The sequence below is a fragment of the Kribbella sp. DT2 genome (genome assembly GCF_049844575.1).
In the GTDB taxonomy this organism is placed as follows: domain Bacteria; phylum Actinomycetota; class Actinomycetes; order Propionibacteriales; family Kribbellaceae; genus Kribbella.
The window spans coordinates 505,271-561,029 of record NZ_JBNCLH010000002.1; the positions used below are offsets into that span (position 1 = coordinate 505,271).

Consider the following 55,759-nt stretch of genomic DNA (forward strand, 5'->3'; position numbering starts at 1 on the left):
GAAGCCTTTGCTGTCAGGTTGCCGGTCACCATCAGGCCGAGCGTCACCAGCAGGACGCCCATGGTACGCACGGGTCAGGCCCGCTCTGTGGGGAGACCGCGACGTACCACCGGCGGATCTCGCGTTTCAGCAGCTTGCCGGTCGGTGTCCTGGGCAGTGAAGTCACGAAGTCGACCGATCGCGGCGCCTTGAAATGGGCGATCCTGCCGCGGACGTGCTCGATCAGTTCCTGCGCCAGCGCCGGCCCGGGCTCGATGCCCGGAGCCGGCTGTACGACGGCCTTGACCTGCTCGCCCATCTCGTCGTCGGGCAGTCCGATCACCGCGACGTCGAACACCTTGGGATGCAGCGTGAGCGCGTACGCGGGATCCCGATCGCAAGCGGAAGATCCTCGGCGAGAACGACCTGAGGCAGGCGCTCGACCTGCTGATCGACGGCCAGGTCGAGTTCGTCGTCGGCGATCGCGCGATCGCGCCGGTCTATCACCATGAGATCCACAACCTCCCGGCCGACGACCGCAGCCGGCTGCGCATACAGCGGCTGTACCTGGAGGAGTGGGTGCATCTGGTTCGTGAGTTGCGTCCCGGGCTGGACGACGCTTACGCGCGGACCCTGGTGCACGCCGCCATCAGCGCGATTCAGTCCGCGCTGTTCCACAACGTCGGCCTGCCGGAGGACCGTCTGCGGCAGGCGCTGGCGACCTCGGCCCGCGCCTGCCTGTTCGCCGACTGATCGTGCGCCCGCCGGTGGTTCAGCTCGGTTGGTGGGCAACGACCGTTGCGATCGTGCAGGCGTTGCCGGCCTCGTTGGTGCTGATGACCTGTACGACGCCGAGCGTGCGGCCGCTGTGCTGCACGGTCGGGGTGAACATCAGACGCGTGCCCACCGGGACCGGTCGGACGTAGGTGATGTGGATCGACGCGGTGACCAGCGTCGCGTTCGCGGACCTGAGCGCCGAGATGCCGGTGAGCTCCGAGACCGACAACATGACACCGCCGTGCAGGTTCGCCAGCGGGTTGCCGAGGTCGGCCGTCACTGCGAGGGGCTGACCGGCCGAAAGGCCGATCACTGTCGCGAGATCGCCGGTCCGCGGCGCGTTCTCGGCAGCCGCCGGGACAGGGCCGGGCGTCCCAGGGAGGAAGCGTCCGCGTTGGCGGCACTGGGCGACGATCTGCCCGGACCGGTCGATGACCTGGCCCGATGCCATTCCGCCGAGCCGGTCGGACTGGTGCACCCGGCCCTCGGCGAACAGGGGGGATCCGTCGATGGGCAGCTGGGTCAGGAAGTCGATCGAGATCTCCGTACTGACCGACCAGTGCCCGGCCGGCCGCTGGTTCTGGATCGCGTAACCGAGCACGTTGTCGACCAGGACCCCGAGCGCCCCGGCGGCGGGCGTTCCATCCGGGCCGGCGGACCAGGGCCCGGTGGCCATGGAGCCGGTGACGGAGGTCCGGCCGGCCGTGATGGACCCGATCCGGAACAGGCGTTCGGGGCCGCCGGTGACGATCGGCCCGGCCGCGGTTGGACGTCCACTCACCTGATCGAGTCTCCCTACTGCTCGAGGCATTCGGTCTCTTGTTTAAACGGTCATACCATTCTAATGTGCGACAAGCGACCTTGCGCCAGAGGAGACAACGCGATGGGCACAGCGACGAAGACCGTTCACGACCGCTACAGCGACGAGCAGATCGCCGCCTACTACGCATCCGGGTTCTGGCAACCGACCAGTTTCAGCGCGGTCGCGCGGGAGCAGGCGGCGGCGCGGCCTGACCAGATCTTCGTGTTCGACAGCACGACGTCGCTGACGTACGCGCAGTTCCACGACACGGCGCTGCGGCTGGCCGTCGGACTTCGCCGGGCGGGACTGCGGGCGGGGGACCGGCTCGCGGTCCAGCTGCCGAACTGGACCGAGTTCCCGGTCGTCGCCGCGGCCGCGTCGAGGATCGGCGTGATCGTCGTACCGATCATGACGATCTACCGCGGTGACGAAGTCGCCTACGTGCTGCAGCACTCTGGGGCGGCCGCAGCGATCACCTGCGGAGAGTTCCGCGGCTTCGATCACCTGGCGATGTTCACCGGACTGCGCGGCAGTTGTCCCGAACTGCGTTCGGTGTTCGTCGCCAGAGCGGCGGAGGGTCAGGCCGGGTCTTTGCAGGAACTGGTGGTGGCGGGGGATCCGGCCGAGCTGGAGGCCGAGGCAGGCCCGGACAGTTCACCCGACGACGGTTTTCTCGTCGTCTACACCTCCGGCACGACGTCACGTCCGAAAGGCTGCTTCCACACCTTCAACACGGTCAGGGCCAGTGCCGCCGCGATCGCGAAGAGCCTGCACTACAACGAGAACGACGTGCAGTTCGGCCCGTCGCCGGTCACCCACAGCACGGGGCTGGTGACCAGCGTCCTGCTGCCGATGATCACCGGGGCGAAGTCCTACCTGATGGAGACCTTCGATCCCGCCGACGGTCTGCGCCGGATCGAGGAGTACGGCTGTACGGCGGCGGTGACCGCGACGCCGTTCCTGCAGATGCTGATGAGCGCCTACGACCCGGACAAGCACGACGCGAGCAGCCTGCGGCTGTGGGTCTGCGCGGGTTCGCCCATCCCGGGATCGATCGTGGAGAGCTCGCGTCAACTCTTCGCCGGCTGCCGGACGCTGAGCCTGTACGGGCGGTCGGAGAACTTCCTCACCACGATGTGCACGGTCGACGATCCGCCGGAGCGCGCGGTCACGTCGGACGGGTCGGCGCTGGAAGGCGCCCGGGTGCAGGTGGTCGGTGCCGACGGCATCGAGGTGCCGCGGGGGGTGGAGGGGGACATCGCCTACCAGGGGCCCAGCCACATGATCGAGTACTGGTACGACGAGGAGCAGACGGCCGCCCTGTTCACGCGGGACGGCTTCTCGGTGTCCGGCGACCTCGGCCGGATGGACGCCGGCGGCTACGTCCGGGTGACCGGCCGGCTCAAGGACATCGTGATCCGTGGCGGGATGAACATCAGTGCCCGTGAGCTCGAGGACCACCTGCTCCGTCATCCGGACATCGCGAACGTCGCGATCGTGGGGATGCCCGACGAGCGTCTGGGGGAGCGGGTCTGCGCGTACGTCGTACCGGCAGCAGCTCAGGGGGATTCGCTCACGCTGGAAGGTGTCACCGGCTACCTCAAGGGGCTGGAGGTTGCCGTGCAGAAGCTCCCGGAGCGACTGGAGATCGTCGCGGCGTTGCCGACGACGGCCACCGGCAAGGTTCAGAAGCATGTCCTGCGGGCCGACATCGCGCAGAAGCTGACCTGACCTACGAGGCGGCGACGAAGCCGGCTTGACCGGTGACCACTGTCCGCCCGTCCGCCGTGGCGACGAGGTCCATCGTCGCGAGAGCGCAGTCGTCGTCGAGCGGCTCGATCGCGACGACGGTGCCGGACAGTTCGACAGCTTCGCCGACCATCAGCGGCGCGGTGAATCGCACCTGGTAGCTGCGCAGGTTCTCGACTCCGCACCAGTCGGTCAGCCAGGCCGCCAGCAGGCCCGCGGTGAGTTGGCCCATCGCGATCGGCCGGTCGAACCCGGCGGCCGCGGCGACTGCCGGATCCAGGTGCAGCGGGTTGAAGTCGCCGCCGGCTCCGGCGAACCTCGCGATGTCGGCCTGCGTCAGCTCACCGAGCGAGCGGGACGCCGGTCGCAGCCCGACGCTGACCTCGCGGTAGCCCGTCATCCTTGCCCTCGCTCGATCAGTACCTCGCGCTGCCGTACGGCGACGGCGCCGGTGGCGTCGACGTACACCGTCTCCAGCGTGACCACCCGCATCGTTCCCTGCCGACCGGTACGACGCTCGTCCGCGATCACCGTCCGCGTCCCGGTGACCGAGTCACCCGCGCGGAGCGGCCGAACGTACTCCCAGCTCACCGAGCCGACCACGACCCGGCCGAGTTCGAGCCCCAGCTTCTCGACGAAGGCTGTCTGGTCGCGGTGATGGCCGGCGGTGACGACATGGGTCGCGGTGGCGAGAGCGTCGGGCCCGTGGTGGCGCGGGTCCGACGCGCGGGTGGCCCGGGCGAACTCGGCGATCTTCCCGCGTTCGACGGCGAAGGGGACGACGTCCACGACGGTTCCGACCAGGTCGCTCACCGGACTCCTTTCAGCGCCAAGGGTCATTTGGTCTGACCTATAGTACAGTTCGACAGGAGAGCGACAAGGTGGTGACGATGGATCTTGAGGACACCCCGGAGCAGGCCCGGTTCCGTGCCGAGGTACGACGCTGGCTCGAGGCGAGACTCCCGGAGCTACCTTGGCCGGAGCCGGTCGACCTGGTCGACAAGGCACCGTTCTGGCGGCAATGGCAGCGGATGGTCTTCGAGGCCGGCTACGCCGGACTGACCTGGCCGACCCAGTACGGCGGCCAGGGACTCGACGAGGGGCTGCGCGCGATCTTCGCGGCGGAGTGCGATCGGGCCGGGGCGCCGGAGCGGCTGAACATCATCGGCGAGGACTTCTGCGGCCCGACCATCGCCCACTTCGGCACCGAGGAACAGAAGCAGCACTATCTGCGCCCGATCCTCGCTGGTGAAGAGATCTGGTGCCAATTGTTCTCCGAGCCGGACTCGGGGTCGGACCTGGCGTCGTTGCGGACCAAGGCCGTTCGGGCCGACGGCGGCTGGCGGATCCAGGGGCAGAAGATCTGGACGAGCCGTGCGCAGCTCGCCGCGCACGCGATCCTGCTGGCGCGCACCGGTGGACCACGGCATCGCGGCATCACCTTATTTCTGCTCCCGATGGACAGCGACGGTGTGACCGTTCGTCCGCTCCGTCACCTGCTCGGCGAGGCGGAGTTCAACGAGGTCTTCCTCGACGACGTGTTCCTTCCGGACAGTGCGGTGGTCGGCGAGGTGGACGGCGGCTGGTCGGTCGCGATGGGAACGCTGGCCTTCGAACGGGTCGCGATCGCTACCGGGCGGGTCAACACCGGCCAGGCGATCGACGACATCATCGACGACGTCCGGCAGCGCAAGGACTCCGGCGGGCAGCCGCTCGGAGCCGACCCCAGGATCCGGCAGCGAGTCGCCGACCTCTGGGCCCGGGCGCTCGTGCACCGAGCCATCAGTCAGCGGGTGATCACCAGCGCTGCGTCCGGCAATCCGCCGGGACCGGTGACGTCGATCGGCAAGCTCTACTTCTGCCCGCTGGTGGAGGACCTCGCGGACTTCCGGCTCTCGCTGGAACCGCTGGGCGGCCAGTTCGGGCTCGACGACGAGACCGGCCCGGCCCAGCGCTGGGTTCGCCTGGCCAACCAGGCTCGCGGTACGGCGATCGCCGGCGGCTCGACCTTCATCCAGCGCAACATCGTCGCCGAGCGGATCCTCGGTCTGCCCCGGTCCTCGGAGGTGACGTCGTGAGCTACACCTGGCACCCGACCCCTGACCACCTCGAGAACTCCAACGTGGCCAGGCTGATGCGGACGCTCGGCGTCAGCACCGCGGACGAGCTCCGGGCCCGCTCGATCGAGGATGTCGGCGCCTTCTGGGACGCGGTGGTGCACGACCTTGGGGTCGCGTTCCGTAAGCCCTACACCGAGGTGGTCGACAGCAGCCGGGGGATGGCCGACACCGAGTGGTTCGTCGACGGCGGTCTCAACGTCGTCGATGTCTGTTCGACCCGCTGGGCCGAACAGACCCCGGACGCCGCTGCGATCGTGCACGAGTCCGAGGGCGGCGAGGTCCGGGTTCTCACCTTCGCCGAGCTCGACGACCAGGTGGCCAGGGTCCGGGCCGGCCTGCGGGCCCGCGGGATCGTCAAGGGTGACGCGGTGGCGATCTACCTGCCGATGACTCCGGAGGCGATCGTCGCGACCTACGCCGTGGCGAGCATCGGCGCGATGGTGGTGCCGCTGTTCTCGGGGTTCGCGCCGACCGCGCTCGCCTCCCGGCTGCGGGACGCCGGTGCCAAGGCGGTGATCACCGCGGACGGCACGATCCGCCGTGGCCGGGTCGCGACCCTGCAGCCACAGCTCGCCGAGGCGATCGGCTCGACGCCGTCGGTCGAGTTCGTCGTGGTCGTGGACAACCTCGGTACGGCGGTGGTCAGTGAGCGCGAGGTCGCGTGGTCGGAGCTGCTGACCGCCGGGCCCGATCCCGAGGCCGAGCCGACCTCGGCGTCCGACGTGCTGCTGCTCGCTTACACCTCCGGTACGACGGGTCGTCCCAAGGGCGCCGTGCACACGCACGCGGGCTTCCTGACGAAGGTGGCGAGCGAGGTCGCGTACGGGTTCGACATCCGCCCGGGACGGACGTTCTGCTGGGTCACCGACATGGGCTGGATCATGGGTCCGCTGTCGATCATCGGTACGCACGCCTGCGGCGGCACCTTGCTGCTCTACGAGGGCTCGCCGGACTTTCCCGACGTGGGCCGGCTCTGGCGGCTCGTCGAGCGGCACTCCGTGTCCATGCTCGGAGTCTCGCCGACCCTGATCCGCGCCCTGCGAGCCACCGGCGACGGCCGGCCCGCCGTGGACCTGTCGTCGATCCGGATCCTGGGATCGACCGGCGAGCCGTGGGACCCGGAGTCCTACGAGTGGCTGGCCGTCGAGGTGTTCGACGCCCGGGTGCCGATCATCAACTTCTCGGGCGGGACCGAGGTGGGCGGGTCCTTCCTCTCCGCCTACCCGGTCGAGGACATCCACAGCTGCTCGCTCGGTGGCCCCGCGCTCGGGATGGATGTGGACGTCGTCGACGACAACGCCCAGCCGCTGCGCGGGGCGGTCGGCGAGCTGGTCTGCCGGCAACCCTGGCCGTCGATGACCCGCGGGGTCTGGAACGACGACGCCCGCTACCGCGAGGCGTACTGGTCGACGTTCCCGGGGCTGTGGCGGCACGGCGACTACGCCCTGGTGGACGAGCAGGGGAGCTGGTTCGTCCTCGGCCGTTCCGACGACGTGATGAACGTGGCCGGCAAGCGGGTCGCGCCGGCCGAGATCGAGTCCGTCCTGGCGGTGGATCCGGCGGTTGCCGAGTCGGCCGTGATCGGCGTACCGGATCCCGCCAAAGGCGAGGCGTTGTGGGCGTTCTGGGTGGGCCGGCCGGGGCGCGACGACGACGAGACGGTCGGGCAGCGGCTCCGGGCGCTGGTCGCCGCGGAGATCGGCAAGCCGTTCGCGCCGAAGCACGTCGTACGGGTCGAGCAGCTGCCCAGGACCCGGTCGGCGAAGATCCTGCGCCGGGCGGTCCGGGCGGCGGTGCTCGGCACGGACCCGGGTGACCTGTCCGGTGCGGAGAACCCGGGGGCGATCGACGAGATCCGCGCGCTGGTGCGGGAGCTGCGGTGAGGGTCTCAGCTGTCCGGAACGTCGATCGAGGTCCGGTCCTCGACCTCCAGCACCGCTTCGGCGTAGGCGTGCACGTGGCGCTTCATCCGTCGTACGGCGGCGTTGGCGTCCTGCGCGCGGATCGCCTTGGTGATGTTGCGGTGCGCCAGCACCGTCGTCCGGCGGACCTCGGCGTCGACGAAGCCCTTGTTGTCCGTGGAGGCGTAGATGCTGCGCGACAGCGCGAGCATGAAGCCGGTCAGCAGCTCGTTGTGGCTGGCGATCGCGACCGCGATGTGCCAGTCCACGTTGGCCTGCAGGAAGTCCGCCAGCGAGCCGGTCTCGGCGGAGATGGCCGCGTTCGCCTCGTCCATCCGGGTCAGGTCGGCGTCCGTCCGGTACTGCGCCGCCAGCTGGGCACAGGCCGGTTCGACCGCCTCGCGGGTCTCCAGCAAAGCGGCGAGCCGGATCTGCCGGCCGCGGATCAGCAGGTCGACCGAGCTCGCGATCGACTCCTCGCCGGGGCTCTGCACGAACGCGCCGCCGGCCCGGCCGGTCTTGATCCGGATCAGTCCCTGCACCTCGAGGATGCGCAGCGCCTCGCGCACAGTGGTGCGGCTCATCGCGGTCTGGGTGACCAGCTCGCGCTCCGGCGGCAGCGCGGTGCCCTCGGGGAAGTCGCCGTGCAGGATCCGCTCGCGCAGCTCGTTGGCCAGCACGTCCGAGGCCTTCGGTACGTGCATCGGGTTGAGCTGGACGGCGTGCCGCGTGGTGCCGGAGGTCGCTGGATCAGCCATGGTGTCTCGTTTTCCCGCCTCTTTGGTCTTACCTAAACTATCATTCGCCAACCTGTCGTGTTCGGGTGACAGGCCTCGGCGGGAGAGGATGCCTTCGTGGAGTGGAAGCTCTCCGACGAGCAGGACGCGTACCGGAGAACGCTGCGCGAGTGGCTGGCCGATGTCGCGCCGGCCGCGACCGTACGGCAGTGGCTCGACGACGCCGATGCCACGACGTTCGAGCAGCGCATCGCGCGCGACGGCTGGACCGGCGTCGGGATCGGTGAGGCGCTGGGCGGCCAGGGCGGCGGGCTGCTCGAGCTGGCGCTGACCTCCGAAGAGCTGGCCCGTACGGCGGTCCCGTCGGCGTCCTGGCTCGCCAACGTGCTCGCGATCCCCGCCCTGCAAGGGCATGCACCGCTGGCCGAGCGTGCCCTCGCGGGCGAGCCTGTTGTCCTGTTGGCGTCCGCCGACCAGCTGCCCGATGCGACGCCGGCGTTACCGATGGACGCCAAAGGTAGGGTGAGTGGGACGGTGGACCTCGTACTGGCCGGCGATCGCGCGCACTCGTTCATCGTTGTGGTCAGCAACGAAGTGGGTCGGCAGCTCAGGCTGGTGGACCGGCAGGCGGACGGAGTGACGATCACGCCGCGCCGGTTGCTCGATCGGTCCCGATCGGTGGCAGACGTGCGCCTGGACCAGGTCGCCGCTGAGCCACTCGAACTCGATGCCGACAGCTACCTGATCGCCTGTACGGCGCGGGCGGCGGTGCTCACTGCCGCCGACGCACTCGGTGCGAGCGAGCGGATGCTGGACCTCTCGGTGGAGTACAGCCTGCAGCGTCGGCAGTTCGGCGTACCGATCGGTTCGTTCCAGGCGGTGAAGCACGCCGCGGCGACGATGCTGGTCGGGATCGAGGCGGCTCGTTCGGTCGTGTACTTCGCCGCCGCGTCGGTCGACGGCGACGACCCCGAGTCCTTCCTGCACGCCGCGGCGGTCAAGGCCCAGGTCACGGCCGAGGCCGCGCGGGCCGCTGACAGCGCGCTCACCGTCCACGGCGCGATCGGCTACACCTGGGAGCACGATCTGCAGCTGTTCTCCAAGCGGGCGAAGCTCGACGAGCACCTGTACGGCGACCCCGTGGTGTGGAACGAGCGGATCGCGGCCGGCCTCGCGCTGGTGTGAGGGCGCACGATCTGGGATTTGGTCAGGCCATTTGTTAGAGTCATGCCAATAGGCCAATGCGACGTAGCGAAGGGGGCACTCGGGTGGACTTCGAACTGTCCGAGGACCAGGTCACCATCCGCAAGGCGGTCGGTGAGCTGGCGGCGGCCTTCGACGACCAGTACTGGATGGAAAAGGACGCGGCCCACGAGTTCCCGGACGAGTTCTACCGGGCTCTCGCGGACGGCGGCTGGCTCGGGATGACCATTCCGGAGGAGTACGGCGGTCACGGGTTCGGCATCACCGAGGCTGCGCTGCTGCTCGAGGCGGTGTCCGCATCGGGCGGCGGGATGAACGCGGCAAGCTCGATCCATTTGTCGATCTTCGGCATGCACCCGGTTGTCGTGCACGGCTCGGAAGAACTGAAGCGCGAGAACCTGCCACGGATCGTCAACGGCGACCTGCATGTCTGTTTCGGGGTCACCGAGCCAGGCGCCGGCCTGGACACCACGAAGATTACTACCTTCGCCCGGCGTGACGGGTCGGACTACGTGGTGAACGGCCGCAAGGTCTGGATCTCGAAGGCGATGGAGTCGGAGAAGATCCTGCTGCTCACCCGGACCACGAAGTTCGAGGACGTGACGCGCAAGACCGACGGCCTGACGCTGTTCCTGACCGATCTCGACCGCGACCACGTCGACATCCGGCCGATCAGGAAGATGGGACGCAACGCGGTCTCGTCGAACGAGTTGTTCATCGACGACCTGCGCATCCCGGCCGAGCACCGGATCGGTGAGGAGGGACAGGGATTCCGCTACATCCTGGACGGCCTCAACCCGGAGCGCATGCTGGTGGCCGCCGAGGCGCTGGGACTCGGCCGGGTCTGTCTCGAACGCGCGGTTCGGTACGGCAACGAACGTGAGGTCTTCGGCCGCCCGATCGGGATGAACCAGGGTCTGCAGTTCCCCCTGGCCGACTCGTTGGCCCGGCTGGACGCGGCGGAGCTGGTGCTGCGGAAGGCCACCTGGCTCTACGACCACGGCAAACCCTGCGCTCGCGAGGCGAACACGGCGAAGTACCTCTGCGCGGAGGCCGGTTTCGAAGCGGCGGACCGGGCGCTGCAGACCCATGGCGGCATGGGGTACTCCGAGGAGTACCACGTCGCCCGCTACTTCCGGGAAGCGCGCTTGCTGAAGATCGCCCCGCTGAGCCAGGAGATGGTCTTGAACTACCTGGGTTCACACGTGCTCGGACTGCCGAGGAGCTACTGATGTTCGGTCTGGCCGGACGCTCGGCGCTCGTGACCGGAGCAGGCAACGGGATCGGTGCCGCCGTCGCGAAGGCGCTGGCCGGCGCCGGAGCCGCCGTGGTTGTGAGCGATGTGGACAAGGACGCCGCGGCCGCCGCGGCCGAGGCGATCGTGACCGCCGGAGGTCGCGCGGAGTCCGTCGTACTGGATGTGCGTGATGCCGGACAAGCCGCGAAGGCGGTGCGGCAGGCGGCGGCGCTGACCGGTGGGACGCTGCACGTGGTGGTCAACAACGCCGGGGTGATCGCTCCGGCGATGTTCGCGAAGATGACCCAGGCGGACTTCGACCTGGTGCTCGGAATCCATGTGGGCGGCACCTTCACGGTCAGCCAGGCCGCGCTGCCGTTCCTGCCCGACGACGGGACCGGCCGGATCATCAACGTGACCTCGGCCGCGGGGCTGGCCGGGACCATCGGCCAGGTCAACTACAGCGCGGCCAAGGCGGCCGTCGTCGGGATGACCAAGTCGCTCGCCAAGGAGCTGGCGCGCCGGCAGATCACGGTGAACGCGGTGGCGCCGCTGGCCGCGACGACGATGACGGAGAACATCCGCGGCAATCCGAAGCTGGCCGAACTCACGCTGGCCCGGATCCCGCTGGGCCGGTGGGCCGAGGCCGACGAGATCGCCGCGACCTTCGTCTTCTTCGCCTCCGACGCGGCGTCGTACATCACCGGCCAGGTGCTGCCGGTCGACGGTGGGACGGTGATCTGATGGCGTACTCCAACCCGATGGCCCGATCGGGCCGCGAGGCGCTGATCGTCGAGGCTCTACGGACACCGATGGGCAAGGCTCATCCCGAGCGCGGCTGGTACCGCGACGTCCATCCGAACAAGATGCTCGGCGCGGTGTACTCCGCGCTGCTCGCGAGCACCGGCCTGGCCCCGGCGCAGGTCGAGGACCTCGTGATCGGGTGCACCGCGCCGTTCGGCGAGCAGTCCCGCAACATCGCCCGCAACGCGTGGCTCCAGGCCGGCTACCCTCCGGAGGTTCCGGCGATGGTGCTCGACCGCCGGTGCGGCTCCGCCCAGACCGCGGTCGAGCTGGCCGCGGCGTTGATTGCCTCGGGCACCCATGACGTGGTGCTGGCCGGCGGCGTCGAGCACATGGGCCACGTGCCGATGAACTCGCCCGCGGCCATCTCCGAGCTGTACGGCGACCCTTGGCCGGACGGGCTGCGGGCTCGGTACGACTTCGTGCCGCAAGGCGAGAGCGCCGAGCTGATCGCCGACCGGTGGAACATCGGCCGCGCGGAGATGGACGAATTCGCTGAGCGCTCCCACCGGTTGGCGACCGCCGCCGTCGAGAGCGGACGCTTCGCGCGAGAGATGATCCCGCTCGACCTCGCCGGTGACCTCCGTACCAGTGACCAGAGCATCCGTCCGGACACCTCGACCGCCACCCTGGCCGGCCTGAAACCGGCGTTCCGGCCTGACAGCGGCAGGATCACCGCGGGGAGCTCCTCGCCGATGAGCGACGGTGCGGCCGGCGTCCTGCTGGCGTCGCGTGACGCGGTCGGGGAGCTCGGACTGCGACCACGAGCGCGAATCCTGGATCAGACCACGGTCGGGGTCGACCCGGTCATCATGCTGACCGGCCCGATCCCGGCCACCCGCAAACTCCTGGAGCGGAACCGGATGACGATGGCTGACGTCGGCCTGGTCGAGATCAACGAGGCCTTCAGCTCGGTCGTCCTGGCCTGGGAACGCGAGCTCAAGCCGGACCTGGACCGCGTCAACGTCAACGGGGGAGCGATCGCGCTCGGCCACCCGGTCGGTGCCACCGGCTCACGGCTGTTCGCCACCCTGCTCGCCGAGATGGAGCGGCGCGACGTCGAGATCGGCCTGGTCACCATGTGCTGCGGTGGCGGGCTCGGCACCGCGACCCTGGTTCAGCGGGTCTCGTGATCGACCTCGGCGCGCACGTCCGGGCCGGCGACGGTGTCTGGTGGGGCCAGGGCGGCGCCGAACCCGAGCCCCTGGTCAATGCGCTGCTGGACCAGGTCGACGAGATCGGCCCGGTTCGCGCCTTCTGCGGCCTGACTTGGAACGAGCGGCTCTCGGACAACCTGCCGGATTCGCTCACCGTTGTCTCCTACGGTGGCCTCGGCGAGCTGCGCAGACTCAGCCGGCACGGCCTGCTCGACGTCGTACCCTGCCACTACTCCGCCATCCCCCGGATGTTCGAGCAGGGACGGCTGCCGGGTGACGTCGGACTGGTGCAGGTCTCACCGCCGGACAGCGAAGGCCTGGTCTCACTCGGGATCGGCGTCGAGTACGCCGCCGACGCGCTGCCGCACACTCGTACGGTCATCGCCGAGATCAACCACCGGATGCCCCGCACGAACGGCAGCAGCAGGCTCCCACTGAGCGCTTTCGCGGCCACGATCGAGTCGGACCGACCGCTGCGCGAGGCGCCGGTGCGGGGCTCCGACGAGGTTGAGCGCGCGATCGCGGAGAACGTCGCCGGGCTGGTGGAAGACGGCGACACCGTGCAGCTGGGCGTCGGGTCGTTGCCCAGCGCGGTGCTGGAGCGACTGGTCGACCGGGTCGACCTGGGCTTCCACAGCGGCATGATCACCGACGGCGTGATGACCCTGATCGAGAAAGGCGTCATCACCGGGACCCGGAAGGAGATCGACCGTGGCCTGGTCGTCACCGGTGCCGCCCTGGGCAGTACGGCGCTGTACGAACGCCTGCACGAACTGCCGGTCGAGTTCCGGCCGGCCAGCTACACCCATGCGCCGGCGGTGCTGTCGCAGTTGCGATCGCTCGTCTCGATCAACTCAGCCCTCGAGGTCGACTTGCTCGGACAGGTCGGTGCCGAGGTCCGCCGCGGCGTCCACATCGGGGCGGTGGGAGGACAGGTCGACTTCAGCCGGGCGGCCTCGCTCACCGGGGCCCGCTCGATCATCGCGCTGCGCTCGGAGTCGGCCGGCCGGTCGGCGGTCGTCACTGCCCTGCACGGCGGCGTGGTGACGACGGCGCGGGTCGACGTCGACGCGGTCGTGACCGAGCACGGCGTGGCGGTGCTGACCGGATGCACGGTGACCGAACGGGCGCTGCGGCTGATCCAGGTCGCGGCGCCGCGGCATCGAGAAGGGCTCGAACGGGCACTCGCGGACCAGGAGATGTGATGAGCCTCAACGACAACACGACCGACGGCGAGGTCCGCCGGGTCCGGATCCGGGAGGTCGGTCCGCGCGACGGCTTCCAGAACGAGCCGGAGACTATCGCGACGCCGGACAAGATCAGGCTGATCAACGCGCTCGGGCGGGCCGGGTTCGACCGGATCGAGGTCGCGAGCTTCGTCCGGCCCGATGTGATCCCGCAACTGTCGGACGGCGTCGAAGTGCTGCGGGGCATCGACGTACCGGAGGACACCGCGCGAATGGTGCTGGTCCCGAACAGCCGTGGGCTCGACAACGCGCTCGCCGTACGGGAACTGTTCGAGGAGGTCGCGCTGTTCGTCAGCGCCTCCCAGACGCACAACCAGCGCAACATCAACCGGAGCGTCGAGGAGACGATGGCCGACGTCAAGGAGATGGGCGGCCGGATCGTGGCCGAGGAGTTGACGTTCTGCGCGGTGATCGCCACCTCGTTCGGTTGCCCGTACGAGGGCAAGGTTTCGATGGATCGGGTGCTCGGTCTGGCCGAGGACTTCGCCGCCGTTGGGGCCACCGAGATCGGGTTCGGCGACACGACCGGAATGGCCAACCCGGCGTACGCCGCACGGTTCTTCAGGACGGCGCTGGAGCGTCTGCCCGGAGTCGAGGTCACCGCGCACTTCCACAACACCCGCGGGCAGGGCCTGGCCAACGCGTACGCCGCGCTCGAGGCCGGCTGCACCAGCTTCGAGTCCAGCTTCGGCGAGCTCGGTGGCTGCCCGGTGCCTGCCGGTTCGACCGGGAACATCGCCACCGAGGATCTCGTCAGTATGTTCCACGAGATGGGCGTCAGGACCGGGCTCGATCTCGACCAGGTGATCGTGGCGGCGAGACAGGCCCAGGCGGTGCTGGGCCGCAAGTTGACCAGTCATTCGATCGTGGCCGGACCTGTGCTCTGGCCGCCGGACAGGAGATGAACTAGATGAGCAACCGTGTAGCCCTCGTCACCGGAGCTGCCCAGGGGATCGGCAAGGGGATCGCGGTCTCCCTGGCGGAGCGGGGATTCCGGGTCGCGGTCGCGGACCTCAACCAGGCGACAGCCGAAGAGGCCGCGAAGGAGATTACGGCCGCGGGCGGTGAAGCGATCGCTGTACCGATCGACGTTACCGACACTGCTTCGGTCGAGGCAGCGGTCGCCGCGGTCGAGCGCGAGCTCGGGCCGATCGAGGTGGTGGTGAACAACGCGGGGTGGGACGACTTCATGCCCTTCGTCGCCACCAGCGAGAATTTCTGGGACAAGGTGCTCGACCTCAACTTCAAGGGCGCGCTGCGGGTCGTGAAGACGGTTCTGCCGGGAATGCAAGAGCGAGGCTTCGGCCGGATCGTCAACATCGGTTCGGACGCCGGACGGGTCGGCTCGTCGCTGGAGGCGGTGTACTCCGGTGCCAAAGGAGGAATCATCGCTTTCACCAAGACGCTCGCCCGCGAGGTCGCGACGAAGGGCATCACCGCCAACACGGTCTGCCCGGGGCCGACCGACACCCCGGCGCTGCGGAAGTTCGCGGCCGGGTCCGGTGGCGACGCAGAGAAGGTGATCGCCGGGATGACCCGGGCGGTGCCGATGAAACGTCTCGGTACGCCGGCCGACATCGGCCCCGCCGTCGCGTTCTTCGCCTCCGACGGTGCCGGGTTCGTCACCGGGCAGACGCTGTCGGTCAGCGGCGGATTGACGATGGCCTGATGAGCGATCAGGTGGTCAGTTGGCGCCTGGAGTCGCCGGGGGTTGTGGTCGTGACTCTTGACCATCCACCGGCCAATGCATTGGGGGTACCGATTCTCGACGGGCTCCATGCCGCGCTGGACGCCGCGGAACGGGCGGGAGACGTCAAGGTGCTGATCCTGGCGTCAGCGCTCGACAGGTTCTTCGCGGCCGGCGCGGACATCAAGCACCTGTCGGCCATCGATGCCGAGACCTTTCTCGCGTACGGCGGCCGGATGCGGGCGGTCAACGACCGGCTGACGGCGGCGCAGTGGATCTCGATCGCCGCGGTGAACGGGTTGGCCCTGGGCGGCGGCCTCGAACTGGCGATGGCGTGCACGCTGCGGGTCGGCGGCGAGGCGGCCAGGTACGGGCTGCCCGAGGTGAAGCTCGGTCTGATCCCCGGCGCCGGTGGCACGCAGCGGCTGCCGCGCCTGGTCGGTCGCGGCCGGGCGCTCGACATCATGCTGACGGGCCGGACGGTCGGCGCCGACGAGGCGCTGCGGATCGGCTTGGTCGATCGCTCGGCCGACGGCGATGTCGTCAGGGAGGCTCTGACGCTGGCGTCCGAGCTGGTGACGTCGTCGCTGCCGGCCCAGCTGGCTGTGGTTCGCAGTGTGGACGCGGCGTTCGAGCTGTCGAACGGCGAAGGGATGGCGTTCGAGGCGCAGCAGGAACAACAGCTGTTCGAACAGGGCGAGGCAGCGGAAGGAATCCGCGCCTTCGTCGACAAGCGACCGCCGAACTTCGCCTGACGACAGGAGTTGCCCGATGGAGAGCCTGAAAGCGCGGTACGAGACGCTGGTGCTGGCGGAGCAGGCGCCGGGAGTCGTCGTCGTCACGCTCAACCGGCCGGAGCGCTACAACGCGATGACCGAAACGATGTTCGCCGAGCTCGAGCAGGTGGCGCTCGGCCTCGACGGCGAGGACGCCTGCCGGGTCATGGTCCTCACCGGTCAGGGCAAGGCCTTCTGCGCGGGCTACGACCTCGCCGAGGCCGGCAAGCTCGCCGACCTCGGTCCGCTGGGTATGCTGTCCCTGCAGGAACGTGGCGCTCGCTCGTTGCTCGCTGTGCGGTCGATGCGTGTACCGGTTGTTGCCGCAATCAACGGTCCGGCAGCGGGTGGCGGAATGTCGCTGGCCCTCGCGGCCGACATCCGGCTGGCGTCGAGTGCCGCGAAGTTCAACGCGGCCTTCATCCGGGTCGGTCTGTCGGCGGGCGACCTCGGTGCGTCCTGGCTGCTGACCCGCCTGATCGGGCCGGCCGCGACGAGCGAGATCTGCTTCACCGGCCGGAACGTCGACGCCGACGAGGCGCACCGGCTGGGCCTGGTGAACGCGGTGAGCGATCCGGACCAGCTGCTCGGCGACGCCCTCGATCTGGCGGCGGCGATCGTGACGAACTCGCCGGGCGGAGTGCAGCTGTCGAAACGGGCGCTGCAGGCAAACCTGGAGATCTCGTCGTACGCGGCAGCGCTGGAGCTGGAGAACCGTGGCCAGGCGCTGCTGACCCGTGGCTCGGACATGCCGGAGGCGCTGGCCGCCTTCAAGGAGTCGCGGCCGCCCGTCTTCACCGGGCGCTGAACTGTGGACTTCCCGCAACTGGAAACACTGACCTTCGAGGTGCTGCCCGGCGAGATCGGCGTACTGCGGATCAACCGGCCGGAACGGATGAACTCCCAGACAGTCCGGATGTTCACCGAGCACGGTCTGGTCGCCCTCGCGCTACGGGACACGTCGATGCGTGCCCTGATTCTGACCGGAGCTGGGGAGCGCGCCTTCTGCGCCGGGTTCGATCTCGACGAGGTGGACGTGATCACCCGGATGGGAACGCTGGAGTTCCTCAGATTCCAGGAGATCGCGACCGGCGGGATCCAGGCGCTGCGGCATCTCCCGTTCCCGGTGATCGCGGCGATTCACGGACCGGCGACCGGCGGCGGGCTGGCGCTCGCGCTGGCGGCCGACATCCGGCTGGCGGCTCCCACGGCGAAGTTCAGCACGGCGTTCGTGCGGGTCGGTCTGTCGATGGGGGAGCTCGGTACGTCGTACAACCTGACCCGGCTGGTCGGCTCGGGGCGAGCGGCCGAGATCGGTTACACCGGCCGGGTCGTCGGAGCCGAGGAAGCGGTGGCGATCGGGCTCGCGAACCGGCTGATCCCGACGGCCTCACTGTTCGACGAGGCGGTGGCGACGGCTCAGCAGATCGCGGCGAACCCAGCGGCCGGCGTACGGCTCGCGAAGCGGGCGATCCAGCGCAACCAGGAGATCACGTCGTACGCCGCGGCACTGGAGCTGGAGAACCGCGGTCAGGCGTTGCTGAACCTTCAGACCGAGCGCTGAGCCTTGCTCGCCGCGGTCGCTGACCGGGCACGGTCTTTGATCTCCGCCCAGTCCGTGTCCGTGAGCGAGGTCAGCCCGGCGAACGTCGCCGGGCCCGCGAGCATCTGGCCGCCGTCCATCGCGATGGTCTGGCCGGTCAGGTAGTCGCAGGCGTCCGACAGCAGGAACATCGTGAGGTTCGCCAGCTCCTCCACCGTGCCGGCCCGCCCGGCCGGGATCTGCTCGACCTGGGTGGCACCGACCGCGTTCGCGCCGGCCGGGTTCAGGACCTCCCAGGCGAAGTCCGTCGGGATCGGTCCGGGTGCGACGGCGTTCAGCCGGATGCCGTGATGCGCCCACTCGACCGCGAGCGACATCGTCATCGCGTGCACCGCCGCCTTCGCCATCGCGGACGGGACGACGTACGCCGAACCCGTCCAGACCCAGGTGGCCAGGGTGGAGACGACGCTTCCCGGCAGACCGGCCGCGATCCATCGCTTGCCTGCGGCAAGGGTCGTGTGGAACGAGCCGGCCATCACCGTGCCGGAGATCGCCGCGAAGCCACCCGGGCTGAGCTCCTCGGTGCGAGCGACGAAGTTGGCGGCGGCGTTGTTGACGACGCCTGTGAGCGGCCCGTGGCCGGTCCAGATCGCGTCCATCGCGGCGTCAACCTGGTCGTAGTCGCGCACGTCGACGGTCTGGAAGTGGACCCGGCCGCCGGACGCCTCCTCGGCAGCCTCGCGGAGGACTCCTCCCCGGCGGCCCCACAGATGCACCTCGGCGCCGTGCTCGGCCAGGTGACTGGCGACGCCGCGACCGAGGCCGGTGCCGCCGCCGGTGATGAGGATCCGCTTGTCCTGCAGGAGATTCGCGGCGTACGGCGACGGCATCGGTCAGTTTCCGCGGTAGGGCGAGAAGTCGGGAGCACGTTTCTCGTTGAAGGCGGTGATGCCCTCGTTCGCTTCCTCGGTCTCGCCGAACATCTTCAGGCTGGAGTAGGCGAGTTGGCCGATCCCGGCGAAGTGCTCGGTGTCGGTGTTGAAGGACTGCTTGATCACCTTCAGCGCGGTGGGGGAGAGCTTCAGAATCTCGTCCGCCCACGCCCTGACCTCAGCGTGCAGTTGACCGGCCGGGACGACCTTGTTGGCCAGGCCCCACTCGACGGCCTGCTCCGCGGAGTACTGGCGGCACAGGAACCAGATCTCGCGGGCTCGCTTCTCGCCGATCGCCCGCGCCATCAGGCCAGTGCCGAACCCGGCGTCGAACGATCCGACCCGTGGGCCGTTCTGGCCGAACCTGGCCGACTCGACGGCGATGGTCAGGTCGCAGAGCAGGTGGAGCACGTGGCCGCCGCCGATCGCGAACCCGTTGACCGCGGCAATGGTCGGCTTCGGGACGTCGCGGATCACGCGGTGCAGGGAGTCGATCTCGAACAACCCGCTGGCGGACGGACCGTAGTCGCCGGTCTCCTTGCGCTGTTTCTGGTCGCCGCCGGTGCAGAACGCCTTGTCCCCGGCCCCGGTGAGCGCGATGGCACCGACCTCGTCGCTGCCCCAGGCACGCTTGAAGCTGAAGACCAGTTCGTCGACAGTCCGGGCCCGAAAAGAGTTGTAGCGCTCGGGCCGGTTGATGGTGATCCACGCCAGACCGTTGTCGACCTCATAGGTGACATCGGTGAAGTCCTCCATCGAACGGGTGTCCTTCCTCGACTGCGTACCGGAAATGGCCTGACCATTCGCACAGTAGCAATGCTGCCGGGGCTCGGCAATCGTCACGGCCGCCTGAGTACTTTTGGTCGAACCATTGTTATTATCGACTTTGCGAACCATGATCTTGCCATGATCCGACCAGTCCTGGAGGTGCCGAGATGACGGAAACGAGCCTCGAACTCGAAGGTGAGACCGGAGCGATCCACGTCCGGGTCTGGGGTGCGGCTGAGCCGGCGTACTCGGTCGTGCTGGCTCACGGCATCGGCGAGCACAGTGGCCGCTACGTCCACCTGGCGCAACGGCTGGTCGGCGACGACGCGGTGGTCTACGCGGGCGACCACCACGGGCACGGCAAGTCCGATGGTGACCGGATGGAGATCGAGGACGTCGACGTGATGGTCCGGGATCTGCACCTGGTGGTGGACCGGATGCGGGCCGACCACCCGGGCCTGCCGCTCGTGCTGATCGGGCACTCGCTGGGCGGTCTCATCTCGACCCGGTTCGTCCAGTTGTACCCGGGCGAGCTGACCGTTCTGGTCCTCACGGATCCTTTCGTCGGTGGCAACCCGGCGTTCGAGGGTCTTCTGGCGATGGATCCGATGCCCAGCATCCCGATCGACCCCGGGATGCTCTCGCGTGATCCCGCGACGGGCGAGGACTACCTGGCCGACCCGCTCGTTCACCACGGCCCGCTGACCCGGAAGACGCTGAACTCGGTCTTCGCGTCGGTGAGCCAGGTCGCCGAGGGGCCGTCGTTCGGCGATCTGCCGACGCTGTGGCTGCACGGTGAGCTCGACCCGCTCGCGCCGTACGACGTGACGGTGAAGGCGTTCGAGCACCTGGCCGGGAGCTCGCTGGAGCAGAAGATGTACGAAGGCGCAAAGCACGAGATCCTGAACGAGACCAACAAGGACGAGGTCATCGGAGACGTGCTGACCTTTGTCAGGAAGCAGCTGGGACGCTGAGAGATGCTGTCGTTCGCCTTCAGCGCCGAGCAGGAGGACTTCCGTCGGCAGCTGCGAAAGTTCGCGGAGACCGAGCTTGCGCCGCGGTACCGGGAGCGGGCCGCGCGGGCCGAGTTCTCGTTCGAGGCCCATCGGCAGCTCGCCGACCTCGGTGTGCTCGGCATCGGCCTGCCCGAGGAGTACGGCGGCTCCGGTGAACCCGACCCGATCACTCTTGGACTCGCGACCGAAGCCCTGGCGTACGGCGATGTGAACGTCGCCGCGGCGCCCGTTCAGGTCGGACTGGTCGCCGGGCAGCTCGCGTGGGGCGGCCGGCAGGCCGTCGTCCAAGCCTGGCTGCCGAGACTGATCGCCGGCGAGGTCGTGGCAGCCATCGCCGTGACCGAACCTGCGGGTGGATCCGACGTCGCCGCGCTGCGGACCGAGGCGAAGAAGGTGGCCGGGGGCTGGGTGCTGAACGGCGAGAAGATCGCGATCACCCACGCGACCTCGGCCGCGGTCGGCCTGGTCTACGCACGTGAGCCCGGGTCCAGGGGTCACGACGGGATCAGCTGCTTCGCGATGGATCTCGGTAGTCCCGGCGTCGGCCGGACGCCTACGCCGGGGATGGGCGCGCTGCCGTTGTGTTGGGGCGGTCTGTCGTTCGAAGACGTCTTCGTGCCGGACGACGGCCTGGTCGGCGCGGCCGGCCGCGGCTTCGCGGGAGCGATGAGGCATTTCGACTTCAGCCGGCCGGCGCTGGGACTGCTCTGCCTCGGTGCAGCGCAGGCCAGCATCGACGAAGCGGCGGCGTGGGCGGTCGAGCGCGAGGCCTTCGGACGACCGCTGGCCGCCTTCCAGGGAGTGTCCTTTCCGCTGGCCGAGCACGCGACGTACCTGGAGGCGGCTCGCTGGTTGTGCTATCGATCGCTGTGGACGCGGGAATCCGGCGCCCAGCACACGCAGTACGCCGCGATGTCGAAGTGGTGGCCGCCGATCGTCGCCAAGGACGCGATCGAGGCCGCCCTCGTGACGTTCGGGAACCTCGGCTACTCGATCGAACTGCCGCTGCAGCAGCGCTATCGCGATGTCGCGAGCTACCTGATCGCCGACGGTACCGCAGGCATCCAGAAGCGGATCATCGCGACGGCGATGATGGGCCGGACGGCGGCGCGGTGAAGCTGGGGATCTCGATCCAGGAGGCCTTGCTGACCGCGGACCCGGTAGGGCGGCGGCATCTGCTGGGACGGGTGGCGGAGGCGGGCCTCGACCACGTGACTTTCGGGGACCACCTCAGCTTTCACGGCGGAATCGGGTTCGACGGATTGGTGTCGGCGACCGCGGCCTTGTGCGCCGAGGACACGCTCGACGTACTCGTCGGTGTCTACCTGGCCGGTCTGCGGCATCCGGTCGCGACGGCGCGCATGTTGTCGACGATCTCGCAGCTCGCCCCCGGCCGGCTCGTCCTCGGGGTCGGTGCCGGAGGTGAGGACCGCAGCGAGATCTCCAACGCCGGGGTCGATCCCAAGACCCGCGGGCGGCGGCTCGACGAGACCCTGGAGGTGCTGCGACGGTTGGCGACGGGCGAGAGTGTCGACCATCGCGGAGAGTTCTTCACGCTCAGCGAAGCGCGCATCCTTCCGGCGCCTGTACCGCGGGTACCGATCGTCATCGGCGGATCGGGGGACGCGGCTGTTCGCCGTACCGCAGCCATCGGTGACGGCTGGTTGGGGATCTTCTGCTCGCCCCGGCGCTACCAGGACACGGTGCGGCGGATTCGTGCCGCGGTCGATGGCCGGTCTCCGAGTTGGTTCGGGCTGAGCATGTGGTGCGGCTTCGCCTCGGACGGTGGGCGGGCGCGCGAGCTGCTCGGTGCGCGGATGGAGTCTCTGTACCGGCTGCCCGCCGCGAAGTTCGAGCACGTGACGGCGGCGGGGACCCCGGAGGCGGTCGCGGAGCAGCTCGCCCCATATCTGGCGGCCGGTGCCGTGCACCTCACGCTCGTCCCGGTCGCCGCGTCGGTGGACGAGGCGCTGGAGGCGGCGGCCGAGGTCAGGCGGTTGCTGCTGGCAACTTCTGTGACGGCGGGCTGACCGGCGTGCGCGCGGTGGTGCAGCGGGAGTTCGGCGGGCCGGAGGTGCTGCGGGTCGAGGAGCGGGCCGATCCGGTCCCGGCAACGGGATGGGTGGTCGTTCGGCTCGAGGCGACGGCTCTCAACTGGCACGACGTACTGGTCCGGCAGGGGAACTACGGATCGCCGTTGCCTCACGTGCCGGGTGCTGACGGTGCTGGGATCGTGGCCGGTACCGGCCACGAGGTTCTGGTGATTCCCTCCTTGTGGTGGGGCGATGACGAGTCCGCGCCGGGCCGACGATGGGAGATTCTCGGGGACAGCAGGCCCGGGACCTATGCCGAGGCTGTTCTCGTTCCGGCTGAGTGCGTCGTCGCCAAACCAGGCGGGCTGTCGTGGCTGGAGGCCGCGGCGCTGCCGCTCGTCGGGCTGACGACATATCGGGCCTTGTTCACGCGGGGCAGGCTGCAGGCGGGGGAGTCTCTGCTGGTGCTCGGTGCCGGCGGTGGGGTCGCCACCATGGCGGTCTCGCTCGCGGCAGCCATCGGGTGCAAGGTCGTCGTCACCTCCTCCTCGACCGAGAAGATCGAGCGTGCTCGCGAGCTCGGTGCCGTGGACGGCGTCAGGTACGACGAGCCGGGGTGGCCCGCGACGGCCAAGGAGTTCAGCCCGGGCGGGCGGGGATTCGATGTGGTGCTGGATTCGGTGGGAAGTTGGCGTGGGTCGATCGAGGCCTTGCGGCCGGGCGGACGGCTCGTCGTACTCGGGGCTTCTCGGGATGACCAAGCCAGGCTGGACATTCGGCCCTTCTACTTCGGTCAGTTCGATCTGCTCGGAACCACGATGGGAAGCCCCCGTGACTTCGCCGGTCTGCTGCGTTTGATGGCCGAGCGCAAGGTCCGGCCTCCAGTGGTCGACCGGACGTTTCCGCTGGAGGAGGCGGGGGCCGCCCACACCTACCTGGAGAGCGGAACCGCGTTCGGCAAAGTGGTCCTGTCGGAGGAAGCTTCATGAATGATCGAGTGCGGTACGAGGTAGATGATGCCGGAGCGGTCTTCCTCACATTGAACGCGCCGGAAACCCGGAACGCGCTGAGTGACGAGATGCTCGACGACCTGCTGTCGGCGCTCGAGCGGGCGGGTTCCGACGACGCCGTACGGGTTGTCGTGCTCGGTACCTCGCACGAGCGGATCTTCTCGGCGGGTGGCGACCTCAAGGCATTCGCCGACGAAAGCCCGACGCTTGCCAAGTATCACGGTCTGGATCGCTTTCCGCGGCTGTACGAGACCATCGGCGGGCTCGGCAAGCCGGTGATCTGCGCGGCCGGCGGGGATGTTCTCGCGGGAGCCTTCGGGTTGGCGCTGGCCTGTGACCTGGTCATCGCCAAGGACGGGGTCCGCTTCGGGTGCCCGGAGATCAACGTCGGCGTGTTCCCGTTCATGATCTCGGCGCTGATCTTCCGCACCGTCGACCGGATGAAGGCCAACGAGCTGATGATGCTCGGCGAGCTGATCGACGCCACCGAGGCACAGCGGCTCAACATCGTGAACGCCGTCGTACCCGCTGAGGACTTCGACCGGACGGTGCGGGAGTGGGCCCACCGAGTGGCCGGCAAGTCCCCGCTGCTGATGCGGATGGGCAAGGACGCGATCAACGCGACCCGGGACCTGAGCCTGCCCGACGCACTCGGAGCACTTCGCTCCCAACTGGCCCTGGCCTTCACCACGGCCGACCTCAAGGAAGGCGTTGCCGCCTTCCAGCAGAAACGTGCTCCGGTCTGGAGGCTCCGCTGAGCGCGATGCTCCGTTGCTGGTGAAACGCGGCAACGATGGGTCAGGTCAGGCAGGCGACGGGATCGGTGCCATCAGGTAGCGCTGGAGGGTGTCGCCGAGCCAGGCGGTGAGTTCGTCGTCGGGCATCGTCGCCAGCGGGGGAAGCCGCAGGACGTAGCGGCACAGCGCGACTCCGAGGACCTGGCCGGCAATCATGCCGGCGCGGGCCGGGGCCGAGTCGAGGTCAGGGCCGTGGCGAGCCGTGATCAAGGCGATCTGCTGGTGGAAGATCTCTCGAACTCGGTCCGCGGCGACTTCGTGGGTCGCGGAGGCCCGCAACAGTGCGGTGAAAGCGTCGTCCTGTTTCCAACGCAGGACGAAGTGCTCTGCCAGTCGCAGGCCGAGGGTGGCCGGTGGCGCGTCGGCGAGATCCGGAAGACGTAGCTCGAAGTCGGCGACCGCGGTGAAGAGCGCCGCCTTGTTGCCGAAGTGCCGCATCACCATCGCCGGATCGACGCCGGCAGCGGCCGCGATGCCGCGAATGGTCGCCTTCTCGTAACCGTCGGCGGCGAAGCACTCGCGGGCCGCGGTGGCGATCGCTTGTCGGACGGCGTCCGAGCCGTGGTAACTACGGTGCTCAGTCATGTCAACGAATGTATCGCGAAACGCGCGTTGACACTTTTGTTAAAGCGATCTAGCGTCATACAGAGACGAAACACCTGTTGACAACGGAGGTAATGGTTGTGGAGTCGACCGATGTCTTGGTGGTGGGTGCCGGGCCGACCGGACTGCTGCTGGCCGGAGATCTCGCCGAGGCCGGAGTCGCGGTGACCGTGCTCGACCGTCGCGCCGACGGGGAGTCGAATCTGACCCGGGCGTTCGTCGTCACGCCGCGCACGTTGGAGGAGTTGGACGCCAGAGGGCTGGCCGACGAGCTGGCCGCGACCGGAAGCACGATCACCGAGATGCGGCTGTACCGCAAGCTGTGGGTCGATGTGTCCGTCCTGCCGACCCGGTTCCCGTACTTCCTGCTCACGCCCCAGTTCCGGACCGAGGCTGCGCTGCGCGAGCGAGCCGAGAGAGCGGGCGCGCGGATCGTCTGGAGCAGCGAGGTCACGAAGGTGAGCCAGTCCGAAACCGGCGTGGAGGTGGTCACCGGCGCGAGCTCCGGGCAGCCAGGCCGATGGCGAGCCCGCTACCTGGTCGGTGCCGACGGGGCTCATTCCACGATTCGCCGCGCGCTCGGTGAGCCGTTCCCGGGCGAGCAGATCGTCCAGTCCATGATGCTCGCCGACGTCCGTTTCGCCGAGCCGGCCCGATCAGCCATGCGTTCCGACGCTGGCCCGGGGGGATTTGCTTTCCACGTGCCCTTCGGCGATGGCTGGCACCGGGTGATCGCGTGGAACCGCGATGATCAGCGCCCGCCGGGCGCCGCACTGGAGCTGGACGAGATCAAGGCGATGGCCCGGCGGGTGTTCGGCACCGACTACGGCATGCACTCGCCGCGTTGGCTGTCTCGCATCGAGAGCGACGAGCGGCAGGTCGCGCGTTACCGGATCGGCCGGGCGTTCCTGATGGGGGATGCCGCGCACGTGCACACTCCCGCAGGCGGTCAGGGAATGAACACCGGCCTCCAGGACGCCGCCAATCTCTCGTGGCGACTGGCCGCCGCCGTCCACGGTTACGGCGCGACCGACGACGTACTGGACGGGTACCAGCGCGAGCGGCACCCGGTCGGCAGCCAAGTGCTGAAGAACAGCGGCGGGCTGATGCGGATCGCGATGACCGGTTCCGCCCCTCGGCGTGCGCTACGGGCGCTGCGCCTGGGCGGAGTGTCCGACCGTCTCCGTCTGCCGGCTCGCATCGCCGCCCGGATGACCGGACTGGACATCCACTACCCGGCACCGGCGGACGCGCATCCCAGCGTGGGACATCGGGTCCCCGATCTGCAGTTGGCCGGCGGCGCGCGTCTGTACGAAGCCCTCCGCGGTGGACGATTCGTCTTCGTCCCCGGGCGCTCCGCCACGCGCCACCAGCCGTGGCCCGGCCCCGTTACCGCGGTTCGAGCGACCCGTCCGCCCCGGCACAGCCTTCTGATCCGCCCGGACGGCTACCTCGCCTGGGCGAGCTGACCTGTTTCCCGGAAGGAGCAACCGTGAATCACCACTTCAGCGTCGGCCGGATCTTGATCTCCCTCGCCGCGACCGCCACAGCGGCCGGCCCCTACATCGCCGACTGGAACGAGACCCACATCCACAATCCGGCCTGGCCACCGCACGCCAAGTTCCACAATGCCCAGACCATGAGCCTCGGTCTGGCTCTCGGGGCGACCAGCCTCTACCACCTGTGGATGCGGCCGAGCGACGACCAGGCTGCACTCGACGCTGCTGCGACGCTTGCCAGCCTCTACTGGCTGACCCAGATCTCCGCGCTCGCCTACCCAGGGTCGGCCGCCGTCGATCCTCCCAGAACCGACAGGTTCCCCCAAGCCGTGATCGCCCTGCCATCTCTGGCTCTCATCGCTCTCGGACACATGCTGGAACGACGTCGCGTCGCGGCTCGTCGAGGGCGCTGATCGTGGCGAGCTTCTCGTAGTCGGGTTTCTCGTCAGCCGGTGAAGACGAGCTCCGGCAGGTCGCGGCTTTCGTACAGGTCCCAGTACAGCGGGGCGATCTGTTCGGGGTCGGCGGACGGGATGCCTTCGGGGCCGTTGCCGCCGATCCAGGTGCTGATCGCGACGTGTGCGGCGTACAGACCGCTGCCTTGCAGTTCGTTGTGCAGGTTGAGGACCCAGTTGCGCAAGGCCCCTGCCGCCGCGTTGACGTTGCCGAGCATCGGGATCGGGTTGACCGAGCCACCGCCGGTGGTGAAGAGCAGCGTGCCGGCTCCTGCCTCGCGCATGGCCGGTAGGACGACGCGGGCGGCGGTGACAGCGCCGTACAGGTTGTATTCGATCTGTGGCTGGAGGTTCTCGACCGTCACCTCGCTCGGTACGGCGATGCTGAGCCCGGGCACCGGTGAGTGCGGAGCGGGGGAGTACTCGAGGACGTCGACGGTGCCGAAGTGGGTCTTTGCTGTTTCGAGGGCATCGGTGAGGGACGGACGGTCCATAACGTCCGCGGGAAAGGAGGCCGCGGTGATGCCCTCTTGGGCGAGCCGGCCGACGAGTGTGTCGAGGGTGGTCTTGGTGCGGGCGATCAGGGCGACGTCGAAGCCGTGACCGCCGAAGGTGCGGGCGATGGCCAGCCCCAGGCCGGATCCGGCGCCGACGATTGCGAGAGTGGGCACGATTCTCCGTTGGTAGTTGTGCGCGGCAACGACGGTCAGAAGGTGACGGCGAGTTTGCCGAGGGCGCCGGCGCCGAAGGCGGCGAACGCGTCGGCGGCCTGGTCCACCGGATAGGTCGTGGTCACCGGTACGCGCAACCTGCCCGCGGCGACCTCGGCGGCCAGAGCGGACAGGGTCTGCGGGTTGGCGTCGGCCATCACCGCGTGGGCCGTGACGTCGTCGCGCTCGACGGCGTCCTGGCCGAGTCCGAGGGTGGAGGCGATGCGGCCGCCGGGGCGCAGGAGCCCGGTGAGCTGGGCGCCGTCGCCGGCCAGGTGGAGGATCGCGTCGACGCCGTCGGGGGAGATCTCCCGCACCTGGGTCTCGAGGTCGTTGGTGTAGTCGACCACGTGGACCGTCGCACCGGTCAGCGCGCTCACGAACTCGGCCTCGGCCCCGGGGCGAGCGGTCGCGATCACCGTCGCGCCCCGCGCAGCGGCCAACTGTACGGCCAACGCGCCCACTCCGCCGGTGGCGCCGGAGATCAGCAGGGTCTCGTCCGTTGCCAGAGCCAGGGCGTTCACGCTGTCCAGCGCGGCTGCTCCTGCCAGGCCCAACGCGCCCGCGTCGCGGACGTCCAGGTCCGCTGGGATCCGGGCGATGCCGGAAGCGGCCGGCACTGTGAGGTACTCGGCGAGGGATCCGGTGCCCAGGAACGGTTTCATCACGACGCCGAAGACCGCGTCGCCCACCGCGAAGCTGTCCACGCCCTCGCCGAGGGCTTCGACGGTGCCGGCGAAGTCCTTGCCCAGGACGAGCGGATAGCGGTGTTCCATCATGCCTTCGAGGTAGCCGGCCGCGGTAGCGGCGTCGAAGCCGTTCACGGACGAGGCGGCGATCTTGATCAGGAGCTCGCCGGCCTCCGGACGGGGAGTGGGGATCTCTGCGACCGCGGGGGCGGCGGGAACGGAGTCGAGCGTTACAGCACGCATGACCATCACCTTCAGCTAAGTGGAACGTGGTGCCCGTTTGTTGGTGTCAGCGTAGCAACACAACTGGGCATGCCGTTCCACTTGGGTAGGATGGGGTTCATGACCACTGCCGAGCCGGGCCTGCGGGCCGATGCCGAGCGCAACCGCGACCGCATCCTGGCCGCGGCCCGCCGGCTCTACGCCCGCGAGGGGCTGGGGATCTCGATGGCGTCCGTTGCCCGCGAGGCAGGGGTCGGCAAGGCGACGCTCGCCCGCCGTTTCGCCACCCGGGAGGAGCTCGTCACCGCGGTGTTCGCCGATCGCATGGACGGGTACGCCGCCGCGGTCGCCGAAGCCCTGGCCGACGCCGACCCGTGGCACGGCTTCACGTCGTACATCGAGAACGTCTGCGCGATGCAGGCCGCGGACCGCGGCTTCGCCGACGTACTGACGATGACGTTTCCTGCTGCCAGGGCCCTCGAATCCCGTCGTGACGAGGCGTATCACGGCCTGGTCGAGCTGATCTCCCGTGCCAAGGCGGTCGGCCGGCTCCGCGACGACTTCACGTCCGAGGACGTGGTCATCCTGCTGATGGCCAACGCCGGTGTCGTCGCTGCGACCGCCGACGCCGCTCCGGACGCCTGGCGCCGACTGGTCGGACAGATGCTCCGCGCTTATGCCGCTCCCGGCGGCGAACTCTCGGCGCTGGCCGATGCTCCGGCGCCTTCCGCCCTCTATCGCGCGATGATCCGGGCCGGCCGGGCGGAGTAGCAACTGCTCCGGCAGACGTATGGCTGATGTGCGCTGGGACGGGAGTGGCAAAGCGGATCTGGGTGAAGGCGACTGCCGCCGTCGAGCCCGAGGGTGAATCACCTGAGTCCTTGCCGCTGTTCCTGGTCGGCTCCGTCTCGCTCATCGCTTCCTCCAGCTCTCGGGGTTCAGTGCGTCGTACCAATACCCCGAAGCCGCGCCAGGCTGACACAAGCAGAACTGTCGGTGGCCGGGCCGATGATGTGGCCAGGTCCACGAGGTGCTGAACGTGGTCGAGTCGTGCAACGGCGGGAACAGCGTGATCTTGTTCGGCAAGGGCGGCGACACCGCCTCCAATCGTCGCGGCGAACAAGAACTGTCCGTGCTGTGCCTGCGGGTCCTGCAACAGCGCGGGTGTACGTGAACACCTTGGTGGTGCAAGACGTGCTCGCCGATGACCAGCGGACCGGACGACTCACCGCCGTCGACCAGCGCGGCCTCACCCGCTGTTCTGGACCCACATCGCCCGCTACGGCGAGGTCCGCCTGAGGCCGAGTCGCCGCCTCAGCCTCACCACCGAGAACTCCCCCGACCCGGTGAACCGTGTCCACGCGGTGCGCAGCAGCCTGGTGAGGGGGAGATGAGTCAGTCGGGTGGGTTGAGTAGCCGGTCGAGGTGGTAGTCGACCGGCTCGGCCGCGGAGGTGCTGTCGCGGGTGCCGACCAGGAACTCGGCGCCCAGACCGATCGCGACGGTCACGAGGGTGTCGGCTTCGCGGACCGGGCCGACGTCTGTGGCAGCGCGTCCTGCGCGCTGGGCTGTGCGCAGCGGGTCGGCGATCATCGCGACGATCGGGTGGGGAGGAGTCGCGGTAGAGCCGCTCCGGTACCCCGACTTCGATTCTGCAGTTCCGATCCGAGGCCTCAGAGCAGACTGGAGTCGAAGTGCTCGCTGCCGGAGGACAGCAGGTTGTTGCAGCTGCGGAAGTCGTCGACAGCCAGAGTTCCGGGCTGCAGCCATTGGTCCGCGTAAACCGCGATCTTGAGATGGTTCTTCCCTGAAAAGGGCCTGGGCTGATGACGACTGAGTCAGCGGTGGGATCAGGTGGCGGAACAACCTGGGTCTCAGGCGGGTTCGGCGTCGGGGCAGGCCGGCGGTGGTGGCGCGACCGGGCGGAGGAAGCTTGCCGCGGCGCCGGCGAGGACCAAGGCGATGGATGCCGCGAGGAGGATGGGCCGGCCACCTGCGCCGCCTGCGAACCCGGCGAGGACTCCTCCCGCGGCGGCAGTGGGAACCCGCAGGCTGGAGCTGAGGATCAGAACCTGAGCGCGTGCCTCCGCCGGGGTGTTCTGGACGCAAGCGGTGAGGGTGGCGGCGAGGAACGGCCCGTTCGCGAGGCCGAGGACGATGAACGACGCCTGCACCAGGAGATAGGACGACGCGCCGGCGGCTCCGGCGACAGCGAAGGCCATTACCGCCAAGCAGATGCCCGCCGCGCGATCGGGCCTGACCCTGAACGGTCGGGCAGCGATCAGCAGACTTCCCACGAGACTGCCGACGCCGTACAAGGCGATGAGAACACCACCGTGCGCCGAGCCGCGACCGAGCTCCAGACTCATCAGCGGAGCTGCGACTCGTAGCGTTCCCATGCCCAGTCCGGCCACGCCGGCAGCGGTCACCGCACGAATGAGCGGCCGGGTTCGGCTCACCAGGCGCACCACCTCGCCCGTCCTTGGGACTGGCGCGTCGGTCCGCGGCTCGGTGACTGCGGGGAGCGCGAGGACGAGAACACCGGCCAGCACCGCCGTACCGGCGAAAATCAGCAGTGCGGGCCGCGCGCCGACGGTCAGCGCCAGTGCTGCCGCCGTCGCCGGCCCCGCAGCAGTGGCGATCCCCCAGGTCGCGCTGTCCAGCGCAAGTGCTCGCGTGGCTTCCTTGGGTAGCCGACTGGTCAGCCCGCCGCCGAGGAAAGGTCCGGCGCATCCCGCCACCAGCGCCGCCACGATCGGGAACACACTCGGTGTCGATCCGAGCATGATGGTGGCAACGGCGACACAAACGCCGTAACCGGCGAAAACGGCCGTCAGCAGTGGCCGGGTATCGCGCCACTTCGCCAGCATCCGCGCGATCCACGGTCCGGCCAGATGAGGCGCGATCAGGGCGGCGACCACCAAGCCGGCGATCGTCGCAGGCTGAGCAGTAGACGGCAGCACCTCGAAGGTCAGCAGAGCGAACCCGACCACGGCACCGTCGTTGGCCACCCGCATCGCGACGGCCACCACGAGATAGCGCCCCAGCTCGCTCTGTCGCATGTTTGGCATCCCCCTCCGATTCCCCCGACGGCCCAGACTGAAACGAACCTCGAGCGGTGTCTGTGGCTGGCCTCGCTGACACCGCTGACAGCCGACGAGAGGCGGCCGGGTGAGTGGCTGCAAGGCCGTCGTAGCGCACCCGAAGGCCCGATCTGGTTCCGGCAACGTTGCCGGCGGGAAAGGTGGACGAGTCGGCGCGGGCACTCCGGTGGGCCGGGTACGGCAACCAACCGAGCTGGCGCCGGTGGTCGCGGTGAGCCGGCGCAGGTACTCGTCGGTGGTCGCGGCGTCGGGATCGACCCCGACCACACGCCACTGGTCGCCCTTGCCGTGCCGGATCCGACCTTCCCGTGGTCGCTTCGTAAGCGGCCGGTTCTGCCGCCTTTGCAGTACCAGTCCGGCTCGGCCGTACGGTGAACACGCCGCCGTCGCAGCTTTCGACAACCTGTCCGTCGACGCCGACATCAGCCAGCAGCATGTTCTCGCCGAGGAACTGGCCGGGCACATGCGCGCCCTGTCCGTGGGGCGTTCTGACCTGATACGGGTGATCAACCTCGACCTGCCGACGACCTCGCCGGCAATGCGGACAGTTCAGCGAGCGATCGGCGATCACTACCATCCGGCTCAGCTGTCCGTTCTCTCCCAGACGCTCAAGATCAACGGCGCGCCCCGCACCTCCATGGACCAGGCCCACCATCGCAACGAAAACAGCGATCAGCGGCCGCAGCGGCCCACTTGACCTGGCCGCCCTGCAGATGGCGATCGAGTTGTGCAAGGTGTTCATTCCGCTGGACCAGGCGGCGCTGGCGAAGCTCGGGCCGGAAGATCTGGCGGTCCAGCACGAGGCGCGCCTGAAGATGCTCGAGTATGTCGACGCGTTCTGGGACCCGGTGGGGTGGATAGGCTGATCAGCCCATTGCCTTTGGAGGAGTTCTCAGTGGGCTACCAGGAACGTCGAGTCAAGCTCTTCGGTGAACAGGCCGCGCCGCATCTAGAGCCCGGCGAACAGATCCAGACCGCCTTCATCGCAGTGACCGGGGGGTGGATCTTCACCGTTCCGTGGACAGTCGTTGTCACCGACCGCGCGATCTTGGTGGTGCGCGGTGGGCAGGCTGTTCGTGGTCCCCGCGATGTCGCGTTCGATGAGCCGAAGGGTCTGTACCACCGGATCCGTCTCGATCGCGAGTACAAGGTGCACCGGCAGTTCTACAAGGAAGTCGTGGCTGCTGACGCGGCGCTTCGCGAAATGCGCGGCGGTGGTCGCTGAAGCGTGGCAGCAGTTGCGTTGGGTGAAGGAGCTGTGGAGTTTGTGGTGAGGTCCGTGCGGATGACGACGGCCGGGTGCGGATCCCTTGAGCGAGCGCGACGCGCGCCTGCTCGAGGCTGACGGCTGGACCTGGCACGCAGCCGTCCGGGACCTGAGCGAGCTCGGTCTCAGCCGGTCCTGATCGGCGGTGGTGGTGAGAAGAAGACGCTGAAGCTCGTCGCCCGCCACGCGACGATCTGGCACAGCTTCGGCGACGCCGAGACGATCGCCCGCAAGCACGACGTACTGGACGCGCACTGCGCGGCCATCGGCCGCGACCCCGGCGAGATCGAGCGTTCCGCGGCCGTGAGCGACCCGAACCCCGAGGCGCCGCTCAGGACTCCCGAGGAGGCAGGCAAGGCCCTGTACGACCTCGGCACCCGGCTGTTCACGCTCACCGCTACGGCTCCCGGTTTCGACCTCGGTGTGATCCGTGACTGGCTCGCGTGGCGCGACGAGATGAACGCGAAGGGCTGACCTTTGCCGATCGTGGACGCCTAGGAGGCGTCGGGCCTTGGCTTGACGTGATGGCTGGTGTCACCGTGAAAGTCGGTGGTGACGTCGCGATGGGTGAATCGCCACTGTCCCTCGCGGCGCTCGAAGCGGTCGCGGTAGCGGCCGGCGGCGATCGGCTGGAGCGGGAAGTCGTCCAGTGCCTGGAAGACGGTGAAGTAGGAACGCGATGTCGCAACCCCCGCCTCGTCGTCGACCTCGACGATGAGATTCGTCGAGACGTGACGTGTCCTGGGTGTGCCGTCGCTGTGGACCTGGAGGGTTTCGCCTGCGAACTTCTCGATCGCGTCGCTGCCGTGGTTCGTCGCGCCGTTCAGAGTGAAGTCCGCGTCCGCCAAGAGGGCGCCGAGGCCGGTGAATTCTCCGTCGTCGACGAGGAAAGCGTAGCTCGCGAGCTGACTGTTCCTCTCGATACGATCCCTGACCGGGTGCAGGAGCTGCGTCGCGAGGGTTACGTGACAGTGCTCAGACTTCCCGCGAACAGTGCCCGGGCCGCGGAGGAGATCACGGAGCGGATCCAGCGGCTGCTGAACGCGGACTCCCCGATCATGCTCTTCCTCGAGCGTGTCGAGACGCTGTCGATCAGTCCTTCTGCCGCTGCCGGACGGACCGAGCTCACTCGGCGCCAGATCGACACCGGTGACTTCGCGTGCGTCGTCCTGAACGACGACGAAAGCTATCGCTTCTTCCAGAAGCAGGTTCCACCCGAGCGGCTGCGAGCGGCGCTGCAGGCCTCCGTCGACGAGGGCGCACTGGACGGGCAGTGGTTGAGCTGGGACGCCGACGCCCAGGTCAGCATCGCGATCGGCGACGGGCCGGCAGCGGCGAACGGGCACGCCTTCACGTACCTGCCGATGGGCGCGGACGCCAAGTCGCCGTTCACAGGACATGTGAACGCCCCGTTCGTCACGGACTTCGCCCGGGTGGGACTCGACCGCGAACAGCCTGTCAACCGCCTGCTGCTGTCCTGTGTAGCCGAACTGTGCCTGGAGTCCGCGGCGGGTGTCATCGAACGAGACGCCGACGCGAACGCTGTCGTCGACCTGCTCGCCTGGGGCAGCGACCTCGACGTCCTCCGCGAGGCCTGCGAAGGGACCAGCGGGCTCGGCTTGGAGGAGTTCGTCAGACTACCGACCGTGGGCGGCGAGTGGACGGCCCTGGCGGCAACCTGCAGGTGGGAGTGGCCGGAGACGACGGTCATCGACGCCGCGGCCGTCGCCATCCGGACGGAAGCGCGCATCATCGACCCGCGGCGTCTCGATCCTGCGCGGACACACAGCGCGTCCCTGTTCGCCGCGGGGATCGGCATTTCACTCACACCGATGCCGGATCAGCTGGCGGAGTGGGTCGAGTCCGTGGCTGACGCGATGCTTGCCGACGGCACGGACATGGAGCGGTGGGCGACCTTCTACGACGAACTGAGCGACCTGTTCCGCGAGGGAGAGGCGTTGGCCGGGAAGCGGATCCTGCTCACCGCGGAGGGCAGGCTCGCACCGTGCAACGAGAAGGCCGAGACCGAACCGGGTGGGAGCGGGCGACGCAGGCGTCGACGCTCCGCGTTTTTCTCACCGAGAGGTGCCACTGACCGAGAGGCCGCCGAGGACTTCTCGGACGACTCGTTGCAGTCTGGCACGACCACTGACGACGATCCCGACGTCGCATCGCAGATCCAGCCGCCGAGGTCGATGGAGGCATGGATCGTCTTCATGCACCCGAACTTGTCCTGGTACGACGGCCCCAACCGCCGCGCGGGCCGCGCGTTCCTCGAGAACGAGAGACTCGTTCAGCCCTTCCGTACCGAGCGTCTGCTGGGGCTCTTGGGCCGCGTGATCCAGAGCACGACAGCGGACCGGGTTCAGCGCGACGCCCTCGAGTTCGCGTTCCGGCTCTTTGCCAACCAACCTGACCGGCACGCCAGAGAGCTCGCCGCGGTCGGCCTGCGGGTTCCGAACCAGCGGGGGGAGTGGATCGACGCGGCGAGCGCGCTGTTCGGCGATCCGTGGCCGGTCGCAGGGGCCGCTGACCTGAGCGCCCTTGCGGCCGCCGCGAGCGAGCAGACGCCCGAGCTGCTTCAGCTCCGATCGCTGCTGATCGCTGAACCAGCTGCGTTCCCCTCGGAGTCGTCGGTCCCGGACACGGCGAAGTGGACGGATTTTCTCAAGATCCTTCTAGTGATCGAGGGCCTGCCGGTCCTGGAGTCTTCCGACCCGCGTTCCATTCAGGGGCGCCACCTGGTGGCTCGGACGATTGCCGGTGAGAAGGCTCCTGAGCGGATTCCACGCGGCGTCGTGGAGCAGTGGGTCGAAGGGGTGCAGACCACCGGCAACCGCAACCATCCGGAGACGAAGTTCCAGTCGGGCGACCTCTGGTACTGGTTCCTGGGGCAGCACGAGGTGCGGCTGCTGCCTGCGGGCTTGCGCAGCCGTTACGCACGAATGGTTGTGCGCACGCTGCCCAAGCTCGAACGCAAGCACTGGGAATCGATCTGGAGACGTCAGTCTCCGGGAGGCTTCGAGACCCGGGTCCCGACCCCGCTGGCCAGCTTTGTCCGGCATCAGCGGTGGGTGCCGACGATGGGACCTCACCAGACCACGCTGGAGTTCGGCCCTCCGAACGCGTGCTGGGTCGTGGGCCCCGAGGATCAGCTGGCCACCACGTACTCGCCGTTGGTCGAGCCGGGCCTGCGCCGGATGATCGAGTCGCTGCCAGCGGCGACCCGGAGACCTGGTCGACTGGAGGTGCTGACTTGGGGAGCCGCAGAGTATGCGGTAGAACTCGTCGCGCACCTCAGTGAGCTGTTCGCGGCAGGAGAGATCCCTGAATCCTCGGCCGAGCACTTCAGGTCCGGGTTGTCCCGCGCTTGGGCACAGGTGGGCGACCCTCAGGTGCGCGACGCTCCGCAGCTTCAGGAGGGTCTGCTCGTCGATCGGGCCGGTCGTCTCGAGCTCCTTGATCGTGAGAACGCCGGCGAGGAGCGGGTGTTTGTCGCCGGGGTCGCCGACCAGTCGACGACAACGCGGCTGGTCCGTGAACTCGGATGGCCGGTGGTGAGCGTCGACAGCCACGACGTCAGCCGCATGCGTGAGGTCGCCAAGGCGGTCCTGATTCCCCACTGGCACGAGGACGTGGAGGTCGCCACGGACTGGAAGGTGGAGGTGCTCGCCGACGGCGAAGCATGGCTGCCGTCACAGGCCGACCAGGGACTGTGTGCCGAACTCCCCTGGCTCCCGCTCGTGGTCGCGTGCACGATGCTGTTCCCAAGGACGCCCGGCTTGCGGATCGGGCGGCAGCTCGAGCGCATCCTCGACGAGTTCAGCCGGATCCGACTCGTGCGGTGCGCCGACATCTCTGTACTAACACCGCGCGGGACGGAGGCGTTGCCGCGACGTCTGCGCGGGGTGCTGCCGTTACCAGGTGAGCAGCCAACGCTTCTCGTGGAGAAGCTGGGAACTCCGCTGACGTGGGACCAGCTCGGAACGGTCACAGAGGCAGCGCTGGAGTTGGTGGACCAGAAGCGATTCACCGCTGAGTTGTCCCTCAGCATCGGACGGCTAGCGCCTGCCGGGAACGCAGATGTGGATCCGCCGGAAACCGCGGACATCGCGGAGGCCCTGGGAATCCAGGCAGTCCACGTCGAAGAGACCCGGACGCGCGTTTACGGGGCGGCGGCTGGGCTCGTCGCCAGAGTGCGTCCTGCTGCCGTCTGCCTGTTCGGTGACGTGGCGCTGGATGCCCTCGACGATGACGTGGTCCAGACCCGGGAGGATCTGAACGACGGTCTGACGCGGCTCTTCGCAGGAGATGCCGCCAGGGCGGGTGAGCTCGTCGAAGCGGCCACGCACGCGCGTGACGCTGACGCGTTGCGGCGTGAGCTCTCGATTCCGCTCAGCCAGTACAACGACGTCCTCGCCCGGTACTTCCCGGGCGCACACCTGATCGATAACACTGCCGAACAGCGCGAGGAGTTCGATCTTCGCCGCAGTCAGCGGCGGGGCGAACTGATCAACTGGGCCCGCGAACGGCGATACCCGAAGTTCGAGGCCGGCGAAGACCAGCCCGACTGGGCGCAGATCCGCGAGCTAGGGTTCTTGACACCCGACGCGGGGTGGGGCAGCACGCTGGACGAGCTCGATCCGACCGTCGTCGACGGCCGGATCGACGAACAGATGGAGCAGGCGTTCGGTCCTCGCCCGCTCAGCCCGGTGCTGGAGGACTGGACCCGGATCCGCGATGCCAACGGCCGGCACCTGCGCGAGCGGCTAGTCGACATCGCTCGGTTGATCAACGCCTGGAAGCGTGGCCAGCAGACCGGTACGGCATCGGCCGGCGCTGTCGTGGCGCCGGGCGACGAGTTCGCCGAGACCGCGCGGAGCGCCCTCGAGCGCGTGGGTGCGCTGGAGTTCGTCGTTCTCGACGGCGAAATGCTGGTCACCTGGCTGAGGCACGTCGACCTGTGGCCAAGCGAGATGCCCAGAAGCACCGCACTTGACGACCTCGGCCTGTCCGAGACTGACCTCGCCAGTCTCGTCACAGAGCAGCAGGCGGTCCGTGACGCGAAGCTGCGCGCCGATCGGCAGATAGAGGTACACGGCGAGGTCGTGGACCTGGACCTGCGGATGACGGCGTTCGTGGAGAAAATCGAAGCGAATCTCAAGGCGGCACCAACTAGTCTCGGTACGCCATACCGAGTGACCAATCTGCAGGTTCTTGCTGAGACGGGGCGAGATCGCAAGCGGTCGTCCGGCGGCGGTCTCATGAGCGGGCCGCCGGCCCGGCTCTCGGACACGCAGCGCCAAGCGATCGGTCTCGCCGGCGAGCTGACTGCCTTCTACTGGCTGCAGGCCAAAGATCGCTCCCCGGTCGACGAGACCTGCTGGAAGTCGACCAACGTCGCGCTGGCGTTCGAAGGTGCCCTCGGTGACGACAGCCTTGGGTACGACTTCGAGGTCGCTCGCCGACATGGCTCGGTCATGTACGAGGTCAAGGCCACCACCGGGGACGCGGGCACGATCGAGCTGGGCGAGAGTGAGGTCGCCTGTGCCCAGGAGTACGCCAGGAACGACCGTTGGAGGCTCCTGATCGTCGAGGACGTCTTGTCGCTGCAACCGCGCGTGCTGATGCTGCCGAATCCGTTCCGGCGCGACAGCAGGGCGAAGTTCCGTTTCGTCGGGAACGGTGTGCGCCTTCGGTTCAAACTCTGACCGAGCTGCGCCGACGGCCACGAGAATGGGGAGCCAGGCCCTAAGCAGCGGGGTGGTCGGGCTCTCGAAGTAGCGAATCGAAAGGAGCCGCGGTGGAGATCCTCTGGCTGCCGGTCAGGTAGGTGCGCGGGTTGGGCCGAAGAGGATCGGTGGTTCTGGACAGCGGTCAGTACGACCGGCTGCGTACCCACCGTCGAACGTGTGCATGACGCACCGTGTCTGGTGCCTGCGTCCGAGGAACTCGTCAGACCACGCGTGTCAGGTTGGCATAGTGAACCAGCAACCGCTTCACGCCGATGTCGGTTCCGAAGTCAACCTCGGCTACCTGCTTCGTAGCTTGACCGGTCAAGGCCTTGATCTGCCCCTCGCCGAAGGTTTCGTGACGCACGATCGTTCCGGGGGTGAACGTCGCGGACAGAGCAGACGCGGGGAGAGTGATCGAGGTCGCTGGGGGCGTGGCCCTGGTGTGGGCCTCGTAGATTTCGATGAGGTAGACGACTGCAGGCAGCACCGCACCAACGGCGAGACGAGCCAACGCCTCGTTGACGAGTGGCGATCCGCTACGGCCGTGGCCGGTGCCTCGTGCATTGCGTAGTTCGTCGGCGCCGTGAAGGATGTTGGACACGCCGCCGAGGATCTGTTGAGCGCCACGGGCCTCGATGGCGTCGTCCGAACTTACCTGGCTGGGGTCGATCCCGAGGTGGAGAAGAGTCCGCTTGACCAGCGCGGGGAACTTCACTGGTCCGCCACCGGATGAACCGGTCATGCCGAGAATGGTCTTACACACAGTCTCGATGAGGTCCTTCGCCTGTCCGATGGCAGCCTCCGGATCACCGGAGTGATCGCGGCGGATCCGCTCGACCTGCCGGCGCATCTCGCCCACACCGAGGCGTGCTGCGGCAGACTCGGCGGAAGTCAGGACCGTTCCGTCGGGCATCGCGGCGGCTGCGCCGTCGTCACCCATCAGCCGGTCGAAGAGCTTCTCGTCGTGTTCGGCGAGCCACACCGGCAAAGAGAGGAAGTCCGAAAGGTCCTGAAGTTTCGGGAAGCGTTCGTGCAGCCTCAGCGGCTTGGGAGCAGGCGAGGTCACCTGGCTCCATGGGTCCGGCTCAGGTGCTTGGTGCTCATGGAGAAGATCGGGCACCAGACTGCGGACGTGACCTTCGTAGTCGTCGTCCCCGAAGTGGAGCGAGCGCAGCAGCCGCGGGTGGTTGTCGATCACCTGCGTGGTGTCGAGGAGTAGACCGAGTTCGGTCCAGCTGCCGTGATCCATGACCGCGATGAGGCAGCGCCCGACCACGAGCTTAACCAGGTTCGGTGGGGCGTCGAGGCGCCACGACAAAGTCATGATACGTACGGTACGAGGCGACGCGGACAACAGTCGTTCGTGATGCGCGGGGCAGGGGGAGATGACTGTGGGCAAGGCTCGTCGGAGGAAGCAGGAGTTGCGCAACGGCACTCGGGAGCCGACATTTCGTGAGCTTCGGCGTGAAGCTGAGAAGGCGGATCGGCGAGGGCGCAGGGTGAAATCGGGGATCGCCGAGTACGAGCGGATCGCTGCCCTGGGATCGGAGCGACTGGGGCAGACGCTGGTCGCCCGCTACACGCTTCGAATGGACCGGCTTGTTGAGACGTCTGACGCCTATCGGGGCCCGATTCTCGCGGCCTTGGCGCCCGTCATGCCGCTGGACAAGCTACTTCTGCGATCCGGCGCGAACCCGAACAGGCACCCCGCCGCGTACGGACCAAAATGGACCGACTATCTGGCGTGGGGAATCGACAGCGTCATCGCGGCGTCGCGCTTGCTGTTGTGCGGCCAGGTGGTGGGCGCGGCTGCGGTCGCCCGAAATCAGCTCGAGCGTTGGACCGGTCACCGCGCGCAGAGCGCCGGCTTGGGCCAGCGTGACGGCGAGTCGATGGTGGACCACATGGCGCGGGTATGGAGCACCGAAGATCGCTTCAACGAGCACTGGTTCGACAACGGGGGCGTGCTTCCGGTCGACGAGGACGTAGTCGAGCTCTCGCCGACCTCCGTCGACCACTCCCACATACGCAGGCAAGACGGCGGGGAGATCTGTCCCAGCGAGCTCTACCGGACTCTCAGCGAGGTCATGCACGGCCGGCACCTTGAGGGTGCCATCAACTGGGACAGCGATGGACTTCTCTACACCAACAGTTGGCCCGACGACGTGACCATCGCTGTCGGTGCGATCACCGACACCGTTGTCCTCTGCCTGCGTGAGATACGCCTCGCGATCGCGGCCGTGGCCGATGCGACCGGCAACGAGGTGATGCTCGCAAAATTGAGGGCGATCCCAGATGGGTTCAGCGGGTCGGACGGCGCGCCGATCGCTTCGCAGCTTCCGCCGGGAGCTCCCCGTCTCGTCGCTCCGCCGCTGATCTCGCTGATGCCGCTCACGCCGAACGAGGGACTACGCCCTGCGTTGATCTCTCAGTTGAACAGGATGGCTTCCGACTACGACGGCGTGATGCGTGGACTGAGGCCACATGGGCGCCTTTACACCGACGACGAGGCTATTCTGCTTGCCTTCGTCTGGCATCGAGCACGCAGTGCCCGTGCTGCCCAAGCGATCCTCGACCTCGAACGTAAGAACCTCGGAGCAGAGTTCGACCCCTGGTCCGTAGACGGGCGCGCGGCAAAGTGGGCCATGCTCTCGGAGGCCGCGGCCCTTGTGGGGTTTTGGCATCAGCCGGCGCAGGCCGCCTCTGCGGCAGCGCTGATCGGCTCGGCGCTTCGCTCGGCCTACTGGTTGTGGCTCGAAGACGACAATCGCGCGATGAGCATCTTGCGCTGCATTCTCGAGCAGACGGCGCGGCTTCGGGTATGGCGACAGAGACCAGACAAAGCCCTGATTCTGGAGTCTCGCGATCAGTCGAGACCTCGGGACTGGATCGAGACTGCGGGCTGGAAGCGACTCAGGGCTCTCAATCGAGCACTCGGCGAGTTCGCCCACGCAAGTCCGGACGCCAACTGGCCGGGCGCGCACGAGTTACTAGCGCAGCTGCAGCTCGATGTCGAACCCGAGAAGGCCATCTTTACGGCCCGCGGCGCAAGCCTCGACTTCGTCGCCGACCTCGTTGCACGCGAGCTGGTCCAGGTCATGGCGACGCTGCGTTCGGAGGTTGCTCCGGTGCTGGCTGAGTTGTTCGACAGTGTCGGCCTCGACGTTTCCGAGGACAGCAAGCCGATCGGAGCGCAGTTCAACCACATCTGGGAGCTCAGAACAGCTGAACTCAATACGCGCTACCTCGATACACCCGGCACGCAGACGCGGAGGTAGATCAGCCCAAATGCAGACCGCGTGAGGCCCAGCTCCGGCTAGGTGCGCCGGAGCGGGGCTTTGCGGTGGTCAGCGCTGGGCGTCAGGCAGGACCGGTCCTATTCCTTCGGCCGAGTTGACGGTACTGCACTGAGGCCCAGGGGTGGGATGGGATGCTGCCGGGCCTTGGTCTGGTTGAGGAGCTTGTGGAACCGGTCGTCCCTCGTCGGCCAGCCTGATGATGGCCGCGCCGAAGTCGGCATTCATCAGGTGATCCCCACGCCGGGTGCTTGTGAAGCTGTTGACGACAACATCTCGAGGTGTTGACGCCGGCCGGTCCTTGGTTGGTGACGGCCGACGAGGCCGACAACCGGGGGCTTCGATCTCAAGGCTCGTCAACGGTGACGTCGTGCAGAAGGCGAGCACCGCGGACCTGGTCATCGACGCGGCGGCGCTGGTCGCTTACGTCTCCACCTTCATCACGTTCGTGCCTCGGGACGTCTTCTCCATCGGTACGCTGGGCGGTGTCGAACATGTTCGTGAGCCACCGCGCTACCTGACGCCCGTACAACTGGAGACCCGGATCGCCGGAGTTGGGGGAGCAGCGCAATACCGTCATCGCAGCCGGCTGACCTGGCGAATGCACGATGGAGCGTCGAGGTCACGAGGTGGGTTCGCGAAGGTATTTCAGAAGTCCTCCGGGTTGGCGAGGTGCTCGATGCCTCAACGCTCGAGGCAAGCGCGCTCGACGGTTGGAGCAAGGCGATAGTCCTAGCCCACCTCGCCAAGAACGCCGATGCGCGCGGTCGTCCGATCGACTGGGCGTGGAGCACCCGATGTGCCTCATCCAGAGCACGGTGTCGTACGTGCTGCCGGGGAGGCGGCGCGCCGAGCTGCACTGGCGCGCCACCGATGAGATCGAAGAGGCTGGCTAGCGGCCGAGTGCGACCGCACGACGCGGACCCTCGGGCTGGGCAACCCGCCGATGGGTGGCCACCTGGGCGTCGACCGGCTGCACTTCGTCGGCGCGGTCAGCGAGGCAGCGGCCGACGCCGAGTAGGACGTACCGCTGCCGCTGAGCGGAGAGCAGCGGCGTTCGGCGATCGACCGGATCGTCGAGCAGCGCCGGGCGACGGGATGATCCTGATGGAGACGCTGGACGTCTGCGGCGACGAGTTTGGCGTGCGGCGCCTGCGTCTGGAAGACAGGCGTCGCCGTACTGGACTCCGGCGCGCGCTTGATCGGCTACAGCGCCAGCATCGTCCGAGTGAGGTCTGGTCGAGAGGAGCGACCTGCGTGTGACCAGTGACCGGACCCAGCATCGAAAGATCCTCACAGGCGCATGCTGGCGCCAAGAGGCCGACTTTCTGACTTCATGCGCTGAGGTCCAGGCGTGTGGTTAAGGTGCGTGTCCCCCCTCGGACACAGCAAGACCCACGCGAGCTGACGGAAACGTCAGCTCGCGTTTGTGCGTCGTCCGCGGGGGCGAACGCGTAGTCAACCAGCTCCCACAGCGGATCGTCGTCGGCGAGGTCGTCCGGGAAGTTGGTCTCCCGACCGCCCCGGCTCGGCCTCGCTCCCTTCACGCTGACAGGTCACGCTGTGGTCAGGAGTAGAAGCGGACGTAGTCGAACTGGGCTGTGAGTCCCTTGCCTGCAAGGGATACCAGGCCGATGCGTGGGTCCGGGCCGGCGGGCAGGTGCCAGACGCCGCCCCAGATGTAGTGCTTGCCGTCGCGGCTGGTCGCCGATCGGTACAGGTGCTCGCCGGTCTTCGGGTCGACCGTGTGCCGGAGTCGCAGCCACATCGTGTCGGCCGAGGGGCCGAGCTGCATCTCCGGCCAGCTGTCGCGGTCGCGGCCGATCCACAGGAACACCTGCCGGGTCGGTCCGGTTCGGGTGGGGGCCAGGTGGATCGAGTCCTTCGGACTCCGGAAGGCGATCAGCCCCGCCTGGCTGCGGCCGTCCGGTCCGTCGGTGATCGGGAGCCGCAGCTTCGTCTCCACCGTGTACGTGCCCTTCGGAGCGTCCCGGAGGAGTGCCGAGGCCATCGTGCCCGAGCCGGAGAAGTCCGCGTCCTGGGTCGGCCACACGTACTGACCGCCCGCGACCTTCCCGTCGGCGGGACCGAACCACTGCCAGCCGTCCAGCGCGCCGTCGGAGAACTCGTCGCCGTACGCCGGCCGCTCGGTCCCGATCGCGGGATCGGGCTGCTTGGCGGTCACCGGGGTGTAGAGACGGGTCACGCCGACGTTGTCCACCTCACCCGATCCCTTGGTCGACGCCGTGCCACCGCGCTGCCAGGACCCGGGCACCTGCACCGACACCTCGGCCAGCGGGATGCCGAGCAGGGCCGAGGAGACCTGCACCTTCGCGGTCCCGCCGCGGATCTCGGCCGTGAGCGAGTGCCAGGTCCGCAGATCGGCACCCTCACGCAGCCTGGCCGTCCGGGTCTCCACCACCCGCCCGTGGCGGGTGACCTCGACCGACAGCATGTGCGCGGAGTCCAGCCACGCCACGGCGTGATCGAACCTGCCCGCCGACGCAAGGACCAGTCCGACCCGGCCCTTGCCGTCGTGCAACCTGACGTCGGCTTCGGCCCGGACGTCGCCGTACGGCGCCTTGCGGGGAAGCAGCAGCGACGGCACCGAGCTGCGGCTCCGGGTCCGTGCGAAGCGTCCCGAGTCCGTGTCCGTTCCGGTTGTCCACGAACCCCGCGTGTCGAACCCTGCCAGCCCGGAGTCGAAGGTGCTGCCCGCACCCCACGCGCCGACCGGCGCCTTCTGCGGGTCCTCACTGGTCCAGGCCCCGGCCCGTACGGTCGGCCAGCCACCGATCCAGTCGAGCCGGTCCATCACCGTCGGCCGGCCGCCCCAGTTCGGGTCGGTCTCGGTCCGGTCGAAGCCGTTGGTGATCATCCAGTCCTGGCCGGACTTGTCGACCACGATCGCGGAGTGGCCGGTGGAGACCCACTTGTTGCCGTTCGGCGAGTTGACGATCGTCCCGCCGGGGTGGAGATCGGCGAGACCGACGCCCTCGGCGTCCACGAACGGGCCCATCGGAGCCTTCGAGCGCCCGGCGAAGACCGGGTAGGCGCCGGCGGCCTTCGCGCAACAGCCGAGGCCGGAGTAGAACAGGTAGTACCAGCCGTCCCGCTTCACGACGTACGCCGCCTCGCCGCGCCGCGCGCCGACGACCTGGACCGGGTCGCCGACCGGCGCCGTGCCCTCCTCGTTCAGCCGTACGGCCTGGATGCCGCCGTCGCGGAACGAGCCGTAGTACAGGTACCGCGCGCCGTCGGAGTCGACGAAGACCGCCGGATCGATCTGGTTGACGGTCTTCCCGTACGGCAGCACGGGCCGGCCGATGTCGGTCCAGGGCCCGGCCGGGGTGTCCGCCGTGGCCAGCGCGATCGTGTTGTCGTCGTTGCCGGCGACCGAGTAGTACAGGAAGTACTTGCCGTTGACGTACCGGACCTCGGGCGCCCAGTAGTAGGTGGTCTTGAAATCGCGCCACGTCGGGTAGTTGTCGGGGCCGAAGACCTCGCCGACGTACGTCCAGTTCACCAGGTCCTTCGACTTGGTGATCGGCATGAAGTACTGCGACTCCCAGGGGCCGCCCTGGTTGTCCTTGCGCATGCTGGTCTGGGTCGCGTAGGCGTACCAGTAGCCGTCCTTGCCGCGGATGATCGACGGGTCGGAGTAGGCGTCCGCGAGGTTGTCCATGATGTGGTTCTGGTACGTGCCGGGCTGGTCACCGGGGTCGGCGGCGGCCGGTGTGGGGGCCGGGGCGAGCAGGCCGGCCAGCAGGGTCAGTGCGGCCGGCAGGACGGCCGGTTTCCGGGAGACGGTGGTCATGGACCGGTCAACTCCTTCGTCGGGGCAGGGCGGAGTGATCAGACGAGGACAAGGGCGGCGATGCGCCACAGGCCGTTCAGTTCCGAGCCGGTGAGGGCGAGGTCCGCCGTGCGGCCGGACGCTCCTCCGTCGATCGTGAACGAGAACCAGACGAACGCGCGGCTCGGCAGGCTGGTGTCTCCGGAGCGGCCGAGGACGACGCCCTTCTCCGAGACGGTCGTGATGCCGGAGTCGGTGAGCGAGTCACCGGTCAGCACCCACACGGTGTGGACACCGGCCGGCACGGTGAGCCGCAGCGTGCTGGGCTTGGCCTTCTGCATCACGAGGTCGCGGCGCAGTTCGTCGGAGTTGCCCCGGTCGCGGGTGTCCGGTTTGTCGCCGACCCACCCGAAGCCGCGATCGCTGCTGTAGGTGTCGTCGGGGGACAGCCGGGTGTAGCCGGCCACCAGAGGACTGGACGGCGGACCGGCGTCGAAGGCCAGCTCCACGTCGTCGGCGTGCGGAGTGGTGATGACCGGCACGGACCGCCCGCGTTCGATCTCTTCGGTGCCGCTGTCGACGCGGACCTCCACGGTGGCCGGACCGGGCTTGGACGCAGGCGTCGCGGCCACGGTCAGCTCGACCTCGGCGCCGCCGGCCACCGTCGCGGTCTTCTCGGTCGTGGACCAGCCGTCCGGCGCGACGAGGCGTGCGGTCACCTCGCGGCTCGCCGTACCGGTGTTGCGCACCAGCACCGTGGTCGTGTTGGCCCGGCCGGTCCACCACACCGGGTCGGCAGTCGCCTTCAGAACCACCAGCGACGGAACAGGCTTGCCGTCGTCGGGGATGGCGAACCCGCTCAGGCGCCAGGGTCCGCCGATCCCGGTGAAGGTCAGGTCGGCGGTGCCGCCGGCGAGTGGAATCTCCAACCAGGTAAAGGTTCCGGCGGGCTGTTTGGGGCTGGTGGCAACCGTCACGCCGTTCATCGAGATCTGGGTCGCCGAGGCGGTCGCCCCGGTGTCGCCGACCAAGGCATAACCGGTACGCCGGCCGGCCGGCACCTTGATCCGCAGGGTCCGGGGCGCGTTGTTCCAGACGTGATCGCGCAGCAACGACTCACCGCCACGATCGCGCCCGGTCGGCGCGGCCCCGACCCAGCCGTAGCCGCGCGCCTCGGACCAGGCCGTGCTCGGGGTGAGCGCGGCGTACCCGGGCATCGGTACGCCGCCGTCCGGGCCGGCATTGAGAGCCAGCGTGCACCGCTGCCCGGTCGGCGCCACGACCAGGGCCGGCAACGCACGGTTGATCCACTCGAGGTCAGGCGTCACCTGCAGCGCTGCCGGTACGACGGTCGCCGCCAGCGGGGGAGTGACCGGAAGGTCGACCTCGACGGTCTCGGCACTCGCCGCCTCTGCACTGGCCGGCTGCGTCGACCACGCCGCGGACGGTGCCGGCAGCTGCGCGGTGATGGTGTGGTGTTGTGCCGAGGCGTTGGTGACGTCGAGCCGCAGCAGGTTCGGCCGGCCGCCGAGCAGGACCCGCGCGCCGCCGAGGGCCAGCTGCAACCATTCACGCTGCGCGTCAACGGTACGGCTGTTGTCGAAGTAGAAACTGACGACCGTGTCCCGCCACAGCGTCGCCTGCGTGCGCTGCGCCTCGAAGCCGGCCTCGATGTCGGCGTAGCGCGGCCCGTCGACCTTGCCGGCCAGCCCACGCCACGCGGCCAGGAACTCGTCGATCCGTTGCACGCCGTCGAAGTGGCTGTCGTAGATGTGCTGGATCACGGTCGCGCCGGACTTCAGCCGGTGCTCGTAGGGCACCCAGTGCATGAAGAGCAGCAGCTCGTCCGGACAGGTCGCCAGGGACTCGTACCGGTCGTGCCACCGCTTGGGGTACAGGCCGGTGAAACCGGTGCCGGTGGCCGTCGTACGGTCGAATCCGGTGCCTTCGCTGGTGGTGCGGTGGGACTGGAACAGGGTGCCGAGCGGGCTGGGACCGAGGTGGTCCCCGCCGGGATCGGTGAAGTAGCCCAGGCCCAGTGGCGAGGTGTAGTCCTCGTAGGTCCGGTGGGAGCGCATCAGGACGTCGACCACGGCGTCGGTGATCGCCTGGTCGGTACCGAAGGTCAGCCTGACCCACTCCTCGGCGAGCCGACGGGGGTCGGCCTGCGGGTTCCAGCAGAGCCGGCCGAACGCGTAGGCGTTCGCGGCCCCGAGCTGGTAGCCGGTCCAGTCGCGGTCGTTGCCGAAGTTGCTGACGCCGGCGACACCGGCCCGTGGCGCCTTGGCGCCACCGCGGGACACGACCTCGGCCACGGTCGGCCCGGTCGTCGGTCCCTGGGTCGGGAACGCCAGTACCTGCTGCCACATCGGCGCCAGGTAGCAGGTGTGGAGCTCGTGACCGGTGTACTCCTGGGTGACCTGGAGCTCGAGCATCTGGTTCGTGCGGCCCATGGTGCCGAACAGGGGATGCACCGGCTCGCGGACCTGGAAGTCGATCGGTCCGTACTTGGTCTGCAGGATCACGTTGTCGTCGAACTTGCCGTCCAGCGGCGCGAACACCCGGTGCTGGTACTCGGCCCAGTCGCCGAAGTCCTCGTGCACGAAGCTGCGCCAGACGATCTGCCCACCGTGCGGTTCGACCGCGCGGGCCAGCATGTTCGCACCCTCGGCGTGCGAGCGGCCGTAGTCCAGCGGCCCGGGCCGGCCTTCGGAGTTCGCCTTCACCAGGAAGCCGCCGAACCCCTCCAGGCGCCCGAAGATCTCAGTGGCCTCGCGCTGCCACCACTGCTGGACCCGGGCGTCGGCCGGGTCGGCGGTGGTGATCGGCTTGTCGTCGTTCGCGGTCAGCACGATCGGGCTGGCGTAGTTGACCGACAACCACAGCGCGATGCCCCACGACCGGAACAGCTCGGCCAGCGGAGCGAGCTTGGTGAGCATCTCGGCGGTGATGAAACCGGCGTCGGCGTTCACGTTGTTGATCACCGAGGCGTTGACGCCGATCGACGCCATCGACCGGACGTAGTCGACCATCCGGTCCGAGATCGCCGGCAGCGTCTGCCACTGGAAGAGCGACTGCCCGGCGTACCCACGCTCGATCGAGTTGTCGAGGTTGTCCCAGTGGTTCATCATCCGCAGCGGGATTTGCGGCTTGTCCAGCACCGACAGCCCGGTCAGCGGCAACTCCTGCTGCAGCAGGCGGAGCAGGTGGAAGACGCCACTGAGCACGCCGCGATCGGTGTGCGCGCCGACGACGATCCGATGGCCGCCGTTCGGGCGGGTCACCCGCTCGATCACGAAGCCCTGCTCGCCGATCTTGGCGAGCCGCTCCGGCTCGAGGTCGGCCCGGACGATCGCCGACTCGCGGACCGTGCCGATGACCACCGCGGCCGCGTCGGCGCTGACCTCGGCCGGTGCGACGCCGGTGATCGCCGTGATCGCCTGCCGCAGCTCGGCCTCGGCGTTGGTCAGTACGGCGCCCTGGCCCTGGCGCGCCAAACTCTTCAAGGCGTCGCGGTACTCGCGCAGCCGGCCGGAGCTGCCGGTCAGGCGGTAGCGCAGCCACAGGTCGTAGCCGTCCTCGGTGGGAGCGGTGGCCGCGGCGGCGAAGCCGACCTCGGTGGCCCAGGGGCTCAACGCGGCTGCGAAGGTCAGGGCTGAGACCTGCAGAAAGCGGCGGCGGCCGGGGTCGAAAGGAGACATGGCGGTTCCTCCTACGTCATCACAAAGACAATCCCGGACCCTGCGCTAAAAAAGTGATCGATCCACTTCTGAAGCGGTAGCTAACCTCAGGGGTTAAGGGGTGTCAAGACGCCGAAGGTGATATCCGCGCGGTGGGAAATTACCGGGAACGGTGATCGTCGATCTCGGCCATGTGGGTCTCGGCCCAGTCGCGCAGGGCGGCCAGCGGTTCGTCGAGGCTGCGGCCGAGCGGGGTCAGCGCGTAGAACACCGCCGGCGGGACGGTCGCCTCGACCCGGCGGGCGACCAGGTGGTCGTCCTCGAGTCCGCGCAGGGTCTGGGTCAGCATTTTCGCCGAGACTCCCGGCGTCCGGCGCTTGAGCTCGGCGTACCGCAGTTCGCCGGACTCGGCCAGGGTCTTGACGATCATCGCGACCCATTTGCCGCCGACCCGGTCGAGCAGGCGCCGGGTCGGGCAGGCCGGACTGAACAGGTCGCCGCGCCGGGTGGTCACCCCGCGGTGACCAGGTGTCCCGAAAGTGCCGTCTTCCATGCTGGATCCCCGGTTTCTATCGTCGACCAGGTATCCAACAGTAACCAAGGAGAACGAGTGATCGACACCGGTGACGGCCCGGCCGTCGTACTGCTGCACGGGTTTCCGCACACACCTCGGCTGTGGGACGCGATCGTTCCGCGGCTGGCCGGGACCCGTCGGGTGATCGCGCCCGACCTCGTCGCGGGTGGCTCGGCGGTGGAACTGGCCGGCCGGCTGGCGGACCTGCTCGACGCGCTCGGAGTCGAGCGCGCGGCGATGGTCGGCATCGACGCGGGCGCCCCGGCGGCGCTCGGGTTCGCGCTCACGCGACCCGATCGGACCGAGCGGCTGGCGGTGATGGAGGCGGTGCTGCCGGGGATCGCGGGCGCCGAAGCGTTCCTGGCGGCCGGCCCGCCTTGGTGGTTCGGCTTCCACCAGGTACCCGGCCTCGCGGAGCGGGTCCTGGTGGGCCACGAGCACGAGTACGTCGAGTGGTTCCTGCGGGCCGGAACCGCTGACGGCGCGGGGATCGGGCCCGAGCTGACGGACGCGTTCGCCTCGGCGTACAGCGGAAGTGAGGCGCTCGCCGGAGCCTTCGAGCACTATCGCGCCATGTCCCGTACGGCGATCGAACTGCCGCCGCTGCTGGCCGGACGACTGCGGATGCCCGTCCTCGTCGTCGGAGCCCAGCCGGTCGGGCTCACGCCGGCCCATCAACTCACGGCGTTCGCCGACGACCTCGCGGCGGTCCAGCTCGACGACTGCGGACACCTGGTGCCGTTGGATGCGCCGGATCGCCTGCTGGGGGTCCTGCTCCCGTGGCTCGAACCAGCCGAGTGCGTTGCTGTGGGCAACGTACCCGGCTGACCGTCAGCTCCGGTCCTTTGGTCACCCGCAGGGCGGGACTTTAGTTCCGTCGGCGGCGTTGAGAAATTCCTGGTAAGTCCCCGGGCGGCATTTCCCGACCAGGTAGGTCACGCCGCAACTACCGCCGCCCTATGGGAATTCCAGGAGCAGATGCTCGCCTTGTCGCGCATTTGGTCGAGACCCGGAATCCCGTCGGCCTCGCGTTCTACGTCCCGTGGCGCAAGGTGATCGTCACGTGCCGACCCGCGCGTCGTTGGTGACCGGGTAGCGGTCCAGCCCGATCTTCTGCCGGTTCCGGATCCACTCATCGTCTTGTCGACCATCGTCCCGGTCTCGTTGGGCTCGACCCCCGGCTCGGCGGCGGCGTTCAAGGGCGTCAGCAGGCTGGACACCCGGGGGAGCCGGGTCGTCGTCGCCGTGGTGGTGGTGACCGTCATCCGCGAGTAGGCGACCTCGAAGCGGTTGCCTGCGACAACGACCAGGTCGGCGAAGTTCTCGACTTTGACCTTCAGCCCGTCCTTGGCGTACTCGCTGACGAACGACGAGGTGAGGCCGGGGTTCGTCACGCTGGTGTACTCGGCGCCGGCCGCGGAGGCGACGGCGTCGTCGTACGCCGCGCGGAGCAGGAGGTAGGCCAGGCGGAGTTGGTCCTGCTGTGCCGAGCTGTCGGCGGAGGCGTCCGCGAGCGTCACGTTGCCGGACGCATCGGTCTTCCGGTTCAGTTGCGCGCTGATCTTGGCCGATTCACCGGCACCCAGACTGAGCTCGAACAGCCGCGTCACCGACGGGCCGTTGGCGAAGAAGATGCCGCAGGCACGGGTGGCAGGCTGGTTCGCGGTCGGTGTGCCGTTGCTCCACGAGTAGCTGACCGCGTTGTCGTTCTGCGCCCAGATCTCGCCGCCCGGCTGACGGTTCGCGGCCGTCGGGCTCGCCGGTCCACCGGCCTTGCGGTTGAACTCGAACCGTTCAGGTGCAGCCAGTCGTCCGCTCCGTCGGCGGTCAGGTCGAGGGCGGCCGGGGCTGCGGTCGAGACGAAAGACCCCGCCGAAGGCTGGGGCGACACCTTCGACGGCATCGTCCGCCTGGACGGCCGCACCCGCGACGCCGTCTGGACCGGCGTCCGATCCGCCTCGCCGACCCCGTCGTACGCCGAGCCTTCGACCCACCACCCGGCGCCGGCCTCGACCCCAGGACCTTCCTCGCCGCAAAGGCACCCCCCTTCGCCTCATCCTCGGTGGCTCCGCCCAACTCAAAGACCTCTCCGCCGTCTGCGGTGACCGAGACGAAGAGTGGGTGGCGTGGATGGCAACTCGATACGCCCTTGATGACAAGGGGATCCCTTCCTGCTGGGAAGAGCAGGGAGCCTCGATCGAGGAACTGGCCGCACTCCGGTCGATGTGGGAGGGGTGCTTCCAGGGCGATGCCGCTCCGTCGGACCCGATCGCCTTCCACCGCGAGCTGCACGCGGCGCTTCGCCGACTCCGCGAGTGGAACTCCCGCTCGGGCTGCTCCCGGACCACGCATCGAGCACAGCCGTCCTAGGAGTAGGCGAGCTCGAGCAGACCTTGCGTGACCTGCGGAGCTTGCTCGACAGCGGCGTCCGGGCCGGTTGCGGATCTTCTCAACGGGTACGTGACGTTTGAGGGGGAGGGGATCTGGTGCGTGAGCTGGGGACTGAAGGACCGGCGGCTTGGACCGAGGAGTGGGCGACGCGCGGCGAGGTGGTGTTTCCGCAGCGACGGCAATCGTTGTGGTGGCGACTCGGTCTGTTCGGGCTGCTGACGCTCAGCTCCGCCGCGCAGTTGGTGGACAACCTCCGCGACGGCGAGATGATGTTCGTCGTGGTTCTGCCGGCGTGCGCACTGCCGGTCTGGTGCTGGATGTTCGGCTACACGCTCTGGCAGGTCGTCACTCGCCGGCCCGTCATTCGAGTTGACCACTTCGGCGTCCACTACGGAAGCAGCAAACGAACCCGGCTGTCCTGGGACCGGATCGCGACCATCAGCGATCCCATCGGCCGGTGGCTCTTTGCTTTCGTCAACGTCCGACCCGTCGACGGCAAACCCCAGCGCTTGCCGATCTCCCACCTGCACGTCGACGACCTCCGTCCTTTCGCGCTGTGGTTACGCAGCAGGTTGGACGAGCAGCGCGCCGATTCATCGGCTCGGGGTCAGAGTGGTGACGGGTAGATGCGCGCGTATCTGCTCACCGCTCCGCGCTGGATCCTCTGTCTGTTGTACGGCCTGCCGTTCGGCGCCATCATGACCGTTGTCGGCGTTGGTCGACCGAGCTGCAGCTGATCTCAGCAGCAGTTCTCCAAGTAGGCCTGGAGGTCCGCCAGAGCCGCGGCCGAGCCGCTTTTGTCGGCTCGGTACAGGACGGTTTTGCCTTCGCGGCGTGAGGTGACGATGCCGCCGCGGCGGAGCAGGTCGAGCTGCTGGGAGGCGGTGGACTGGCCGATGCCGGCCTGCTCGGCGACCTCGTTGACCGACAGCTCGGCGCCTCGGGCGAAGAGCAGCATGATCCGCTGCCGGGTCGGGCTGGCCAGGGCTTTGAGGAAGTCGTGCGTCGCGGCGGCGAGTTCGGTCGGCGCGGCGCCGCACGCCGGAGCTGGGGCCGTCCTGGTCTGGCTGGCCATCGCTGTCGTCCCTCCGATCGGTCGGTGACCAGCTTAGCTCATATCGTCATTGCATCATATTGCGATAGGACGATATGTTGCGCTCATGACTTCCTCTTCTGAACTCGTGGTGGTGATTGGTGGCGGCCAGTCCGGCCTGGCCGGGGCACGCGCTTTGCTGGACGCAGGACTGCGGCCGGTGGTGCTGGAGGCGGGCGAGCGGCCGGTGGGGTCGTGGCCGTCGTACTACGACTCTCTGACCTTGTTCTCGCCCGCGCGGTACAGCGGCTTTCCAGGGATGCCGTTCGCTGGTGACCCGGATCGGTATCCGGTCCGCGACGAGGTCGTGGAGCACCTGGGCAAGTACGCGGCGAGCCTGGACGCGGAGATCCGGACCGGCGCGACGGTCGCTGGTGTGGAGCGGGCCGGCGCCGGTTTCGACGTGCAGCTGGCCGACGGGGAGACGGTGCACGCGGCGGGCGTGGTCGCAGCGTCGGGCTCGTTCCGAAACCCGTTCGTGCCGGCTGTCCCGGCGCGGGAGACGTTCGGCGGTGAGGTGTTGCACGTGGCCGACTACCGCTCACCGCAGCCCTACGCGGGTCGGAGGGTCGTGGTGGTCGGGGCCGGGAACTCCGCGATCCAGCTAGCGCACGAGCTCGCGGCGGTGGCAGAGGTGAAGCTGGCGACCAGGGCGCCGGTGCGGTTTCTGCCGCAGGTCCGCGGTGGCCGTGACCTGCATTTCTGGCTGGACAAGCTGAAGCTGGACCTTCTGCCGCCGGCGGTGCTGGCACGCCTGTTCAGTGGTACGCCGGTGCTGGACACCGGGATCTACCAGGCCGCGATCGAGTCCGGCGACCTGCCGCGGCGCGACATGTTCACCGCCTTCGACGCCGACGGGGTTGTTTGGCCCGGCGGCGGGCGCGAGCAGGTCGATGTGGTGCTGTTCGCGACCGGCTACCGCCCGAGCCTGCCGTACCTGCGCGATCTGGGCGCGCCGGCCGCGGATGGGATGCCGTTGCACCGGCGCGGGTTGTCGACGACGTACCCGCGACTTGTCTATCTGGGGTTGGAGTTCCAGCGGTCGTTCTCGTCGAACACCCTGCGGGGTGTGCACCGCGACGCCCAGTTCGTGGCCGGTGCGTTGGCTCGCGAGTTGCGGCGCGGCTAGCCGTTGGCCGGGGCTGGCACGCGCCGGGATGCGGCGACGAACAGGCCTGCTGCGATGCAGGCGGCGGCGACGCCGAGGATGACGGGGCGGTATCCGGCGGCGCCGGCGAGCACGGCGCCACCGAGCGGGGCGCAGGCTTTGGCGATGATGACGGGGGTGGCGAGGGTCCCGGCGGTGGTTGCGTAGCCGTGGGCGCCGTAGCGGTCGAGCAGGATCGCCGGGGTGGCGATCGAGGCGACGCCGAAGCCGAGGCCGAACAGGACCAGGCAGGCGATCGCTCCGGCCAGGTGGCGGCCTGTGAATGGCAGCAGCGAGATCGCGGCGCCCTGGACGACGAGCACGGTCGCGGTGATGGTGGCCATCGGCAACCACCGCAGGGACAGGCTGGTGACGATCCGGCCGGTGACCGAGAGCAGGCCGAGCAGTCCGGCCAGGGTCGCGGCGACGGCGGGCGGGTAGCCGAGGCTGATCAGGTAGAGCACGAGGTGCACGGCGATGGTGGCGAGCGCTGCGAAGTGCAGGACGAACCCGGCCGCGAGCAGCCAGAATCCGGCGTCGCGCAGTACTGCGGCTCTGGGGCGCTTCACGGCCGGGGGACGATGGCGTGGGCCGGTTCGGCGTAACGCGATCGCGTGCAGTGGGATGGCGATGGCGGCGTACCCGGCGGCGAGGATCAGCAGGGTGTGGCGCCAACTGGTGGCCTCGAGCAGGTGGCCGGTGAGCGGGATGAAGATCGAGCTGGCGAAACCGGCGACCAGGGTGATGCCGAGCAGCGCGCGGGTGCGGGACGCCGGTGCGGTGACGGCGACGACGACGGCGAAGGCTGGTTCGTACAGCACCATCGCCGACGCGGCGCCGATGACCGCGAACACCGCGTACAGCTGCGCAGACGTCTGTACCTGCGACCAGGCCACGACAGCGGTCGCGCCGAGCAGCGATCCGGTGGTCATCAGCGCATGGCCACCGCGGGCGTCGAGCCAGCGGCCGACCGGTACCGACATCAGTCCGGTGACGAGTACGGCGGTGGTGAGGGCGCCGGCCGCGGTGGCGGTGGAGATGCCGAGGTCGCGGCTCATCGGGCCGAGCAGCGCGCTGAACGCGTAGTAGAGGACGCCGTACCCGACGGTCTGAGTGACGGCCAGCGCCGCGACCAGACGGCGCGGTACGCCGGAACGGCCACCGCCCCTGGCCCTGGTCGGGCTGGGAGCGGTGGCCGTGGCGCGATCCATCAGCTGCAGCAG

Annotated in this window: 56 protein-coding genes and 1 pseudogene (1 of these 57 only partly in view); 35 read left to right on the forward strand and 22 right to left on the reverse strand. The window is 68.7% G+C overall.

Annotated elements, in window-relative coordinates; genetic code table 11:
• Positions 1-43: 43 nt before the first annotated feature.
• Both ACLQ2O_RS11120 and ACLQ2O_RS11125 read right to left on the reverse strand, forming a co-directional pair.
• Positions 44-337 (reverse strand): AMP-binding enzyme, encoded by a 294-nt coding sequence (locus ACLQ2O_RS11120; protein WP_425830013.1) that lies wholly within the window; start codon positions 335-337, stop codon positions 44-46.
• The gene (locus ACLQ2O_RS11125; protein WP_425830015.1) at positions 319-498 is read right to left on the reverse strand and encodes a hypothetical protein; all 180 of its coding nucleotides are present in this window, start codon (positions 496-498) and stop codon (positions 319-321) included. Before ACLQ2O_RS11125 ends, ACLQ2O_RS11120 begins: the two co-directional genes overlap by 19 nt.
• Before the next feature lie 60 nt (positions 499-558).
• Between ACLQ2O_RS11125 and ACLQ2O_RS11130 the strand changes: the two genes are divergently transcribed.
• Positions 559-732: a hypothetical protein gene (locus tag ACLQ2O_RS11130; RefSeq protein ID WP_425830017.1), complete on the forward strand. Its 174-nt coding sequence runs from the start codon at positions 559-561 to the stop codon at positions 730-732.
• Between the two features lie 19 nt (positions 733-751).
• Here the strand turns inward: ACLQ2O_RS11130 and ACLQ2O_RS11135 are convergent, their stop codons facing one another.
• Entirely contained in the window at positions 752-1,537 is a 786-nt protein-coding gene (locus ACLQ2O_RS11135) for a PaaI family thioesterase (RefSeq protein WP_425830019.1), read from the reverse strand.
• Between the two features lie 102 nt (positions 1,538-1,639).
• Here ACLQ2O_RS11135 and ACLQ2O_RS11140 point away from each other — a divergent pair, with 102 nt between their 5' ends.
• Positions 1,640-3,289 (forward strand): AMP-binding protein, encoded by a 1,650-nt coding sequence (locus ACLQ2O_RS11140; RefSeq protein ID WP_425830021.1) that lies wholly within the window; start codon positions 1,640-1,642, stop codon positions 3,287-3,289.
• 1 nt (position 3,290) lies between these two features.
• Here the strand turns inward: ACLQ2O_RS11140 and ACLQ2O_RS11145 are convergent, their stop codons facing one another.
• A complete protein-coding gene (locus ACLQ2O_RS11145) occupies positions 3,291-3,707 on the reverse strand; it encodes a MaoC family dehydratase (RefSeq protein ID WP_425830023.1) in 417 nt (138 codons plus the stop codon).
• Complete coding sequence (locus ACLQ2O_RS11150; RefSeq protein WP_425830025.1) at positions 3,704-4,120, reverse strand: FAS1-like dehydratase domain-containing protein; 417 nt, start codon at positions 4,118-4,120, stop codon at positions 3,704-3,706. The genes ACLQ2O_RS11145 and ACLQ2O_RS11150 overlap by 4 nt, the downstream gene beginning before the upstream one ends.
• Positions 4,121-4,197: 77 nt before the next feature.
• Here ACLQ2O_RS11150 and ACLQ2O_RS11155 point away from each other — a divergent pair, with 77 nt between their 5' ends.
• Positions 4,198-5,385, forward strand: coding sequence for an acyl-CoA dehydrogenase family protein (locus ACLQ2O_RS11155; RefSeq protein ID WP_425830027.1), 1,188 nt, complete (start codon positions 4,198-4,200; stop codon positions 5,383-5,385).
• Positions 5,382-7,310, forward strand: coding sequence for an AMP-binding protein (locus tag ACLQ2O_RS11160; RefSeq protein ID WP_425830029.1), 1,929 nt, complete (start codon positions 5,382-5,384; stop codon positions 7,308-7,310). The genes ACLQ2O_RS11155 and ACLQ2O_RS11160 overlap by 4 nt, the downstream gene beginning before the upstream one ends.
• A 5-nt stretch (positions 7,311-7,315) precedes the next feature.
• Here ACLQ2O_RS11160 and ACLQ2O_RS11165 read toward each other — a convergent pair whose 3' ends face one another.
• Positions 7,316-8,086 (reverse strand): FadR/GntR family transcriptional regulator, encoded by a 771-nt coding sequence (locus ACLQ2O_RS11165; RefSeq protein ID WP_425830031.1) that lies wholly within the window; start codon positions 8,084-8,086, stop codon positions 7,316-7,318.
• A gap of 96 nt (positions 8,087-8,182) precedes the next feature.
• Here ACLQ2O_RS11165 and ACLQ2O_RS11170 point away from each other — a divergent pair, with 96 nt between their 5' ends.
• The 10 genes from ACLQ2O_RS11170 to ACLQ2O_RS11215 all read left to right on the forward strand — a co-directional run bounded on the left by ACLQ2O_RS11170 (position 8,183) and on the right by ACLQ2O_RS11215 (position 17,740).
• Entirely contained in the window at positions 8,183-9,250 is a 1,068-nt protein-coding gene (locus ACLQ2O_RS11170; protein WP_425830033.1) for an acyl-CoA dehydrogenase family protein, read from the forward strand.
• Between the two features lie 83 nt (positions 9,251-9,333).
• Complete coding sequence (locus ACLQ2O_RS11175) at positions 9,334-10,500, forward strand: acyl-CoA dehydrogenase family protein (RefSeq protein WP_425830035.1); 1,167 nt, start codon at positions 9,334-9,336, stop codon at positions 10,498-10,500.
• Complete coding sequence (locus ACLQ2O_RS11180) at positions 10,500-11,249, forward strand: SDR family NAD(P)-dependent oxidoreductase (RefSeq protein ID WP_425830037.1); 750 nt, start codon at positions 10,500-10,502, stop codon at positions 11,247-11,249. The genes ACLQ2O_RS11175 and ACLQ2O_RS11180 overlap by 1 nt, the downstream gene beginning before the upstream one ends.
• Positions 11,249-12,442, forward strand: a complete 1,194-nt coding sequence (locus ACLQ2O_RS11185; protein ID WP_425830039.1) for a thiolase family protein — start codon at positions 11,249-11,251, stop codon at positions 12,440-12,442. The genes ACLQ2O_RS11180 and ACLQ2O_RS11185 overlap by 1 nt, the downstream gene beginning before the upstream one ends.
• Complete coding sequence (locus ACLQ2O_RS11190; protein ID WP_425830041.1) at positions 12,439-13,671, forward strand: acetyl-CoA hydrolase/transferase family protein; 1,233 nt, start codon at positions 12,439-12,441, stop codon at positions 13,669-13,671. Before ACLQ2O_RS11185 ends, ACLQ2O_RS11190 begins: the two co-directional genes overlap by 4 nt.
• Complete coding sequence (locus ACLQ2O_RS11195; protein ID WP_425830043.1) at positions 13,671-14,618, forward strand: hydroxymethylglutaryl-CoA lyase; 948 nt, start codon at positions 13,671-13,673, stop codon at positions 14,616-14,618. The genes ACLQ2O_RS11190 and ACLQ2O_RS11195 overlap by 1 nt, the downstream gene beginning before the upstream one ends.
• A gap of 5 nt (positions 14,619-14,623) precedes the next feature.
• Positions 14,624-15,382: an SDR family NAD(P)-dependent oxidoreductase gene (locus ACLQ2O_RS11200; RefSeq protein ID WP_425830045.1), complete on the forward strand. Its 759-nt coding sequence runs from the start codon at positions 14,624-14,626 to the stop codon at positions 15,380-15,382.
• Positions 15,382-16,155, forward strand: a complete 774-nt coding sequence (locus ACLQ2O_RS11205) for an enoyl-CoA hydratase-related protein (RefSeq protein ID WP_425830047.1) — start codon at positions 15,382-15,384, stop codon at positions 16,153-16,155. Before ACLQ2O_RS11200 ends, ACLQ2O_RS11205 begins: the two co-directional genes overlap by 1 nt.
• A gap of 16 nt (positions 16,156-16,171) precedes the next feature.
• A complete protein-coding gene (locus tag ACLQ2O_RS11210; protein ID WP_425830049.1) occupies positions 16,172-16,984 on the forward strand; it encodes an enoyl-CoA hydratase/isomerase family protein in 813 nt (270 codons plus the stop codon).
• Positions 16,985-16,987: 3 nt separating this feature from the next.
• Positions 16,988-17,740 carry an enoyl-CoA hydratase/isomerase family protein gene (locus ACLQ2O_RS11215; RefSeq protein ID WP_425830051.1) on the forward strand — a complete coding sequence of 251 codons (753 nt, stop codon included), beginning with the start codon at positions 16,988-16,990 and terminating at the stop codon, positions 17,738-17,740.
• Here the strand turns inward: ACLQ2O_RS11215 and ACLQ2O_RS11220 are convergent.
• Both ACLQ2O_RS11220 and ACLQ2O_RS11225 read right to left on the reverse strand, forming a co-directional pair.
• The gene (locus ACLQ2O_RS11220; protein ID WP_425830053.1) at positions 17,725-18,609 is read right to left on the reverse strand and encodes an SDR family oxidoreductase; all 885 of its coding nucleotides are present in this window, start codon (positions 18,607-18,609) and stop codon (positions 17,725-17,727) included. The genes ACLQ2O_RS11215 and ACLQ2O_RS11220 overlap by 16 nt on opposite strands.
• A gap of 3 nt (positions 18,610-18,612) precedes the next feature.
• Positions 18,613-19,407: an enoyl-CoA hydratase-related protein gene (locus tag ACLQ2O_RS11225; protein ID WP_425830055.1), complete on the reverse strand. Its 795-nt coding sequence runs from the start codon at positions 19,405-19,407 to the stop codon at positions 18,613-18,615.
• A 179-nt stretch (positions 19,408-19,586) separates the two neighbouring features.
• Here ACLQ2O_RS11225 and ACLQ2O_RS11230 point away from each other — a divergent pair, with 179 nt between their 5' ends.
• Genes ACLQ2O_RS11230 through ACLQ2O_RS11250 form a run of 5 tightly spaced genes read left to right on the forward strand, consistent with a single transcriptional unit; the run spans position 19,587 to position 24,236 of the window.
• Positions 19,587-20,393: a lysophospholipase gene (locus ACLQ2O_RS11230; RefSeq protein WP_425830057.1), complete on the forward strand. Its 807-nt coding sequence runs from the start codon at positions 19,587-19,589 to the stop codon at positions 20,391-20,393.
• A 3-nt stretch (positions 20,394-20,396) separates the two neighbouring features.
• Positions 20,397-21,551, forward strand: a complete 1,155-nt coding sequence (locus ACLQ2O_RS11235) for an acyl-CoA dehydrogenase family protein (protein ID WP_425830059.1) — start codon at positions 20,397-20,399, stop codon at positions 21,549-21,551.
• A complete protein-coding gene (locus ACLQ2O_RS11240; RefSeq protein WP_425830061.1) occupies positions 21,548-22,465 on the forward strand; it encodes an LLM class flavin-dependent oxidoreductase in 918 nt (305 codons plus the stop codon). Before ACLQ2O_RS11235 ends, ACLQ2O_RS11240 begins: the two co-directional genes overlap by 4 nt.
• Before the next feature lie 5 nt (positions 22,466-22,470).
• Positions 22,471-23,457 (forward strand): quinone oxidoreductase family protein, encoded by a 987-nt coding sequence (locus ACLQ2O_RS11245; RefSeq protein WP_425830063.1) that lies wholly within the window; start codon positions 22,471-22,473, stop codon positions 23,455-23,457.
• Positions 23,454-24,236, forward strand: coding sequence for an enoyl-CoA hydratase/isomerase family protein (locus tag ACLQ2O_RS11250; RefSeq protein ID WP_425830065.1), 783 nt, complete (start codon positions 23,454-23,456; stop codon positions 24,234-24,236). The genes ACLQ2O_RS11245 and ACLQ2O_RS11250 overlap by 4 nt, the downstream gene beginning before the upstream one ends.
• A gap of 45 nt (positions 24,237-24,281) precedes the next feature.
• Here the strand turns inward: ACLQ2O_RS11250 and ACLQ2O_RS11255 are convergent, their stop codons facing one another.
• A complete protein-coding gene (locus ACLQ2O_RS11255; protein WP_425830067.1) occupies positions 24,282-24,860 on the reverse strand; it encodes a TetR family transcriptional regulator in 579 nt (192 codons plus the stop codon).
• 98 nt (positions 24,861-24,958) lie between these two features.
• On the opposite strand from ACLQ2O_RS11255, the gene ACLQ2O_RS11260 reads away from it, so the two are divergent.
• Positions 24,959-26,347 carry an FAD-dependent monooxygenase gene (locus ACLQ2O_RS11260; RefSeq protein ID WP_425830069.1) on the forward strand — a complete coding sequence of 463 codons (1,389 nt, stop codon included), beginning with the start codon at positions 24,959-24,961 and terminating at the stop codon, positions 26,345-26,347.
• 23 nt (positions 26,348-26,370) lie between these two features.
• On the forward strand, positions 26,371-26,790 hold the full coding sequence (locus ACLQ2O_RS11265; protein WP_425830071.1) for a DUF6640 family protein: 420 nt from the start codon (positions 26,371-26,373) through the stop codon (positions 26,788-26,790).
• Between the two features lie 32 nt (positions 26,791-26,822).
• Here ACLQ2O_RS11265 and ACLQ2O_RS11270 read toward each other — a convergent pair whose 3' ends face one another.
• Together ACLQ2O_RS11270 and ACLQ2O_RS11275 are read right to left on the reverse strand one after the other, a co-directional pair.
• Entirely contained in the window at positions 26,823-27,503 is a 681-nt protein-coding gene (locus tag ACLQ2O_RS11270; protein WP_425830073.1) for an SDR family NAD(P)-dependent oxidoreductase, read from the reverse strand.
• Between the two features lie 35 nt (positions 27,504-27,538).
• Positions 27,539-28,474 (reverse strand): NADP-dependent oxidoreductase, encoded by a 936-nt coding sequence (locus tag ACLQ2O_RS11275; RefSeq protein ID WP_425830075.1) that lies wholly within the window; start codon positions 28,472-28,474, stop codon positions 27,539-27,541.
• Between the two features lie 99 nt (positions 28,475-28,573).
• On the opposite strand from ACLQ2O_RS11275, the gene ACLQ2O_RS11280 reads away from it, so the two are divergent.
• Both ACLQ2O_RS11280 and ACLQ2O_RS11285 read left to right on the forward strand, forming a co-directional pair.
• Positions 28,574-29,224 carry a TetR/AcrR family transcriptional regulator gene (locus ACLQ2O_RS11280; RefSeq protein ID WP_425830077.1) on the forward strand — a complete coding sequence of 217 codons (651 nt, stop codon included), beginning with the start codon at positions 28,574-28,576 and terminating at the stop codon, positions 29,222-29,224.
• Between the two features lie 259 nt (positions 29,225-29,483).
• A complete protein-coding gene (locus ACLQ2O_RS11285; RefSeq protein ID WP_425830079.1) occupies positions 29,484-29,627 on the forward strand; it encodes a Tn3 family transposase in 144 nt (47 codons plus the stop codon).
• A 221-nt stretch (positions 29,628-29,848) separates the two neighbouring features.
• On the opposite strand, the gene ACLQ2O_RS11290 is transcribed toward ACLQ2O_RS11285, so the two are convergent.
• A complete protein-coding gene (locus ACLQ2O_RS11290) occupies positions 29,849-30,046 on the reverse strand; it encodes a hypothetical protein (RefSeq protein WP_425830081.1) in 198 nt (65 codons plus the stop codon).
• A 281-nt stretch (positions 30,047-30,327) separates the two neighbouring features.
• Positions 30,328-31,515: an MFS transporter gene (locus tag ACLQ2O_RS11295; protein WP_425830083.1), complete on the reverse strand. Its 1,188-nt coding sequence runs from the start codon at positions 31,513-31,515 to the stop codon at positions 30,328-30,330.
• Positions 31,516-31,759: 244 nt separating this feature from the next.
• Between ACLQ2O_RS11295 and ACLQ2O_RS11300 the strand changes: the two genes are divergently transcribed.
• The 5 genes and pseudogenes from ACLQ2O_RS11300 to ACLQ2O_RS11320 all read left to right on the forward strand — a co-directional run bounded on the left by ACLQ2O_RS11300 (position 31,760) and on the right by ACLQ2O_RS11320 (position 33,298).
• Positions 31,760-32,254, forward strand: a complete 495-nt coding sequence (locus ACLQ2O_RS11300; RefSeq protein ID WP_425830085.1) for a hypothetical protein — start codon at positions 31,760-31,762, stop codon at positions 32,252-32,254.
• A gap of 16 nt (positions 32,255-32,270) precedes the next feature.
• On the forward strand, positions 32,271-32,423 hold the full coding sequence (locus tag ACLQ2O_RS11305) for a hypothetical protein (RefSeq protein WP_425830087.1): 153 nt from the start codon (positions 32,271-32,273) through the stop codon (positions 32,421-32,423).
• A 29-nt stretch (positions 32,424-32,452) separates the two neighbouring features.
• A complete protein-coding gene (locus ACLQ2O_RS11310; protein ID WP_425830089.1) occupies positions 32,453-32,782 on the forward strand; it encodes a hypothetical protein in 330 nt (109 codons plus the stop codon).
• A gap of 180 nt (positions 32,783-32,962) precedes the next feature.
• Positions 32,963-33,070, forward strand: a pseudogene (locus ACLQ2O_RS11315) (LLM class F420-dependent oxidoreductase); the annotation flags it as partial.
• Positions 33,071-33,127: 57 nt separating this feature from the next.
• On the forward strand, positions 33,128-33,298 hold the full coding sequence (locus ACLQ2O_RS11320) for a hypothetical protein (RefSeq protein WP_425830091.1): 171 nt from the start codon (positions 33,128-33,130) through the stop codon (positions 33,296-33,298).
• 20 nt (positions 33,299-33,318) lie between these two features.
• Here ACLQ2O_RS11320 and ACLQ2O_RS11325 read toward each other — a convergent pair whose 3' ends face one another.
• Complete coding sequence (locus tag ACLQ2O_RS11325; protein WP_425830093.1) at positions 33,319-34,170, reverse strand: nuclear transport factor 2 family protein; 852 nt, start codon at positions 34,168-34,170, stop codon at positions 33,319-33,321.
• A gap of 300 nt (positions 34,171-34,470) precedes the next feature.
• On the opposite strand from ACLQ2O_RS11325, the gene ACLQ2O_RS11330 reads away from it, so the two are divergent.
• Positions 34,471-38,535 carry a protein NO VEIN domain-containing protein gene (locus tag ACLQ2O_RS11330; RefSeq protein WP_425830095.1) on the forward strand — a complete coding sequence of 1,355 codons (4,065 nt, stop codon included), beginning with the start codon at positions 34,471-34,473 and terminating at the stop codon, positions 38,533-38,535.
• Positions 38,536-38,779: 244 nt separating this feature from the next.
• On the opposite strand, the gene ACLQ2O_RS11335 is transcribed toward ACLQ2O_RS11330, so the two are convergent.
• Positions 38,780-39,883, reverse strand: coding sequence for an abortive infection family protein (locus ACLQ2O_RS11335; protein WP_425830097.1), 1,104 nt, complete (start codon positions 39,881-39,883; stop codon positions 38,780-38,782).
• 61 nt (positions 39,884-39,944) lie between these two features.
• Between ACLQ2O_RS11335 and ACLQ2O_RS11340 the strand changes: the two genes are divergently transcribed.
• Together ACLQ2O_RS11340 and ACLQ2O_RS11345 are read left to right on the forward strand one after the other, a co-directional pair.
• Complete coding sequence (locus ACLQ2O_RS11340; RefSeq protein ID WP_425830099.1) at positions 39,945-41,837, forward strand: hypothetical protein; 1,893 nt, start codon at positions 39,945-39,947, stop codon at positions 41,835-41,837.
• 271 nt (positions 41,838-42,108) lie between these two features.
• Positions 42,109-42,585, forward strand: a complete 477-nt coding sequence (locus ACLQ2O_RS11345) for a fumarylacetoacetate hydrolase family protein (RefSeq protein WP_425830942.1) — start codon at positions 42,109-42,111, stop codon at positions 42,583-42,585.
• Positions 42,586-43,422: 837 nt separating this feature from the next.
• On the opposite strand, the gene ACLQ2O_RS11350 is transcribed toward ACLQ2O_RS11345, so the two are convergent.
• From ACLQ2O_RS11350 to ACLQ2O_RS11360, 3 genes are all read right to left on the reverse strand, one after another.
• Complete coding sequence (locus ACLQ2O_RS11350) at positions 43,423-45,672, reverse strand: family 43 glycosylhydrolase (RefSeq protein WP_425830101.1); 2,250 nt, start codon at positions 45,670-45,672, stop codon at positions 43,423-43,425.
• 38 nt (positions 45,673-45,710) lie between these two features.
• Entirely contained in the window at positions 45,711-49,352 is a 3,642-nt protein-coding gene (locus tag ACLQ2O_RS11355; protein WP_425830103.1) for an alpha-glucuronidase family glycosyl hydrolase, read from the reverse strand.
• Between the two features lie 139 nt (positions 49,353-49,491).
• Positions 49,492-49,884: a winged helix-turn-helix transcriptional regulator gene (locus ACLQ2O_RS11360; RefSeq protein ID WP_425830105.1), complete on the reverse strand. Its 393-nt coding sequence runs from the start codon at positions 49,882-49,884 to the stop codon at positions 49,492-49,494.
• Positions 49,885-49,941: 57 nt separating this feature from the next.
• On the opposite strand from ACLQ2O_RS11360, the gene ACLQ2O_RS11365 reads away from it, so the two are divergent.
• A complete protein-coding gene (locus tag ACLQ2O_RS11365) occupies positions 49,942-50,733 on the forward strand; it encodes an alpha/beta fold hydrolase (RefSeq protein ID WP_425830107.1) in 792 nt (263 codons plus the stop codon).
• 107 nt (positions 50,734-50,840) lie between these two features.
• Here the strand turns inward: ACLQ2O_RS11365 and ACLQ2O_RS11370 are convergent, their stop codons facing one another.
• Positions 50,841-51,902: a hypothetical protein gene (locus ACLQ2O_RS11370; protein WP_425830109.1), complete on the reverse strand. Its 1,062-nt coding sequence runs from the start codon at positions 51,900-51,902 to the stop codon at positions 50,841-50,843.
• 133 nt (positions 51,903-52,035) lie between these two features.
• Here ACLQ2O_RS11370 and ACLQ2O_RS11375 point away from each other — a divergent pair, with 133 nt between their 5' ends.
• Together ACLQ2O_RS11375 and ACLQ2O_RS11380 are read left to right on the forward strand one after the other, a co-directional pair.
• The gene (locus tag ACLQ2O_RS11375; protein ID WP_425830111.1) at positions 52,036-52,275 is read left to right on the forward strand and encodes a hypothetical protein; all 240 of its coding nucleotides are present in this window, start codon (positions 52,036-52,038) and stop codon (positions 52,273-52,275) included.
• A gap of 116 nt (positions 52,276-52,391) precedes the next feature.
• Positions 52,392-52,922, forward strand: coding sequence for a hypothetical protein (locus tag ACLQ2O_RS11380; RefSeq protein WP_425830113.1), 531 nt, complete (start codon positions 52,392-52,394; stop codon positions 52,920-52,922).
• Between the two features lie 113 nt (positions 52,923-53,035).
• Here ACLQ2O_RS11380 and ACLQ2O_RS11385 read toward each other — a convergent pair whose 3' ends face one another.
• Positions 53,036-53,371 carry an ArsR/SmtB family transcription factor gene (locus ACLQ2O_RS11385; RefSeq protein ID WP_425830115.1) on the reverse strand — a complete coding sequence of 112 codons (336 nt, stop codon included), beginning with the start codon at positions 53,369-53,371 and terminating at the stop codon, positions 53,036-53,038.
• Positions 53,372-53,456: 85 nt separating this feature from the next.
• Between ACLQ2O_RS11385 and ACLQ2O_RS11390 the strand changes: the two genes are divergently transcribed.
• A complete protein-coding gene (locus ACLQ2O_RS11390) occupies positions 53,457-54,518 on the forward strand; it encodes a flavin-containing monooxygenase (RefSeq protein WP_425830117.1) in 1,062 nt (353 codons plus the stop codon).
• On the opposite strand, the gene ACLQ2O_RS11395 is transcribed toward ACLQ2O_RS11390, so the two are convergent.
• Positions 54,515-55,747 carry an MFS transporter gene (locus ACLQ2O_RS11395; RefSeq protein WP_425830119.1) on the reverse strand — a complete coding sequence of 411 codons (1,233 nt, stop codon included), beginning with the start codon at positions 55,745-55,747 and terminating at the stop codon, positions 54,515-54,517. The two genes, ACLQ2O_RS11390 and ACLQ2O_RS11395, sit on opposite strands and share 4 nt — an antisense overlap.
• A protein-coding gene (locus ACLQ2O_RS11400; RefSeq protein WP_425830121.1) for an FAD-dependent oxidoreductase crosses the window boundary here: on the reverse strand, positions 55,747-55,759 show its 3' portion. It continues 1,397 nt past the right edge of the window; only the last 13 of its 1,410 coding nucleotides appear in the window; its start codon lies off the right edge, out of view — the gene reads right to left on this strand; the stop codon is at positions 55,747-55,749. Before ACLQ2O_RS11400 ends, ACLQ2O_RS11395 begins: the two co-directional genes overlap by 1 nt.

Bases quoted from the DNA above. Each gene is read 5' to 3' on its own strand.
- ACLQ2O_RS11390 (WP_425830117.1), top strand. From the start codon at position 53,457: ATGACTTCCTCTTCTGAACTCGTGGTGGTGATTGGTGGCGGCCAGTCC.
- ACLQ2O_RS11230 (WP_425830057.1), top strand. From the start codon at position 19,587: ATGACGGAAACGAGCCTCGAACTCGAAGGTGAGACCGGAGCGATCCAC.
- ACLQ2O_RS11205 (WP_425830047.1), top strand. From the start codon at position 15,382: ATGAGCGATCAGGTGGTCAGTTGGCGCCTGGAGTCGCCGGGGGTTGTG.
- ACLQ2O_RS11200 (WP_425830045.1), top strand. From the start codon at position 14,624: ATGAGCAACCGTGTAGCCCTCGTCACCGGAGCTGCCCAGGGGATCGGC.
- ACLQ2O_RS11255 (WP_425830067.1), bottom strand. From the start codon at position 24,860: ATGACTGAGCACCGTAGTTACCACGGCTCGGACGCCGTCCGACAAGCG.
- ACLQ2O_RS11360 (WP_425830105.1), bottom strand. From the start codon at position 49,884: ATGGAAGACGGCACTTTCGGGACACCTGGTCACCGCGGGGTGACCACC.
- ACLQ2O_RS11290 (WP_425830081.1), bottom strand. From the start codon at position 30,046: ATGATCGCCGACCCGCTGCGCACAGCCCAGCGCGCAGGACGCGCTGCC.
- ACLQ2O_RS11145 (WP_425830023.1), bottom strand. From the start codon at position 3,707: ATGACGGGCTACCGCGAGGTCAGCGTCGGGCTGCGACCGGCGTCCCGC.
- ACLQ2O_RS11165 (WP_425830031.1), bottom strand. From the start codon at position 8,086: ATGGCTGATCCAGCGACCTCCGGCACCACGCGGCACGCCGTCCAGCTC.
- ACLQ2O_RS11195 (WP_425830043.1), top strand. From the start codon at position 13,671: ATGAGCCTCAACGACAACACGACCGACGGCGAGGTCCGCCGGGTCCGG.
- ACLQ2O_RS11340 (WP_425830099.1), top strand. From the start codon at position 39,945: ATGACTGTGGGCAAGGCTCGTCGGAGGAAGCAGGAGTTGCGCAACGGC.
- ACLQ2O_RS11140 (WP_425830021.1), top strand. From the start codon at position 1,640: ATGGGCACAGCGACGAAGACCGTTCACGACCGCTACAGCGACGAGCAG.
- ACLQ2O_RS11395 (WP_425830119.1), bottom strand. From the start codon at position 55,747: ATGGATCGCGCCACGGCCACCGCTCCCAGCCCGACCAGGGCCAGGGGC.
- ACLQ2O_RS11335 (WP_425830097.1), bottom strand. From the start codon at position 39,883: ATGACTTTGTCGTGGCGCCTCGACGCCCCACCGAACCTGGTTAAGCTC.
- ACLQ2O_RS11305 (WP_425830087.1), top strand. From the start codon at position 32,271: ATGGCGATCGAGTTGTGCAAGGTGTTCATTCCGCTGGACCAGGCGGCG.
- ACLQ2O_RS11155 (WP_425830027.1), top strand. From the start codon at position 4,198: ATGGATCTTGAGGACACCCCGGAGCAGGCCCGGTTCCGTGCCGAGGTA.
- ACLQ2O_RS11375 (WP_425830111.1), top strand. From the start codon at position 52,036: ATGGCAACTCGATACGCCCTTGATGACAAGGGGATCCCTTCCTGCTGG.
- ACLQ2O_RS11355 (WP_425830103.1), bottom strand. From the start codon at position 49,352: ATGTCTCCTTTCGACCCCGGCCGCCGCCGCTTTCTGCAGGTCTCAGCC.
- ACLQ2O_RS11275 (WP_425830075.1), bottom strand. From the start codon at position 28,474: ATGCGTGCTGTAACGCTCGACTCCGTTCCCGCCGCCCCCGCGGTCGCA.
- ACLQ2O_RS11250 (WP_425830065.1), top strand. From the start codon at position 23,454: ATGAATGATCGAGTGCGGTACGAGGTAGATGATGCCGGAGCGGTCTTC.
- ACLQ2O_RS11280 (WP_425830077.1), top strand. From the start codon at position 28,574: ATGACCACTGCCGAGCCGGGCCTGCGGGCCGATGCCGAGCGCAACCGC.
- ACLQ2O_RS11185 (WP_425830039.1), top strand. From the start codon at position 11,249: ATGGCGTACTCCAACCCGATGGCCCGATCGGGCCGCGAGGCGCTGATC.
- ACLQ2O_RS11385 (WP_425830115.1), bottom strand. From the start codon at position 53,371: ATGGCCAGCCAGACCAGGACGGCCCCAGCTCCGGCGTGCGGCGCCGCG.
- ACLQ2O_RS11350 (WP_425830101.1), bottom strand. From the start codon at position 45,672: ATGACCACCGTCTCCCGGAAACCGGCCGTCCTGCCGGCCGCACTGACC.
- ACLQ2O_RS11220 (WP_425830053.1), bottom strand. From the start codon at position 18,609: ATGCCGTCGCCGTACGCCGCGAATCTCCTGCAGGACAAGCGGATCCTC.
- ACLQ2O_RS11180 (WP_425830037.1), top strand. From the start codon at position 10,500: ATGTTCGGTCTGGCCGGACGCTCGGCGCTCGTGACCGGAGCAGGCAAC.
- ACLQ2O_RS11225 (WP_425830055.1), bottom strand. From the start codon at position 19,407: ATGGAGGACTTCACCGATGTCACCTATGAGGTCGACAACGGTCTGGCG.
- ACLQ2O_RS11295 (WP_425830083.1), bottom strand. From the start codon at position 31,515: ATGCGACAGAGCGAGCTGGGGCGCTATCTCGTGGTGGCCGTCGCGATG.
- ACLQ2O_RS11235 (WP_425830059.1), top strand. From the start codon at position 20,397: ATGCTGTCGTTCGCCTTCAGCGCCGAGCAGGAGGACTTCCGTCGGCAG.
- ACLQ2O_RS11210 (WP_425830049.1), top strand. From the start codon at position 16,172: ATGGAGAGCCTGAAAGCGCGGTACGAGACGCTGGTGCTGGCGGAGCAG.